Genomic DNA, 51,875 nt, shown 5'->3' on the forward strand with positions numbered 1-51,875 from the left:
CCTCACCACCCATCCCCCACCGCCTAAATTAACCCCTCGACCAGACGTTCTACTGGGTATCTGCCTGACGACCCAAGGAACTGTCTTCCATGACCCAGCCTAACCGAGGCGCCATCGGCGAATTGTTCGCCCTGTTGAAACCGTTTCGACTCATCGTCGCCGCGTCCATTTTCCTGGGCATGGTCGGCGGCTTGAGCGTCACGGTGCTGCTGGCGACCATCAACAACGCCCTGCATTCCGAAAGCGGCCTGACCCAGGGCGTGGTCGCGCTGTTCGCCGGGCTGTGCCTGTTGGCGTTGGCCAGTTCGATCTGCTCGGACATCGGCACCAACTACGTCGGCCAACACATCATCGCCAAGCTGCGTAAACAGTTGGGCGAGAAAGTGCTGTCGGCGCCGATCGAACAGATCGAGCGCTATCGCAGCCATCGCCTGATCCCGGTACTGACCCACGACGTCGACACCATCAGTGACTTTGCCTTCGCCTTCGCGCCACTGGCGATTTCCGTCACCGTGACCCTGGGCTGCATGGGCTACCTGGCGATTCTGTCGTGGCCGATGTTCCTGATCATGGTCGCCGCGATCCTGATCGGCACCGCGATCCAGGCCTACGCCCAGAGCAAGGGAGTGCAGGGTTTCATGGCCGCCCGCGACGCCGAAGACGAATTGCAGAAGCACTACAACGCGATTGCCGAGGGTGCCAAGGAACTGCGCATTCATCGTCCTCGCCGCCAGCGCATGTTCGTCTCGGGCATCAAGGCCACCGCCGAATTCATCTGCAACACCCAGGTGCGTTCGATCAACACCTTCGTTATCGCCAAGACCTTCGGCTCGATGCTGTTCTTCGTGGTCATCGGCCTGGCCCTGGCCCTGCAAACCTTCTGGCCGAGCGCCGACAAAACCGTCATGAGCGGCTTCGTGCTGGTGCTGCTGTACATGAAAGGTCCACTGGAGCATTTGATCAGCACCCTGCCGATTGTCAGCCGCGCGCAGATTGCCTTCCGCCGCATTGCCGAACTGTCCGAGCAATTCTCCACCCCTGAACCTCATCTGCTGCTCAGCGATCAGGGCAACGTCAAACCCGCCGTGCACGAGCTGCAACTGGCGGACGTGCGCTACGCCTTCCCGTCGGTCGACGGTGCCGCACCGTTTCAGCTGGGACCGGTCAACCTGACGATCAAACAGGGCGACATCACCTTCATCGTCGGCGAGAACGGTTGTGGCAAGACCACACTGATCAAGTTGCTGCTGGGCCTGTACACGCCGCAGCAGGGGCAGATCCGTGTCAACGGCGAAGCGATCGATGCGCGGAATCGCGATGACTATCGCCAGTTGTTCACCACCATCTTCGCCGACTACTACCTGTTCGACGACGTGGTCCAGGGCGACACGCAGATCCCGGAAGACGCCAACAAGTACCTGCAACGCCTGGAGATCGCGCACAAGGTCAGCGTCAAGGACGGCAACTTCACCACCACCGACCTCTCCACCGGCCAGCGCAAGCGCCTGGCCCTGGTCAATGCCTGGCTGGAGGAGCGCCCGGTGCTGGTGTTCGACGAATGGGCCGCCGACCAGGACCCGACCTTCCGCCGGATCTTCTACACCGAGCTGCTGCCGGACCTCAAACGCCTGGGCAAGACCATCATCGTGATCTCCCACGATGACCGCTATTTCGATGTCGCGGACCAGTTGGTGCGCATGGAAAGCGGTCGGGTGGTCACCGAGTTGGCCTCTGCGTAAGCAAAAACCTGTGGGAGCGGGCTTGCCCGCGATGAGGCCATCAAATTCAACATTGATGCTGACTGAACCACCGCTATCGCGGGCAAGCCCGCTCCCACAGGGTTCTGCGAACTATTTGATCCCACAGGAAGATTATTTTTCCGGTTTCCTGTCAGCGCCCCGTCTTAATAATCATTCCTATTAACAAAAACTCTGCACGACACTTTTCAGGAGCACAGGTAAGTAATGCGATCTCTTCCACGCCGCACACCTCTCGCGCTGGCTGTACAGCGCCCGTCTCTGCATAGAACCCTGTTGACCAGCGTTCTGCTGACCGCCACCTTGCTGGGGAGCTCGATGGCCAATGCAGCACCTGTAAAAGTGAGTATTGCCGTGCAGCCGCTGTCCAGCGCGCTGACCGAATTGGGCATGCAGACCAACCTGCAAATCCTTTACAGCCCGGATCAAGTGGCCGGCATCAAGTCCCGCGCCGTGTCCGGCTCGCTGGAGCCGTCGGCGGCCCTGGCCGAGATGCTCAAGGGCACCGGCATTTCGTTCCAGATCAACGGCAACAGCGTCACGCTGATTTCCGGCGGCTCGGGCCTGCAACTGGGTGCGACCACCATTTCCGGCCAGGCCCTGGGCCTGGTGACCGAAGACACCGGTTCCTACACCACCGGCGCCACCACCACCGCCACCAAGCTGCCGTTGACCATCCGCGAAACCCCGCAATCGGTCACCGTGGTGACCCGTCAGCAGATGGATGATCGCGGTGTCACCAGCGTCGCCGATGCGTTGCGCAACACCCCCGGCGTCACGGTTCAGAAGTACGACAGTGACCGTACCGAGTTTTCCGCCCGTGGTTTTGCCATCACCAACTTTCAGTACGATGGCGTCAACATTCCCTACGACGGTGTTTACGGTGAAAACCCGAACAACAGCGATGACGCAGCCAGCCTCGACCACATCGAAGTCATCAAAGGCGCGACCGGCCTGATGACCGGTGCCGGTGACCCCGCCGCCACTGTCAACCTGATCCGCAAGAAACCAACCAAGGATTTCAAGGCCTCGATCAGCGGCACCGTCGGTTCCTGGGACAACTACCGCACCGAAGGCGACATCTCCGGTTCGCTCAACGATACCGGCAGTGTGCGCGGCCGCTTCGTCGGTGCCTTGCAGGATAAAGACTCGTACATCGATCACTACAGCCAGAAGAAAGACCTGTACTACGGCATTCTCGAAGCCGACCTGACCGACGATACCCTGCTGACCCTGGGGGTCGACAAATCCAGCGCGACGCCGCGAGGCAGTTCCTGGACCGGTAACTCGCCGTATTTCTCCGACGGTGGCCGCACCGATTTCACACGCAGTTTCAACCCGGGTGCCGACTGGAGCCGTCGTGATTTCGACAGCATCACGTACTTCGCGTCCCTGGAGCAAGCGCTGGCCAACGACTGGAAACTCAAAGTCAGCCTCGACCAGAAGACCACCGACCACGATACCCAACTGGCCTCGGCCAGCGGCGGTTACCCGGACCGCAACACCGGCGAAGGCATGTTCTTTTACCAGGGGCGCTGGGAAGGTCATCGCGTGCAAAACACCGCTGACGTGAACGTATCCGGCCCGTTCACCCTGGGCGGTCGCGAACATGAACTGGTGGCGGGCTTCATGACCTCCCATTCCCGTCAAACTGGCGCAACGTTTGGTGCTGCCACCGACTCCGATGGACAGGTACCAGGCAACATCTTTGACTGGAAAGGCCATATCGCGAAACCGGACTTCCCGAAAAACGGCAAGTACGAGCGTACCCAGAGCCAGAACGGCGCTTACCTGGCCACGCGCCTGCGCCCGACTGACGACTTGTCCTTCATCCTCGGCGGCCGTGTAAGCACCTACAAGTACGACGAGGACTACACCTACTACCCGGGCTCCGGCTTCGCCGACACCCACGCCAGCTACAAGGAACACGGCGTCGTCACGCCTTACGCCGGTGTGGTGTATGACCTGGACGATACCTACTCGGTCTACGCCAGCTACACCAGTATCTACCAGCCACAAATCTACAAGGACGCCAGCGGCAAGACCCTCGAGCCGGTTGAAGGCGACAGCTACGAAACCGGCATCAAGGCGGCCTACTTCGAAGGCAAGTTGAACGCCAGCCTGGCCTTGTTCCAGATCGAGCAGGACAACGTCGCCCAGTACGTCACCACCGACACCAATACCGGTCAAGACGTCTACAAGGCAATCTCCGGGGCCAAAACCAAGGGTGTGGAACTGGAACTGGCCGGTGAACTGGCGCAAGGCTGGAACTTGTCCGCTGGCTACACCTACGCCCGTACCCGCGATCAGGACCATCAACGCATCTTCGGCTTCCCGCTGGCCACCAGCAAACCGGAACACGTGGTACGCACCTTCACCACCTACCGCCTGCCAGGAGCGCTGGACCAGTTCACCGTCGGTGGCGGCGTGAGCTGGCAGAGCGCGTTTTACGGCCAGAGCTTCAGCCCGAATGTGGGTAATGGCGAAGGTGGCAGCACCATGCTCAAACAAGGCGGCTACACCCTCGTCGACCTGATGACCCGTTATCAGTACGACGAACACCTGAGCTTCACCGCCAACGCCTACAACGTCTTCGACAAGAAGTACCTGACGGGCCTGGGCAACTTCGGCACTACCTTCTACGGCGAGCCGCGTAACTTCCAGCTCACTGCGAAATACGATTTCTGAGCGCTAAGCTGAAATGAAAAATGCCCGGATCGCGAGATGCGGGCATTTTTTTGTCTGTGGGATTTTTGGTGATTGTGATGCCGCCATCGCGGACAAGCCTGTTCCCACAATGTTTGATGTTGCCCGCAGTGTTTGAGTTCGACTCAAAACCTGTGGGAGCGGGCTTGCCCGCGATGGCGATAGATGCTTCACCACAAACCCTTACGCCAGACACAAAAAAAACCGCCATCCCCTTTCTCCGGGATGGCGGGTTTCTTCATTTCAGATCAAAGCCGCGAACGCACCCACCCCGCCACTTGCGCATGAATCCCTTCCACCTCACTCAACAACCCCGCCATACGCAAGAAGTCATGGGTCATGCCCGGCTGCTCCAGCAAGGTCACCTCATTCCCCGCCGCCCGCAGGCGCTCGGCATAGGCCAGGCCTTCGTCGTGCAGCGGGTCGTGCCCGGCCAGGTACACCAGCGCCGGTGCCATGCCTGACAGATCGTCGGCCAGCAGCGGCGAGCAGCGCCAGTCGGCCAAATCCGCAGGCGTGCGTCCGTAGTGGGCGTAGAACCAGTCCAGGGTCGGGGTTTCCAGCAAATAGCCTTCGGCAAAGTCGCGGTGCGAAGCACGGTGGGTGGTGGCGTCAGTGACTGGGTATACCAGCAGTTGGGCTTTGGGTCTGAGCGCCAGCTCCTCGGGTTCGCGCGCGGCGATCAGCGACAGCACCGTGGCCAGGGTCGCGCCGACGCTGTCACCGGCCACTGCCACCCGTTTGGCGTCCAGGCCATGGGCCGCGCCTTCGCGCACCAGCCAGTTACCGGCATCGCAGGCGTCTTGCACTGGCGTCGGGAATTTCCATTCCGGTGCCAGGCGGTAATCCACCGTCAGCAGGGCGAAGCCGCCCTGGGCAGCCAGTCGACGGCATAGCGCGTCATGGGAATCGAGGCTGCCGACCACGTAGCCGCCGCCATGGAAGTAGAGCATGACCGGTTGCAGCCCTTCGACTGCCTGGCCGTCGCGGTACAGACGCGCCGCCAGGCTGTGGCCGTCCCGCGCGGCGATGGTGAAGTCTTCGCAGGCAATGTGTTCCAGCGGCACATCGAGAAACCCCGAAGACGCTTCGAAGTCGATCCGCGCCTGTTGCGGAGTTTGTTCGTGCATCGCGCGACTTTTGCCGGTCAGGCGGCCGAACTCGGCGAGTTCGAGGAAAGCTTCAAGTTCTGGCAGTACGGCCATGGGGGAGTCCTTTTACACAAAGAGGTCGATAATCAATCTTCAAACCGGCATGAAACCTGTGGGAGCGAGCCTGCTCGCGATAGCGGACTGTCAGCCAACATTGATCTCGACTGACAGGTCCTCTTCGCGAGCAGGCTCGCTCCCACAGGGGTTGTGTGGTTATGCAGTCACCAAGCGGCGCTCCAGCAGATGTTCGAGCTCGTCGAGCAATTGATCACCACGCAGCAACTCGTAGTGTCCACCGGCCAACAAACGATCCACCCCGTGATGCCCGACCTGCGCTTCGAACACCCGGCGTTCATCCTCGCGCCCGGCCACCCACCAGCGATGTGCCGCGACCTGCACTTTCGGCAGTTGCCGTTGGGCCAATGCCAGTTGCTTGAGCGATGAGCCGGTGGCAAAGATCTGCGTCAGCTCACTGGCGCCCAACGCCGCGTGGCCATTGGAAACGTGCATGGCCGCTTCGATCACCGCGGCGGCGCCTTCGCGTTCGTTCAGTCCGATGGCGTTAAGCGCAATCAACGCCTGTGCTTCTTCAGACGGTTGACCCAGGACAAACTTCAGGAAATCCGCCAAATCTTCACGCCAATCCCCCGCCTCCGCCGTGCCCGCCACATAGCTATCGACCAGCCCGGCAAACGCCACCGTCTGCCCCTGGGTTTCCAGTTCATGGGCGACCAGTTGCGTCAACGCGCCACCCAAGGACCAGCCCAACAGGTAATACGGGCCTTCAGGTTGCTGTGAGCGAATCCGCTGCGCATAGGCCTGAGCCATCGACAGCAGCGATGCGTCCTGCCATTGCGGATCGAGCAGCATCCGGCATTGCAAGCCGTACACGGTGCGCCGACCTTCCAGGCGACGGGCCAGTGGTTCGTAGTCGAACACCGTGCCGAAACCGGCGTGAAGGCAGAACAGCGCCGGCACGTTTGCCACCCGGCCATTCAAGGCCAGCAACGGGTCCGGCGCAGTCGCAGTCTCGGCAGCCTGATAGCCACTCAGTTCAGCGATGCACGGTTTCTGCATCAGATCCCGCAGCTTCAATTCGAAGCCCAGTTTTGGCTGACTGCGCACCCGTGAGATGACTTTGAGTACTTGCAACGAGTCGCCACCGAGTTCGAAGAAGTTGTCGTCGATGCCCACTTGCGGCACGCCGAGTACGTCTTGCCAGATCGCGGTCAGCGCCTGTTCCAGTGCGTTACGCGGAGCGCGATAACCGCCGATGGCCCATTCCGGTTCCGGCAGTGCCCGACGATCAATCTTGCCGTTGGCCGACAGCGGGAAGCGCTCCAGCACCAGGATCCGCGCCGGCACCATGTAATCCGGCAACTGCGCTTGCAGTTCGGCCTTGAGTCGGCGATCCAGTCCCGCCGCACCCATTGCAACGACGTAGCCAACCAGCTGCTTGCCGGTCGGCGTGTCATGCACCACCACGGCAGCATCCTGCACCCCGGCGCAGTCGCGCAGACGCGCTTCGATCTCACCCAGTTCGATGCGGAAACCACGGATCTTCACTTGCTGGTCCAGTCGTCCGAGGTAGTCAATCAAGCCGCACTCACGCTGGCGCACCAGGTCGCCGGTGCGGTACATGCGGCCACCGGCCTCGAACGGATCGGGGATAAAGCGCTCGGCGCTCATGCCCGGACGCTGGTGATAACCACGGGCCAGGCAGTCTCCGCCCAGGTACAACTCACCGCTGACACCCACCGGCAGCGGATTAAGGTCGGCGTCGAGGATGTACAAGCCGCGGCCCGCCACTCCCCGGCCAATCGGCGCGTAAGCCGCATCGCAGGTTTCGCTGACCTCGGCACGCCATAGCAGCGGCGTGACCACGGTTTCGGTCGGACCGTAACCGTTGACCAGACGCTGTGGGCGCAGTGCACGCTTGACCTGTTCGAAACTGGCATCCGGCACCGCGTCGCCGCCGAAGCAGTACACCTGCACAGCCGGCGGATTGCCCAGGCGTTCGGCCACTTCGGCCATCTGTTGCAGGTACGCCGGCGGGAAACAGGCGACGGTGATGTTGTGGCGATGCAACACCTCCAGGGTTTGCTCCGGGGTCCACAGGCTGTCTTCGCGAATCACCAGACTGCCACCGGCCAACAGCACACTGAGCCAACGCTCCTGGGCACCGTCGAAGGCAAACGACATGAAGTGCAGTTCGCGACTTTGCGGGGCCAGTTCGTAGAGGTCGATGATGCCGCGGCAATGCCGGGCAATCGGCCCCCGCGCCACGGCCACGCCTTTCGGTTGACCGGTGGAACCGGAGGTGTAGATCAGGTACGCCAGGTGCCCGGGCAGCGGCGCGGAATCCGGGCACTCGGCATTATCGGCAACAGTCAACTGATCGAGCAGCAAACGCGGTGGACAGTCGGCCAGCGGCAGGCGCTCACCCAGATCGCTGTCGCAGAGCAACAGGTTGGCAGCCGAATCGCTGAGCATGTAGGCCAGTCGTTCAGCCGGATACGCCAGATCCAGCGGCAAGTACGCCGCACCGGCTTTAAGCACCGCGAGGAACGCGACGATGGTGCGCTCGGAGCGCGGCAACGCCACCGCCACCAGATTTTCCGCGCCGATACCGCGAGCGATCAGCTGTTGCGCCAGACCATTGGCCTGAGCCTCCAGCTCGGCATAACTGACTTTCCGATCCTCACAGAACAAGGCGATTTTCTGCGGCTGCGTGCGTACATGCTGATTGAAACTGTGCAGCAAATCAGCCTGATCGGTGGCGACTTGCGGCAGGCTCAAACGCGCCTCAGGCAAGCCAATGTTGCCCAGCAAGCAATCTGCATCTTCAGGCAGCGCCCGCAGCAGACCTTCAAGCTGCGCACGAATCCGCTCCACTTCCACGTCGCTGAAGCGCTCACGCAGATACAGGTACTCAACTTCCAGGCCTTCATCGTTGGCGCTGACCATCAAGTCCATCGGGAAGTTGGTCACGCCGCCGCTGCCGACGTCGGTAAAGCGCAGCTCGCCTTCTTCGCCGCCTTTCAAGGCGCGGTCCACCGGATGGTTCTCGAAGACGATGATGCTGTCGAACAGACCCTGGCCACCCTGCCCGGCCCAGCGCTGGATATCCGAGAGCGGTGTGTGTTCGTAGTCGCGCACGCTCAGGTTGTAGTCCTGCAGCTCGCGCAACCACTCGCCCAGCGGTTGTTGCGGGTCGAGGGTCTGGATCACCGGCAAGGTGTTGATGAACAGACCGAGCATTTCCTGGGCACCGGCCAGTCCCGTCGGACGCCCCGCCACCGTGGCGCCGAACGCCACGCTGCGTTGGCCGCTGTGGCGTTGCAGCAGCAACAGCCAGGCACCTTGAACCAGCGTGTTAAGGGTCACACGCTGACGCTTGGCGAAGCTGTGCAGCTTGCGCGTCGCTTCGGCGTCAAGGTCGCTGTACATCACGCCGTGACCTAAACCCGCGGCACCGGAGGCCTTGGCTAGAATGGTCGGTGCTTCCAGCAATGCCAGGCGCTCGCGCCAGAAGCCTTCGGCCTGGGCGTCGTCCTGGCGTTGCAGCCAGGCGATGTAGTCGGCGTAACGACCGGTCAATGCCGGCAGGCTGTCGTGGTGGTACAGGCGCAGCATCTCGCCCAACAGGCGTGAAGCACTCCAGCCGTCCAGCAGCAGGTGATGGTAGACCCAGATCATCTGGTACCGCGCTTCGCCCAGGCGTACCAGGATGAAGCGCATCAGCGGCGGACAGCTCAGGTCGAAGCCCTTGGCCTGTTCGGCGGCGGCCAGTTCGCTCAGTGCTTGTTCGGTGTCCGTGCGGTTACGCCAGTCGAACTCTTCAATCGGCAACTCGACCTCGGCAAACACCGCCTGCAACGGGTCAGCCAAGCCATCGCGCCAGCGGAACGCCGCGCGCAGCACCTCATGACGCTCGATCAACGCCTGCCAGGCCGCGCGGAAACGCGGCACCTGCAAACCTTCCACCTCGACGCTCAACTGGTTGACGTAGGGGTTGAGCTCCGGTGAATCGAGGCAGTGGAACAGCATGCCCTGCTGCATCGGCGACAGCGGATACAGGTCTTGCAGGCCCGCGCGCGCGGCCACGTCGACGTGCTGCACCAGCGCAAACGCTTCGACTTTTGGTGCTTCGACCAGCGCAGCTTCACGACTGCCGGCCACTGCCGCGAGGGCACGAATGGTCTGCTGCTCGAACAGTTGCTTGGGGCTGAACACCAGCCCGCGCTGCCCGGCACGGCTTACCGCTTGCAGCGAGATGATCGAGTCGCCACCCAGCTCAAAGAAGTTCTCGGTGACCCCCACCGACTCCAGGCCCAGCAGTTCCTGCCAGATCTCCACCAACAGAGCTTCGGCGGGCGACGCGGCCGCCACCTGATCCTGACGCTGGCGAGTCGCTTCAGGTGCCGGCAAACCTTGACGATCCAGCTTGCCATTGGGCGTCAGCGGCAACGCCGCCAGGCACATCAGATGCGCGGGCAGCATGTGCGCCGGCAGACGGCTGCGCAGGTGCGCCGTCAACGCGTCACGCAGATCCTGCTCGTCAGCCAACGGATCGCGTGCTACCACGTAGCCCACCAACTGACGGCCCGCCGGGCCTTCTCGGTCGATCACAAAGGCTTCACGCACGCCTTCGTGTTCGACCAGGCAGGCTTCGATTTCGCCGAGTTCGATACGGAAACCGCGAATCTTCACTTGCTGGTCGATACGCCCCAGGTACTCGACCACGCCATCGGCACGGAACCGTGCGAGGTCACCACTGCGATACAGGCGACCGCCCGGCACGAACGGATCGGGCACGAAGCGTTCGGCAGTCAGGTCAGGACGCTGATGGTAGCCACGGGCGACACCCTCGCCGCCCAGGTACAACTCGCCCGCCACGCCGACCGGCAACGGCTGCAAGCCACCGTCGAGAATGTAGGCGCTGCGGTTGCCGACCGGCCGGCCGATGGGCATGAAGGCCGAGTCGAATTCGGTGTCTGGATACGCCAGCCAGATCAACGGCGTGATCACCGTCTCGGTCGGGCCGTAGCCATTGATCAGGCGCTTGGGTTGCAGCACGCGTTGCACTTCGTCAAACGCATGCTTGGCCATGCCTTCACCGCACGGAGTGTAGGAACGGATCGGCAGGTCACGCCCGGCCTCGCCCATGAAATCGGCGATTTGTCCCAGGTAGGTCGGGGTAAAGCAGGCGATGGTGATGCCGTGCTTTTCAATCTCGGCGCAGGTGCGCTCCACGCTCCACAACTCGTCGTCACGGGGCATGACCGCCGAACCGAATACCAGCGGCGTGAGCCAGCGTTCGTGGGCGCCGTCGAAGCTGATCGAAGCGAATTGCAGCTCGCGGTCGTCCGGGGTCATGCCGTACAACTCGCCAATCTTCACGCAGTGCATGGCCAAAGGGCCGTGGGCCACGCTGACGCCTTTGGGCCGGCCGGTGGAGCCCGAGGTGTAGATCAGGTAGGCGAGGTTTTCGCCGCAGGTCAGGTTGACCGGGTTGGTCTCGGCCAGAGTCGCCAGCGGCTCACGGTCAATGTCCAGCACCGGCAGTCCTTCGGGCAGTGGTAGTTTTTCCCGCAGCCAGGATTGGCTGACCAGCAGGGAAATGCCGCTGTCCTCCATCAGGTAGCGCAGGCGTTCCGCTGGATAGGCCGGGTCCAGCGGCACGTAGGCACCACCTGCCTTGAGGATCGCCAGCAGGCCGACGATCATCTCGGGCGAACGCTGCATCGCCAGGCCGACCCGCACTTCCGGGCCGACGCCCAGTGCGCGCAGGCAATGGGCCAACTGGTTGGCGCGGCGGTTGAGTTGGTCGAAGCTCAGTTCCAGGTCGTTGAAGATCAGTGCGGTGGCGTGCGGACGAATGTCGGCCTGGGCTTCGATCAACTGATGCACGCACAGCGGATTCTGCTCTGCGGTAAACGCCGGGTTCCATTCGATCAACTGTTGCGCGCGCTCCGGTGCGGTCAGCAGGTCCAGCTCACTCAAGGCCGCCTGTGGCGCAGCGACCATTGCGGCCAGCAGCGCGGCCAGGTGTTCGCTCATCCGTGCAATCGCATCGCTGCTGAAGTGGCTGCACTGGTAGCTCCAGTTCAGGCTGAGCTGGCTTTCGGTGGTGGCCGCCAGGGTCAGCGGGAAGTTGGTGCGCTCGTGGTTCTGCGGGATCGAGAAGCTCAGGCCCTCTGGCGCGCCCTGTTGCAACGCTTCGGCCACCGGGAAGTTTTCGAACACCAGCAGGCTGTCGAACAGCGGCTCACCGGCGCGTCCGGCCCAGCGCTGAATGTCGCCCAGCGCGGTGAATTCGTGTTCGCGCAATTCCAGGTTCTGTGCCTGCAAACGACTCAACCATTGCTCGACGCTTTCCACGGCGTCCGGGCTGCTGATCACCGGCAAGGTGTTGATGAACAGGCCGAGTTGGCTTTCGGCTCCCGGCAAGTCCACCGGGCGCCCCGCCACCGTCGCGCCGAACGCCACGCTACGTTGACCGCTGTAGCGTTGCAGCAGCAGTGCCCAGGCACCTTGAACGAGGGTGTTGAGGGTGACTTTCTGCTGGCGGGCAAAGTCGCTGAAGCGCTTGCTGGTGGCCACGTCGAAGGTCTGGCGATGGTCGGCAAAGGCCGTGTCCGACGGGTTAGTGAGGCTCAGGCTCTCGGCCAGCAGCGTCGGGTTATCAAGGCTCGCCAGTTGCCCGCGCCAGAACAGCTCGTCGGCCTCGGCATCCTGGCGTTGCAACCAGCCGATGTAGTCGGCGAAGCGCCCGGTTGGCGCCTGCACGGTTTGCCCGGCATAACGCTGCAGCACTTCGCTCAACAGCAACGAATTACTCCAGCCATCGAGCAACAGGTGATGGTGGGTGTAGATCAGTTGCTGGCGTTCGTCGTCGAGGCGCACCAGGGTCAGGCGCATCAGCGGTGCGCGGGTCGAATCAAGCTGCAGACGTTCGCTGTCGATCAGTTGCACCAGGGCTTGGGCCTGATCCGCGCGGCCACGCCAGTCGAGGCAGGTCATCGGCAATTGCAGATGACGATGCACCAGTTGCACCGGCGCCTCGAAACCTTCAGGGAAGTGGAAACTGCTGCGCAGGATCGCGTGGCTGTCGAGCACCGCTTGCCAGGCGCGGCCCAGGCGTTCGGCGTCGAGGCCACGGGCTTGGACGCTGAGCTGGTTCACGTACGCGCCGGAATCCGATTCGTACAAACTGTGGAACAACAGACCGGCCTGCATCGGTGACAGCGGGTACAGATCCTCGATCTGCGCAGGCTTCACCGGCAGGCCATCGAGTTGCGCCTGGCTCAAACGCGCCAGCGGGAAATCCGCCGGGGTCACGCCGCCCGCGCCGTCGCTCAGGCAGTGTTCGATCAGCGCCAGCAACTCGCTGCGGAAATCCGCGGCCAGGATTTCGATCTCGCGACGGTCGAAGCATTCGCGGCTGAAGGTCCAGTCGAGTTTCAGTTTGCCGCCATAGACTTGACCGTCCACCGACAGCCAATTCGGCAACGGTGCGTCCGCCGATTGCGCGGCACCGCTGGACTCTTTTGCCGGCGAGAACAGCGCATCCTCGGCAAAGCTCTGGTCGAACTGACCGAGGTAGTTGAAGGTGACCCGTGCCTGTGGCAATGCGGCCAGCGCCGCTTGCGCCATGGCATCGCCCATGTAGCGCAACAGGCCGTAGCCCAAGCCCTTGCCGGGGATGTCGCGCAATTGCTGCTTGATCGCCTTGATCGAACCCGAAAGGTCGGCGGTGGGCGTCAGGCGCACCGGGAACAGGCTGGAGAACCAGCCGACGGTGCGGGTCAGGTCGATGTCGTCGAACAGCTCTTCGCGGCCGTGGCCTTCGAGCTGAATCAGTGCCGATTCGCTGCTGGTCCAGCGGCTGAGGGTGCGAGCCAGTGCGGTCAGCAGCAGGTCGTTGACCTGGGTGCGGTAGATCGCCGGGGCCTGTTGCAGCAGCTGACGGGTTTGTTCGCGGTCCAGACCGATGCTGACGCCCTGGCGTAAATGCCCGGCCTGACTGGCCTGGGCGTTGGCCGCTGGCAGCGAATCACTGGCGCCGTCCAAGTGGCTTTGCCACCAGCTCAACTCATTAATGGCAGTTTCGCAGCGTGCATAAGCGTCGAGCTTGTCGGCCCAGGCCTGGAAGGCGCTGGTTTTCGGTGGCAGTTCCTGGCCTTGGTAGGCGGCCTGCAAATCTTCCAGCAACACCCGCCACGACACACCGTCCACCGCCAAGTGGTGAATCACCAGCAGTAAACGTTGCGAACCATCGGCCTGGGCGATCAGCGCCACCCGCAGCAGCGGTCCGTCTTGCAGGCTGAGGCTGCGCTGGGCTTCATCGCACACCGATTCCAGCGAGGCATCACTGGCGACGCGGGCGGTCCAGAGCATGTCGATGACATCGGCACTGTCGGCGCCGACATAGCGGGCCGACCACTGGCCATCGACCTGACTGAAGCGCAAACGCAGCGCGTCGTGTTGCTTGAGCAGCCGTTGCAAGGCGCCTTGCAGACGCGGCAGGTCAAGGGTTTCCCGTGGCACCAGCAACACCGCCTGGTTCCAGTGCGCGCGTTGCGGAATCGGCTCTTCGAAGAACCAGCGCTGGATCGGCGTGAGTTTTTGCACACCGTCCACCGGCCCCTGTTGCGCCAGCGGGGCGGCTTGTTCTTTCACCACGCCAGCCAGTGCTTGCAAAGTCTGTTGCTGGAACAGGTCACGCGGTTGCAGGCTCAGGCCGGCACGGCGGGCGCGGCTGACCACCTGAATCGAGATGATCGAGTCGCCGCCCAGTTCGAAGAAGTTGTCCTGACGACCCACCTGTTCGACGCCCAACACGTCTTGCCAGATCTGCGCCAGCACCTGTTCATGGGCGCTGCGTGGTGCTTCGAAGGCGCGCTGGCTGACCTGCACGGTGGGTGCCGGCAGGCATTTGCGGTCCAGTTTGCCGTTGGGGCTCAGGGGCATCTGTTCGATCAGCACGGTCTGCGCCGGCACCATGTAGTCCGGCAGGCTGCCGAGCAGATGGCCCTTCAGGGCTTGGCGCCAGACGCCTTGCCGTTCGCCATCGGCGTCAACCAAAGCGCGATCCTGCGGCACGACGTAGGCCACCAGTTGCTTGCCGCTCGGACCGTCGAGGGCCAGCACCACGGCGTCCTGTACCTCGGCATGTTCTTGCAGACGGGCTTCGATTTCCCCCAGCTCGATGCGCAATCCGCGAATCTTCACCTGATGGTCGATGCGTCCGCAGTAGTCGATGGCGCCGTCGGCACGATAGCGCGCCAGGTCACCGGTGCGGTACAGGCGTTCGCCGCTGCCGAACGGATCGACCACGAAACGCTCGGCGGTCAGCGCGCCACGACGGTGGTAACCACGAGCGAGGCCGACCCCGCCCAGATACAGCTCGCCCACCGCGCCCAGCGGCAAGGGTTGCAGTTCGCTGTCGAGGATCAAGGTGCGCAGGTTGGCGATCGGGCGACCGATCGGCACGCTGTCGCGGCCCTCATCCACACAGGTCCAGTGGGTGACGTCGATGGCCGCTTCGGTCGGGCCATAGAGGTTGTACAGATTGGCTTGCGGCAGAGCGCGCAGGGTCTGGCGTTGCAGCTCCATCGGCAATGCTTCGCCGCTGCAAATGATGCGGGTCAGCGAGGTGCAGGCCAACGCTTCGTCGGCAGCGATAAAGGCCGAAAGCATCGACGGCACGAAGTGCAGCGTGGTGATCGCCTGTTCGACGATCAGTGCGGCGAGGCGTTGCGGATCGCGGTGCTCGCCCGGCGCGGCGATGACCAGGGTGGCGCCTTTCATCAACGGCCAGAAGAATTCCCAGACCGATACGTCGAAACTGAACGGCGTCTTTTGCAGCACACGGTCCGTGGGCTGCAAGTTGTAGGCTTGTTGCATCCACTCCAGGCGGTTGTGCAGGGCCACATGGCGGTTGCCCGTGCCTTTCGGTTTGCCGGTGGAACCGGAGGTGTAAATCATGTAGGCGAGGTTTTCGGCAATCGCCAGATTAGAGGGGTCAGTGCCCGGCAAGTCGCTCAACCAATCGGCATCGCTGTGCAAGCAAAGGGTGCGCACCGAGTCCGGCGTCGGCAATTGCGCCAGCAGATGTTCCTGGGTCAGCAACAGCGAAATACCGCTGTCTTCGATCATGTAGCTCAGGCGATCCAGCGGGTATTCCGGGTCCAGTGGCACGTAGGCGCCGCCGGCCTTGAGGATCGCCAACAGGCCGACCACCATCTCGAACGAACGGTCGCAGGCAATCCCGACGATCACTTCCGGGCCGACACCTTGGGCACGCAGGTGATGGGCCAGGCGATTGGCACGAAGGTTCAGTTCAGCGTAGCTCAGGCTCCGCCCCTGAAACACCAGCGCGGTCGCTTCAGGGTTTTCCACCACGCGCGCTTCGAAATGCCGCTGTACGCAGACTTCGCCCGGATAACGCGTTGCGGTGGCGTTGAGGTCGTCGAGGATGCGCAGGCGCTCATCGGTATCCAGCAGCGGCAGTTCCGCCAACGGAGTCTGCGGGTTGGCCAAGACACCGGCCAACAGGTTGCGCCAGTGTCGAGCCAGATCCTCGATGCGCTCGGCGTCGAACAGGTCGGTAGCGTAGGTCAGGCTGGCGAACAGCTTGTCGCCCTCTTCCTGGGTGTCCAGTTGCAAGTCGAACTGGGTGGTGTGTGCCATGGCGTTCAGCGCTTCGACTCGCAGCCCCGCAAGCAAGCCGCTGACCGCTGCCGGTCTCGCCTGCTGGTGGTTGAACATCACCTGGAACAGCGGGCTGTGGCTGAGGCTGCGCTCACCTTGCAGCGCTTGCACCAGGCGTTCGAACGGCAGGTCCTGATAATCCTGGGCATCCAGCGATGCGGTTCGGGTCTGCTCCAGCAGCTGGCTGAACGGCAGACGCCCGTCGAGTTCGGCGCGCATCACCTGGGTGTTGACGAAGAAGCCTATCAGGCCACGGGTTTCCGTGCGGTTGCGGTTGCCGATCGGCACGCCGATGCGCAGGTCGGACTGGCCGCTGTAGCGATAGAGCAAGGCCTGGAAGCTTGCCAGCAAGAGCATGAACGGGGTGACGCCGCGCTGTTTGGCCAGGCTCATCAGCCCGCTGGCCAATGTTGAATCGAGGGCGAAATCCAGACGCGCGCCCTGCTGGCTCGGTTGCGCCGGACGTGCACGATCGGTCGGCAATTCCAGCAACGGCTGTTCGCTGCCGAGTTTGTCCCGCCACCAATCCAGTTGACGCTCCAGCTCCCCCGCTTCCATCCAGCGCCGCTGCCAGGCGGCATAGTCGGAGTACTGGATTGGCAGCGCTTGCAGTCCAGCGCTCTGCCCTTGACAGTGAGCGGCGTAGAGCCGGGAAAACTCTTCGACCAGCACACCCATCGACCAACCGTCGGTGACGATGTGGTGCAGGGTCAGCACCAGCACATGGTCCTCGGCGTCGAGCTGCAACAAACTCACGCGCAACAACGGCCCATGTTGCAGATCGAACGGCCGGGCAATCTCCGCTTCGACTGTTTTCATCGCCAGTTCGAAGCGCTGTGCCTCGGGGACGGCGCGCAGATCGTGCTGTTCGATGGGCAGCGTGGTGAAGGTCGCCAGGGCTTGCCTCACCTGGCCGTCGTCCTCGACGAAACGGCTGCGCAGGCTCTGGTGCCGCTCCAGCAGCACGTCGAAACTTTGTTGCAGCGCCGCGAGGTTCAGCGACCCGTGCAGACGCAACGCGGCAGGAATGTTGTAGGCGCTGCTCTGCGGGTCGAGCTGCCAGAGGAACCATTGGCGTTGCTGCGCGTAGGACAGCTCAAAGCTCGCTTGCGGCTCGGCGGCGGACGGAATCGGCAGTTGGCCGAAACTGACGCCTTGCTCTTGCATGCGGTGCAAAAACTCGCGGCGTTTGTCCGCAGGCAGGCCGGCAAAGCGGGTGGCAATACGCTGGGCAGTGCTGTGTTCCATCAGTTGAACTCCATCTCGTCCAGAAGCGACTCAAGCGCATCCAGACGTGCATCGTTGTCAGTCGGGGCTTGTTGCCCGGCCATGGCGGCATAAGCCTGAAGGTCGTTGCTTTCGAACAGCGCGCGCAGCGGCAGCTCGATCCCCAGTTCCAGTTCCACGCGGGCACTGGCCTGGGCGGCGAGCAGTGAATGCCCGCCCAATTCAAAGAAGTTGTCGCGCCGGCCGATCTGCGCCACGCCCAGTACGTCGGCCCAGATGGCGGCCAGTTGCTGTTCGAGATGGCCTTCGGGGGCTTCGAACGGACGCTGCCAGTGCTCGACATCCGGCAGCGGCAAGGCCTTGCGGTCGAGCTTGCCGTTGCTGGTCAGTGGCAAGACGTCGAGCAGCAGCCAGTGGCTGGGCACCATGTAATCGGGCAGGTCGACCTTGAGCACGGCGCGCAGGGTGTCGCGCCAGCCAATCGGGTCATGCGGGGTGTGTTCGGCGACGACGTAAGCGCATAGCTGCGGACCGCCGTCGCCGGCATGCACGCTGATCACCGCCTGACGCACGCCCGGTTGCGCCAGCAATGCGGCTTCGATCTCGCCCAGTTCGATACGGAAGCCACGGATCTTCACTTGCTGGTCGATCCGCCCGAGGTAGTCGATGCTGCCGTCGACACGCTGGCGCGCCAGGTCGCCGCTGCGATACAGGCGCTGGGAAGCGTCGAACGGGCTCGGTACGAAACGCTCGGCGGTCAGGCCGAAACGTCCGTGATAACCCCGCGCCAGGCCGGCACCGGCGATGTGCAACTCGCCCGCCACGCCCACCGGCACCGGTTGCAACTGGCTGTCGAGCAAGTACCAGCGCAGGTCGCGGATCGGCAGGCCGATCGGACTCTGCGCCTTGCCGTCGAGGTCGGCCAGGCGGATCGCGCGATAGGTCACGTGCACCGTGGTTTCGGTGATGCCGTACATGTTCACCAGCGTTGGCTGCTGGTCGCCGAAGCGCTCGAACCATGGCCGCAGGCTCGCCACTTCCAGTGCTTCACCGCCGAAAATCACCTGGCGCAACGCCAGGCTGCGCGGGCTGGCGCAGGCAATCGGCAACAGCTGGCGGAACGCGGTCGGGGTCTGGTTCAGCACCGTCACGCCTTCATCGCAGAGCAAGCGGTGGAACGCCTGCGGTTCGCGGCTGATGTAGTACGGCACGATCACCAGGCGTCCGCCGGTGCACAGCGAACCGAACAGCTCCCACACCGAGAAATCGAAGGCGTAGGAATGGAACAGGGTCCAGACATCGTCCGCGCCGAAATTGAACTCAGCGGCGGTGGCGGTCAGCAAACGCCCGACGTTGCCATGGCTGAGCAGTGCGCCTTTTGGCCGACCGGTGGAACCGGAGGTGTAGATCACGTAGGCGAGGTTGTCCGGGGTTGCCAGGGTTGGCAGGTTGTCGCTGTTGTAGGCGTCCAGTTGCAACGACGAAAGGTCCAGCACTTGCACACCGTCGCGGGCCGGCAAGCCATCGATCAAGTGTGACTGGGTCAACAACAGCGCGATGCCGCTGTCGTCGATCATGTAGCTCAGGCGTTCGGCCGGGTATTGCGGGTCCAGCGGCACGTAGGCGCCACCGGCCTTGAGAGTTGCCAGCAACCCCACCACCAGCGGCATCGCCCGCTCGGTGGCGATGCCCACGCGCACTTCCGGGCCGACGCCTTGTTCGCGTAGTTTGTGCGCAAGGCGGTTGGCCTGGGCGTTGAGCGCGGCGTAGGTCAGCTGTTCGCCTTCATAGGTCAGTGCGATGGCGTCCGGGCGTTGTTCAGCTTGAACTTCAAACAACTGATGCAGGGTTGGAGACGGCGGTTGTGCCTGGAACGCCGGGTTCCAGTGCTGGATCAGCTCATCGTATTGCGGCGTTTGCAGCAGCGGCAGTTCCGCCACGCGCTGCTGCGGATCGGCGACCACCGCGCGCAGCAGGTTCAGCCACTGTCTGGCGAAACGCTGCATCGAAGCTTCGTCGTACAAATCGGTGGCGTAGCTCAGGCTGGCGTCCAGTTCATCACCCTGCTCCTGGGTATCAAGCACCAGATCGAATTGCGCAGTGTGCTGCTGCCAGTGCAGGCGCTCGACCTGCAAATCGGCCACGGCGCGTTCGACGCTTGCGCCCAGCTGTTGCTGATGGTTGTAGAGCACCTGGAACAACGGGCTGTGATTGAGGCTGCGATCCGGTTGCAAGGCATCGACCAGTTGCTCGAACGGCAAGTCCTGATGGGCCTGCGCCGCCAAGGCGGTGTGCTTGACCTGTTGCAGCAAGGTGCTGAACGGTTGCTGCCCGTCGATCTCGGCGCGCAGCACCTGGGTGTTGATGAAGAAACCGATCAGGCCTTCGGTTTCGAGGCGCGAACGCCCGGCACTCGGCACGCCGACGCTGATGCCCGACTGCCCGCTCTGGCGATGCAGCAAGGTCTGGAAACTCGCCAGCAACAGCATGAACAACGTCACTTGCTGTTCTTGCGCGCGCTGGCGTAGACCGGCTAGCAAGTCGCGATCGACCTGCAACAGCAGGCTGGCACCACGCTCGCTGCGGCGAGCCGGACGACTCAGTTCACTCGGCAATTGCAGCGGTGCCTGGCTGCCATCCAGTTGCTCGCGCCACCAGGCCAATTGCCGTGCGCCCTCCCCGGCCTCCAGCCAGTCGCGCTGCCAACGGGCGTATTCACTGTAGGCCACCGGCAGCGCTTTCAGGCGTTCGACACGACCTTCAACGGCAGCCTGATACAAAGCGCTGAACTCATCGACCATGACCTGCATCGACCAGCCATCGGCAGCGATGTGGTGCACGGTGAGCACCAGCACATGGTGCTCGGCGCTGACTTGCAACAGCAGCATGCGCCACAGCGGGCCGTTGCGCAGGTCGAACGGCCGGGCGATTTCTTCGGCCACGGCATTGTTGATCGAAGACGCATCGATTGGCCGCTCGTTGAATTGCAACGGCAGTTCGACATGCACCACTGGCCGCGCTTGCTGGCCGTCCTGTTCGAAGGTGGTACGCAGGGTTTCGTGACGCGCCTGCAATTGCTCGAAAGCTTGGCGCAGCGCGTCGCGATTCAACGAACCTTTGAGGCGTAGCGCCGCCGGAATGTTGTAGGCCGCGCTGTGCGGGTCCAGTTGCCAGAGAAACCATTGGCGTTGCTGGGCGTAGGACAGAATCCGCGACTGATCGTCCAACGCGCGTTGCAACAGCGGTTGCCCCGCGACGGTCGCCTGCGCTGCCCGCTCGGCAAATTCCGCCAGGTTCGCTGCAGAGAACAGACTGCTCACCGACAGTTCAAGCTGCAGTTGCTGGCGCACACGGGAAATCACTTGCAGCACCAGCAGCGAATGGCCGCCCAACTCGAAGAAGTTGTCATCGCGGCCGACGCTCTCGACCTGCAACACCTCCTGCCAGATCTGCGCCAGTTGCGTTTCCAGTCCTGCGGTCGGCGCCACGAAGTCACGTTGCGCATCAACCGCCTCAGCCCGTGGCAGGGCCTTGCGGTCGAGTTTGCCGTTGTTATTGAGCGGCAACTTGTCCAGCAGGACCATGTGGCTGGGCACCATGTAGTCTGGCAGCGACTGGCGCAGGACGGCTTTGAGCCCTTCCAGATAGTCCGCCTCGGACACCACCGCGTCGCTGGCCACGACGTACGCCACCAGTTGCGTGCCGTCCTGGGCGATGACGGCGGCTTCGCGGACTTCGTCCCGGGCTTGCAGGCAGGCTTCGATCTCGCCCATTTCGATGCGGAAACCGCGAATCTTCACCTGGTGGTCGATACGCCCGACGTATTCCAGATTGCCCTCAACGTTGTAACGCGCAAGGTCACCGCTGCGGTACAGCCGCGCGCCCGGCTCGCGAGCGAACGGGTCCGGCAGGAAACGTTCGGCGGTCAGTGCCGGACGGTCGAAGTAGCTTTGCGCCAGGCAGGCCGGTGCGCCGATGCACAACTCGCCGACGCCGTCGGCCGGCAGTAGCTGACCGGCAGCGTCCAGCACGTGCAACGCACGGCCAGGGATGGCGCGACCGATCGGAATGCCGAAGGCATCACTGGCATCGGCCAATTGGCATTCATGCACGCTGGACACCACCGTCGCTTCGGTCGGCCCGTAGGTGTTGAGCAGGCGCACATGACTCAGGCCGGCCTGATGCCACAGGCGCAGGCCTTCCACCGACATCGCCTCGCCGCCGACGTGCACCTGACGCAAATCGCCAAGGCTCGGCACTACACCGCCGGCACATTCACGGGCCAGCAGGAACCAGTAGGCAGCCGGCAAATCGGCCACGGTCACGCCCTGATCGACGATTTCCGCAGCCAGTCGGCCGGCGTCCCACAGGTCATCGCCGCGCATGATCAACGCAGCGCCGACGCACAATGCCGGGAAGCACTGCTCGACGAAGCCGTCGAAGCTGAAGGTGGCGAATTGCAAGACGCGGTCCGTGGGTGACAGCTTTGAGTAGTCGGCGGCGGTCTGGCAGAACTCGCGCAGGGCGGCGTGGGTGATGGCGACGCCTTTGGGTTGGCCGGTGGAGCCGGAGGTGTAGATGATGTAGGCGAGGTCTTCGGCGGCGGGTCGGGCGATTTCGCGAGCAAGCTGCGCTGCCACAGGGGTTGTGGTGTCTTCGAAGTTCAGCCGTGGCAGGTCTGATGGCAGGTCTTGCAGCAAGCCGGATTCGTCCAGCAGTAGGTCGAGACGGCTGTCGTCGATCATGTACGCCAGACGTTCAGCCGGGTATGCCGGGTCCAGCGGCACGTAGGCCGCGCCGCTTTTCAGTACCGCCAGCAGGCTGACGAGCAGTTGCGGACCACGACGCATGGCCAGGCCGACACGCTTGCCGGGGCCGGCGCCGTGGTCGATCAGGCGCTGGGCCAGGCGGTTGGATTGTGCATTCAGTTGCCCGTAGCTCAGGGAGTGGCCGTCGATCTGCAACGCCAAAGCGTCGGGCGTGGCTACGGCTTGCGCGGCGATTTGCTCGTGGGCCAAAAGCGTTGTGGATAACTCAACCGCAGGGGGTTGGCTGATCGCGAGTACCGCGTTCTTTCCATCGATGTCGAGCAGTTCCAGCGAGCCCAACGCCGCCTCCGGCGACGCCACCCATTGCGTCAACAGGTGCTGCAAGTTCGCCGATAGCTGAGCGATCTGCCCGGCACTGAACCGTACCGCGTCATAACTGAACTCCAGACCCAGTCCTTCGCCCAATTCGATGCCCAGGGTCAGCGGATAGTGAGTGCGCTCGTGATTGTGCAGGTTACCGAACGACAACCCGGCCGGCGCGCCCTGCTTCAGCGCTTCGGCCACCGGAAAGTTTTCGAACACCAGCAGGCTGTCGAACAGCGCCGAGCCTTGCTGGCCCGCCCAACCCTGAATGTCGTACAGCGGCACATGCTCGAACTCACGCATCGCCAGGTTCAGCCCTTGAAGCTCGCCCAGCCACTGGCTGACGGTCTGGTCCGGCTTGATCGCGCACACCAGCGGCAGGGTGTTGATGAACAGGCCGAGCTGTTCTTCGATCCCCGGCAACGGTGCCGAACGTCCGGCCACGGTGGCGCCGAACACCACGCAATCCTGGCCGGTGTAGCGTTGCAGCAACAGGCTCCAAGCCGCTTGCAGCAGGGTGTTGAGGGTGACTTTCTGTTGACGGGCGAACTCGGCCAGACGCTGGGTTGCGCGGTTGTCGAGGGTGACGCGGTGTTCGCCATTGCCCTCGACGCCCACCGGTGGACGCAAGGCTTCGGCCAGCAGCGTCGGGGTTTGCAGCGGTGCCAGTGCGGCTTTCCAGAACTGCTCGCCAGCCTCCACCGATTGCTGCTGCAACCAGCCCAGGTAATCGCGATATTGCCCGGTGGGTGCCGGCAACGATTGCCCAGCGGCGTAGTGCTGGATCACTTCGGCCAGCAACTGCGCGTTGCTCCAGCCATCCATCAAAATGTGGTGACTGGTGTAGATCAGGTGCCAGTCATTGGCGCCCGTGCGAACGAGCTTCAGGCGGAACAGCGGCGCCGTCCCCAACTCGAAACCTTGCGCGCGTTCAGCGTCAGCCAGTGCATCGGTGTCAATCGCTTCCAGCACTTCAAGGGGCAGTTCGACCTGACGGGCAATCGCCTGATGCGCGATGTCGAGACCTTGCCAATGGAAGCTGCTGCGCAGGATGTCATGACGCTCGACTGCGGCCTGCCACGAGCGTGCGAAACGCTCGATGTCCAACCCGCCGATGTCCAGGCGCAACTGGCTGATGTACGCGCCGACCTGCGGCTCGTACAGGGTGTGGAAGAGCATGCCCTGTTGCATCGGCGACAGCGGATACAGGTCTTCGAGATGAGCAACGGCCAGTGGCAGTCCGTCGAGTTGGGCCTGATCGATACGCGCCAACGGGAAGTCCGATGGCGTGGCTTGTGGCGCTTCCAGAGCGCAGCAGTGATCGATCAGCGCAATCAATTCCCGGGCGTAATCGTCAGCCAGACGCTGGACGGTCGCGGTGTCGAACATCTCGCGACTGAAGCCCCAGCTCAGGGACAACTCACCGCCATAGACCTGGCCTTCAACCACCAGCCAGTTGCCCAGCGGTGCCGACGGATCCTGTGCGATGCCATTGCCTTCGGTGGATGGGGTGAACAACGCGCCGTCGTCGAACTGACGGTCGAACTGCCCCAGGTAGTTGAAGGTGATGCGCGGTTGCGGCAACGCCGCCAGTTCGGCGCGGGTCTGCGCCGTGCCGAGATAGCGCAGCGCGCCGTAGCCCAGGCCTTTGTCCGGGACGTTGCGCAGCTGTTCCTTGATGGATTTGATCGAGGCGCCGAGATCGGCAGCAGGTTTTAGGTTGACCGGGAACAGGCTTGTGAACCAACCCACGGTGCGCGTCAGGTCGACGTCGTCGAACAAGTCTTCGCGGCCATGGCCTTCGATCTGGATCAGCGTGCTGCCCTGCCCGCTCCAGCGGCAAACGGCGCGCGCCAGTGCGGTCAGTAGCAGGTCATTGACCTGGGTGCGGTAGGCCGCCGGAGCCTGTTGCAGCAGTTGGCGGGTCTGTTCGGCGCCGAGCTTGAGTTCGAGTTTGTGTTCGAAACGGTTTTCCAGCGCGCCGTTCGGGCGCTCGCACGGCAGGTCGCCTGGTGCGTCTTGCAGTTGGGTCTGCCAGTGGCCGAGGCTGTTTTCAAAAGCTGGTAGATGATCCTGCAAACGCGCGACCCAGCGCTGATAGCTGCTGGTTTTCCCAGGCGCCACGCCACCGTTGTAGAACTGCTGAAGATCTTCCAGCAGCACGCGCCAGGACACACCGTCCACCGCCAAGTGGTGAACCACCAACAGCAGACGTTCGCTGCCGTCGGCCATGGCGACAAGCAGTGCACGCAGCAATGGGCCATTGTGCAAATCGAGACTGCGCTGGGCTTCGTCGCACAGAGCGTTAAGTTCTTCGACCGATTGTGCCTGACGCTGCCACAACACCGAATCGGTAGTCGGCGCGGCATACGCCTGTTGCCAGCCGTTCTCGGCTTGCTGATAGCGCAGACGCAGGCTGTCGTGATGAGTCAGCAATTGCTCCAGGGCACGCTCCAGCGCCTCGACCTTCAACGACTCGCGCGGCACCAGCAGCAGCGACTGGTTCCAATGTTGACGCTCGGGGATGGCTTGCTCGAAGAACCACTGTTGCACCGGCGCCAGCGCCACCGCGCCACTGGCCGGGCCTTGCTCGATCAACGATTGCCCGCCGCTGCGGGCCGCCTGGGCCAGGCTGCGGATGGTCTGGTGCTGGAACAGGTCCTTGGGGCTCAACACGATCCCGGCCTGGCGAGCGCGGCTAACCACTTGCATCGAAACGATGGAGTCGCCGCCCAGCTCGAAGAAATTGTCCTCCAGACCGACGTTGTCGATGGCCAGCACGTCTTGCCAGATCGCCGCGAGGGACTTTTCCAGTTCGCTGCGTGGCGCGACGTGTTCGCGCTGTTGTGTGGTGCCATCAACCGCCGGCAGAGCCTTGCGGTCGAGCTTGCCGTTGGGGGTCAACGGCAGATGTTCGAGGAACAGCAGGAACGCCGGGACCATGTAGTCTGGCAAGTGCTGACGCAGGGCCGCTTTCAGGGATTCGCGCAGGGTCGCTTGCGCATCGATGTCATCCAGCAACGCCGGATCGTTCGGCACGAGGTAGGCCACCAGTTGCTGGCCATTGGCACCGTCCTGCGCCAGCACCACCAGTTCACGGACCGCGTCCTGTTGCAACAATCGCGCTTCGATTTCGCCCAACTCGATACGGAAACCGCGCACCTTGACCTGATGGTCGATACGGCCGACGTATTGCAGAGCACCGTCGGCCTGATAACGGGTCAGGTCGCCGGTGCGGTACAGGCGCTCGCCGGTACTGGAAAACGGGTTCGGCACGTATTTCTCGGCGGTCAGGCCCGGCCGTGCCAGATAACCACGGGTGATGCCGGCGCCGCTCAGGTACAGCTCGGCAGACACGCCCTGCGGCACCGGTTGCAGGTCGGCGTCCAGCAGATAGCCGGCGGTGTGCTTGAGCGGGCGGCCGATACTGGCGCGGCCACCGGCCTCGCGACGGGTCCAGGTGGAATAGGTGGTGTCTTCCGACGGGCCGTACAGGTCGTAGACGTGTTCGACGGTCGGCTGCTGGTATAGCGCGTCCACCAGGCTCTGTTTCAGCGGCTCACCGGCCAGGTTGATGATGCGCACGCCCGGCGGAACCTGTCCGTCGCGTTGCAGGGCATTGATCGCCGAGGGCACGGTGTTGATCAGCCGTACCTGATCCCGTGCCGGCAGCAACGGCAGCTCCAAAGCGTTGCGGGCGATGATCACCGAACCACCGTTGGCCAGGGTCACGAACAGCTCCCACACCGACAGGTCGAAGCACACCGAGGTCGAGGCCAGCACGCCCTGAATGTCGTCGCGGCTGTACACCGATTGCGACCAGTCGATCAGCGCCAGCACGTTGCGATGGGCGATGGCCACGCCTTTGGGTTTGCCGGTGGAACCGGAGGTGTAGATCACGTAGGCCAGGTTATCCGGCGTGACGCGGGTGACCGGGGCGCTGGCTGGGTAATCGGTCAGCGAGAGGTTGTCCATCAGCAACACGGTGGTGTCGCCTGACACGGTCAAGGTCGCGGCAACGGATTGCTCGGTCAGCAGCACCAGAGCACGGCTGTCTTCGAGCATGTAGGCGACGCGTTCAGCCGGATAATCCGGGTCCAGCGGCACATAGGCACCACCGGCCTTGAGTACCGCCAGCAAGGCAATCAGCAGTTGCTCGGAACGCGGCATGGCCACGCCGACCCGGAATTCCGGACCGACACCCAGTTCGATCAGCTTGTGCGCCAGACGATTGGCCTGCTGATCGAGTTCGCTGTAGGTCAGCTGTTTGGAGGCGAAGGTTACCGCCAGTGCATTCGGGTTGGCGGCGGCTTGCTGGCTGATCATCTGGTGAATGCACAGATGCTGGGCGAAGTTGTCGTCCGCGCGGTTCCAGTCATGGACGATGAGCTGGTATTCAGCCTGTTCCAGCAGCGGCAGATCGCTGATGCGCTGCCGGGCATCGCTGACCATGCCTTGCAACAGGTGCGTCCAGTGTTGCGCCATGCGCGCGATGGTCGCGGCGTCGAACAGGTCGTTGGCGTAGGTCAGCGCGGCGTGCAGCTTGCCGCCCTTTTCGTACGTGTCCAGAGTCAGGTCGAATTGCGTGGTGCGCCCTTGCCATTCGATCACACCCAGTGCCAAACCGGATTGGGTGGTGACAGTGGAAATGTCCGCGACCTGTGGCTGGTGGTTGTACATCACCTGGAACAGCGGCGTGTGGCTGAGGCTGCGTTCCAGTTTCAAGGCTTCCACCAGACGCTCGAACGGCAGGTCCTGATGGGCCTGGGCACCGAGGGCGGTTTCCTTGATGCGGCGCAGCAATTCGTCGACCCGGATCTGGCCGTCCAGTTGCGTACGCAGCACCTGGGTGTTGACGAAGAAACCGATCAGGCCTTCGATCTCGGCGCGGTTGCGGTTGGCGATGGGGACGCCGACGCGGATGTCGTTCTGTCCGGTGTAGCGGTGCAGCAGCACGTTGAAGGCACCGAGCAACAACATGAACAGGGTGATGTTGTGTTTCTGCGCGGTGGTCCGCAGTTGCTCGGCCAGTTGCCCGTCGACGGCGAATTCGTAGCGGGTTCCGCGATAGCTCGGCATCGCCGGGCGCGGATGGTCGGTGGGCAGTTCCAGCACCGGATGCTCATCGCCCAGTTGCGCCTGCCAATAGTCGAGCTGACGTGCCTGCTCGCCGGCCTCCAGCCAGCGGCGCTGCCAGAGCGCGTAGTCGCTGTACTGGATCGGCAACGCCGCCAGTTGCGGTTGTGTGCCGGCATCGAAGGCGTCGTAGCAGCGGATGAATTCGTCGATCAGCACGTTCATCGACCAACCGTCGGACACGATGTGGTGCAGGGTCAGCAGCAGGACGTGTTCCTGCTCGGCGAGTTTGAGCAAGGTCACGCGCAGCAGCGGACCGCTGCCCAGATCGAAGGGCTGCACCGATTGCTGTTCGGCTGCTCGGGCGACTGCCAATTCACGTTCCGAGGCCGGTAGTGCGCTGAAATCCACATGATCGATCACCAGCGGTGCGGTGGCCGGCACTTGCAGCAGACTGTCGTCGGCCTGACGGGCGAACACCGTGCGCAGGGTTTCGTGACGCGCCACCAGACTGGCGAACGCCTGTTCCAGCGCCGGCAGGTTCAGGCGTCCGCTCAGGCGCACCGCGCCCGGCAGGTTGTAGGCGCCGCTTTGCGGGTCCAGTTGCCAGAGAAACCACATGCGTTGCTGGGCGTACGACAGCGCCTGGCGATCCTCGGCCTCGACCCCGGCAGGAATGGGGAACCGGGCGAACTCCACGCCCTCCTTGTGCAAGGCCGCAAGGAACATCTGGCGCTTTTCCAGGGGCAACCCGATAAACCGGCGAGCAAGTTTCAAGGAGTCTTCAGCATTCATTTCTGGGTATCCGGATCAGTGGCGGGAAGCACAAAGGCACGTCGTCCCTATAAAACGAATGCAGGCCGGAAAAATTAGCCTGAAGGCAGTTGCAAGCTGCAAGCTTCAAGCGGCAAGAGGACAGGTGGTATTCAAAAAGGAAAATTGCCAAGGAGGGGTAGCTACAAACTCGTAGCTTGCAGCTTAAAGCTTGCAGCTTAGGCGACAGCCGCGTCGATGATGAACCTCGAGCTGATCCTTGATCACCTTCAGCACCTTGGCCTCATGCTCATGGATGAAGAAGTGCCCGCCGGCGAGCATGTCCACGGAGAAACTGCCACGGGTTTCCTTGCTCCAGCCGATCAGTTGTTCAGTGGTGGCCCGGTCGGTCTTGCCGCCAAGCACGTGTACCGGGCACTTGAGCAGTGGCCGCTGCATCGGCTCGAAACGCCCGCACAACTGAAAGTCGGCGCGCAGGATCGGCAGTGTCAGGCTCATCAGCTCTTCATTGGCCAGCACTTCTTCGCTGGTGCCGTTAAGCGTGCGCAGTTGCTCGATCAATTCGGCATCGGTCTTGGGCTCGGCAAAACCACGGTCGTAGTCCGCGCGCAGGGTCGGCGCCGCGGTGCCGGAGGCGAACAGGGCTACCGGCTCAGGGCAACCGAGCGAGCGAAACGCATGGGCCATTTCACAAGCCAGCAACGCGCCGAGGCTGTGGCCGAACAGCGCATAAGGCGCCTTGAGTGTGTGTTTTTGTTCCTGGGCCAGTTGCAGCGCCAGCCGCCGCATGTCGGTGTGCAACGGCTCGCCATACCGCGCGCCCCGCCCCGGCAGCTCCACCGGCTGCACTTTCAGCCACTGCGGCAGTTTGCTCCGCCAGCGGCTGTAGACCATGGCGCTCGCGCCCGAATAGGGCAGGCACAGCAATGTCAGCTGGGTCACCGGGCTTACCTCGAAAAGTTGTCTGCTAAGAGAACGGATGAGTGCCGAAGAGAATTAGTCGTACAGATAACCCTGTGGGAGCGAGCAGGCTCGCACACAGTTAAATCATCATTTCAAATGGCGGTAGCTTTGCACCGCTGAACCCAGTACGACTGCCCCGGCTGCAATCGCCACCCAAAACCCGCTGCGCGCCCCGAACGCGTCCACCAGCCAGCCGGAACTGGCGGCGCCGATCGCCACGCCGATGCTCAACCCGGTGACCAGCCAGGTCAGGCCTTCGGTGAGTTTGGCCGGCGGTACGATCTGCTCCACCAGGGCCATCGCAACAATCAGGGTCGGAGCAAAAAACAGTCCGGCGACGAACACCGCCAGCGACAACCCGAGAATGTTCACCGCCAGCAGCAGCGGCAAGGTCGTCACCGCCGTAGCCACCCCGCCGTAGAGAAACAGCCGCGGCAGCGGCACCTTCGAGCGCAGCGCGCCGAAGGCCAACCCGGCCAGGCAGGAACCGATGGCATACACCGACAGCACAATACTTGCCGCCGCTGGCTGGCCCTGATGCTGGGCGAACGCCACGCTGACTACATCGATCACGCCGACGATGGTGCCCATGGCGACCATCAACAGCATCAGCCACTGGATCTCCACGGAACGGATGATCGAGCCGAAATGATGGGCTTCATGGGGATGTACCGCAGGTTCGGTGCTGCGTTGCAAGACAAACGCCGTGACGCCGATGGCCAGCATCAGCAACGCCGCCAACGGCCCGGCCTCGGGGAACGCCACCACACACAGGCCCACCGACAACGGCGGCCCGACAATAAAGCAGACTTCGTCCAGCACCGACTCCAGGGCATAGGCCGTTTGCAGTTGCGGCTGGCCGCGATACAACTCGGTCCAGCGCGCCCGCACCATCGCCGACATGCTCGGCATGCAACCGGCTAAGGCGGCGAACACAAACAGCGTCCATTGCGGCGCCTGCAAACGGGTGCAGAGCAACACCAGCAACAAGGCCCCGCCCCCGACCAGCGCCGACACCGGCAGAATCCGCCGCTGACCGAAACGGTCCACCAGCCGCGACACCTGCGGCGCACAAAACGCCGTGGCCAAGGCAAAAGTCGCCGCCACAGCCCCCGCCAGGCCGTAGCCGCCCTGCAACTGCGAAAGCATGGTGATCAGGCCGATACCGGTCATGGAAATCGGCATGCGCGCGATCATCCCGGCCAGCACGAAAGCGCTGCTGCCTGGGGCGTTGAACAGCTCGCGGTAGGGGTTTGCCATGGGGGCCGGCCTCGATAAGGGCGTGCAAGTTGCCATAAGGCTGGTAACGGGGAAAGGGCCGAATTGTTGGTTGAATGTGAAGACCCTCGATGCAACCCGGAGCCCCGCAACACGCAGACACCACCTATCCCCCGCGACAGGTGCCGTGCAAGGCCAAATTCCTACATTTTTTAAACAAAACACCCTGAAATACCCGGTTGCCAGCCGTTACATCCCCCCCTAACATCGCGCCTCAACGGGCACAGCGGAGCTGTCCAACAAAACCCGAATTCAAGGAAAAAGAATGACCCAGCGCATCCACCGCAGCATCGACCTTCCCCTGCGAACCGGCCTGAACCGCGACGAACTGTGGGACGCCCACGACAAGGGCCTGATCAAATGCTGGGAAATCGGCCGCCAACGCGCCGCCCGTTTTCCCGATCTCGCCCAACAATGCCTCGCCGGTGAACTGCCGGTGCTGGGCTGGAAAGGCGGCGTCAGCCGCAGTCTGAAAAAACTCGAAAAGTACGGCTCGCTCAAATACCTCGCCCAATGGCAGGGCTTGCGTGGGGAGGATCTGGATGTGGATTTGGGTGAAGAGCGGGCGCTGACTTGCTCCCGCACGGGCATGGTGGTGACGTTTACCCCGGATCGGACGAAGTACTTCAATCAGGTGGCGGAAGTTGAAACTGTTGCTTCGGATTTATCCTGAAACCACCTGATACGGCTACGCTCAAGGCGTTACTGGATCTGCTGCAACGCTGACCGAAAACCGCTCTCGATAAGCTTGCGGCGTCACGCCCATGGCCCGCAGGAAACTGCGGCGCAGGGTTTCTTCGCTGCCGAATCCGCATTGCATGGCGACGCGCTTGACCGGCACGCCGGTATCGCTGAGCAGGCGCCGCGCCGTTTCGACGCGGATCAGTTCGATGGCCCGAGCCGGGGTCTGGCCGGTGTCGGCGCGGTAGTGGCGCACGAAGCTGCGCTCGCTCATGCCGGCCTGCAGGGCCAGGGTGGGGATGCCGAGATCCTTGGTGAGGTTTTCGCTGATCCAGGCGTGAAGTTCGTCGAACCGGTTGCCTTCTTTCTGCAGGGACAGGGTCACGCTGAATTGCGACTGGCCACCGGGCCGTTTGAGAAACACCACCAATTGCCGGGCGACTTCCAGGGCCATGTTGCGGCCAAGGTCGGCTTCGACCATTGCCAGCGCCAGGTCGATCCCGGCGGTCACCCCGGCCGAGGTCCAGACCGGGCCGTCGTTGATGAAGATCGGATTGGGCTCGACCTGCAACTTCGGGTGTTGCTGCGCCAGCTGTTCGCAACGGGTCCAGTGGGTGACCACGCGCCGACCATCGAGCCAACCGCTGGCCGCCAGCAAAAACGCCCCGGTGCACACCGATGCAACCCGTCGGCACTGCGCCGCATGCTCGCGCACCCAGTTCACCAGTGACGGGTCGCCCGCCGCCGCGTAAACACCCCACCCCCCGGCGATGATCAAGGTGTCGCTGCCCAGCTCAGGCAAGGGCTCGGCCAATAGCGCCAAGCCCGCCGATGACATCACCGCCCCGCCACCGCTGGCAATCACCGATGGCGCATAAGGCGTGGGCGCGCCTTGCTGGCGGGCGATGTCGTTGGCCGAGGCGAATACCTGCAACGGCCCGGTGACATCGAGCAGTTGCACATTGGCGAACGCGAGTACGTGAATGGTTTTCGGCATTTGGCGTAATTCGTGGGGTGATTGGCGTGTGCGCCAAATCCTAGGCGCCTACAGTGAAGTCGTCCACCCACTTCAGGAGAAAAACACCATGACCTTGCAGATCGGTTTTCTGTTGTTTCCACAGGTGCAACAACTCGACCTCACCGGCCCTTACGACGTGCTGGCCTCGTTGCCGGATGTGGAGGTGCATCTGATCTGGAAGGACCTGATGCCCATCACCGCCAGCACCGGCCTGCTGCTCAAACCGACCACCACCTTCGAGGACTGCCCGGCGCTGGACGTGATTTGCGTACCCGGCGGCAGCGGTGTCGGGCCGTTGATGGAAGATGATCAAACCCTGGCGTTCATCAAGGCCCAGGCCGCCCACGCACGCTATGTCACCTCGGTGTGCACCGGTGCACTGGTGCTCGGCGCGGCGGGACTGCTCAAGGGCAAGCGCGCCACGACTCACTGGGCCTATCACGAATTGCTGGCGCCTTTGGGGGCGACTCCCGTGAAGGACCGGGTAGTGCGCGACGGCAATCTGCTCACGGGTGGAGGGATCACTGCGGGCATCGACTTTGCCCTGACGCTGGCCGCCGAGCTATACGACCAGGACACCGCCGAACGGGTGCAATTGCAGCTGGAATACGCCCCGGCACCACCGTTCCGGGCCGGCAGCCCGGAAACCGCACCGGCCAGCGTGCTGGAGGAAGCTCGCCAACGCGCTGCGGGGTCGCTGAAACTGCGCGCGCAAATCACCGAACGTGCTGCGGCGAAACTCGACCGCCTGTAAAAAAATGGCTGCGAGAGCAATGGCCCTCGCAGCCATAACATTTCATACGCCCATAAAAAAACCCGCCGAAGCGGGTTTTTCCAAGACCATTACGACTCCCTGTCGTCAGCATTCCGTGCAAATGGCCGATCATCCATGATCCTGAGCACTCCCTGTGCGTCAGTGGATGGGGCCAGAATACGCATCGGATCCAACCTGCAATAGACGACATAGCTACCATCGCGTGTAAGACATTCGCTATAGCAGCCCTTCCGAAAACCCTTAGATGCGTCAAACATTAAGCCTGGAGGCCGCGAGTTTCGCGACCTGCAGCTGACCTTGCGCCGCCGTGCTTTCGCCATCTTCGAAAAACCAGGCTGCCGACAAACCGGCAAAAGCCAACACCCATTGCAGCAATCGGCGCCGCTCCAACCCGCCCGCCTCGGCCACGACCTCGATCTGTCGCTGGAATCGTTGCGGGTCCGTTGCGGTTGGCAACTCGGGATTGCAGATCAGGTTGGCGTAATCGAAGCCGCGCTCGCCGATCACCCGTTTGGGATCGATGGCCAGCCAGCCACGCGGACCGAAATCCAGGACATTGTCGTGATGCATGTCGCCATGCAACACCACCACGTCCTGCGGCTCGGCCAACAAGGCTTCGGCTGTCGTCAGGCTCAGGGAATAAAGACCGCCCTGCTGCTCAGCCGCCAATCGCAGCGAGGCAAACCAGGGCGCCAGGGGAACCAGCGGCGGTGGCGGCGTCGGTCGCGGTGCATGCAAGTGCGCCAGCGCCGTACATAGAATACGACTGGCCTCGTCGTCCTGCCCGTTGAGAGCCATGCGCATCAGCGACCGCTGTCCCATGGCACGTTCGAGCAACAAGGCGTCGCCATGGTGCTCGTAAACCCGGGCAGCGCCGTCGCCGTTCCACCAATTCATCAACAGATTGCCGAATTTCTCCTCAGTATCGACGGCAATCTTCAACATGGCCGGCACATCACCCCGACGTACCGGTAGCAGGCGGCTGCCGGGCGTGAGGATGGGTGCGCCGTCGGGCATCAGTTCCCACCGTTGCAGCCACGGGTCGAACGTACTGTCGTCAGTCACTCTCACGCTCGCGGGCCTTGGCGCTTTCGACGAGAAAGTGTTCAAGCCTGCCCAGTTGCTCTTCCCAGCCACGGCTGTCCATGTAATACGCCTCCTTCTGGCGTATGTCTGGAATGTGCGCGAAACCCGACTCGGACACCTTGAGCAGCGTGCCATCCTCGTAGTCCGCCAGCTCGAATTTAACCAGCGTGGTCGGTTCCTGGGAGTAGTCGATCTTCGGGTTCACCGCGTAGGGGTGCCAGCGAAACGAAAACAACTGCTGGGGTTCGACCCGCTCGACCAGCACATTCCACAACACATGTTCATAACCGGGATACGTGACCTGCCCCTGCGTCCACTCGCCGGCAATGAAACGCCGGCCTTCGAGCGCAACGCCAAACCATTGACCGAATGCCTCTGCATCGACCAATGCACGCCATACATGGGAGCGCGGCGACTTGAGCATTATTTTGCGTTCAAAACTATTGGGTACTGGTTTCATACGTCACCTCCTGTACTGAACAACAGTAGGCCTGTAAGACCACATGTCCAGTGCGAAAGTTGTATGAATCGGGTGTCAGTTGTCTCAAGGGCGCTCTTTGCAGGGCCATTCGCTTCGCTACACTGCACCTCAATTTCTCCTTTCACTGCGAGTTTCCTCCATGCACTCACGCTTTCTCCTGGCGCTGACACCTTTTTTGTTCGCCCCCATGGCCTATGCCGTGGACTGCGACAACGCCACCGACCAGGCCACGATGAACCAATGTGCGTCGCAGCAACACGCGGCGGCGGACAAGGAGTTGAATGTGCTTTACCAGCAGATCACTTCGCGGTTCAAGGGCAATCCTGACAGCAAGAAACTGCTGGTGGGCGCGCAGCGTTCGTGGATTGCGTTTCGTGATGCCGAGTGCAAGTTTTCGGCGTCGGGCGTGGAAGGCGGGAGTGTTTATCCGCTGATCTACAGCAATTGCGTGACAGAGTTGACCAAGGCGCGGGTGCAGACGTTCAAGACTTACTTGAAGTGCCAGGAGGGGGATTTAGGGTGTCCGGTGCCGGGGGTTTGAGTCTTTGGTGTATTTGAGGGCCTCATCGCGGGCAAGCCCGCTCCCACAGGGTTCGTGTCGTACGCAAAACCTGTGGGAGCTGGCTTGCCAGCGATGGCGTCTGTAATTACCGCACGAAAATCTGCGCCGTGGTGATCGCCATATCCCCGCCCGGCAACTTGATGCTGCCGATCTGTTTCAGGCTGTCGGCATCGAAGATCGCCACATCGTTGAACGTCCCGGCCAGGTAGATCTTGCTGCCGTCCTTGTTGAAGGAAATGCAGTAGTAGGAATGATCAAGCGTCGCCGCTTGCAGCATCTTTTTCTCCTTGATGTCGTACTTGGCCAGGCGATTGAGCACACCGAACATCAGGTTCGGGTCTTTCGGCGAGCGCATGCCACTGAAGTAGATTTCAGTCAGGGGTCCGAAGTCGGTGGTTTCGGTCTTGCCGGTCTTCAAGTCAACGCTGAACAGGCCGTACAGGTATTCCGCCGTGGCCGGGTCCTGTTTCTTGTCCTTGAACTTCGCGGTGGTGTAAAGCAGCGAGAAGTCGTGGCGCCAGGTCTGCTGGTTCCACACGTAGAGCACATCCGGCGCGCTGTAGTTCGCACGTTTCCAGTGACGGCTGGGGATCAGCACGTCGAACTTGCCGGTCTGCACGTTGACCTTGTAGACGTCCGCCCCCGCCACGTACAGCGTGCCGTCGTCACCGCCCTGCATGATGGTCAGCTGCCGGGGCGCCGGGAAACTGCGCACGGGTTTGGCGTCCAGACCGGCGTCGGTGGCGTACACATCGAGCCGCGGCTGCTGCACTTCGTAGCGATCATTGAGCATCAAGGTCGGGTTGGCGACGGTGTACAACTCCTTGCCGTCGTGGCTGACGGTGAAGGCAAACATCGACTTGGCTTTCTCCCCCGGCTTCTGGGTGATGCTGGCGTGGAACACCTGTTTGCAGCTGTCCAGTTCGACGCCGTAGACATCCGCGTAGTGATTGTTCAACACGTAGGCAGTCTTGCGATCCGGCGACAGCTGCACGGTGCCGGGACCAAAGGCGTCCGGCATCTTGCAGGTCTTGAACAACGTGTCGGTGGCCAGGTCGATCACGTGCAGGTTGTTCGGGTCATTGGTGGTCACCATGTACTCGTGACCGCCTTGCAACGCAGTGTTTTCATCGGCCAGAACCGTGAGCGAACAGGTGCTCAGGACGGCGAAAGCGGCCAGGCCGCAGGCTTTGATGCTGTGCATGCTGGAATCCTTCTTCTTGTCGAATCACTTGTCTTTCGGGAAGACAGTGCCGAGGTTTCGCCAGTTGTCGTTGGACGCCTGGGCATCCTTGTTCCAGTCCGGGTAGGTGCTCATCATGTCCGGCACCTGGGCCGGCCACCAGCAAGGGTCGGAGCAGCCGTACAAGTCGGCTTCCATCGGCTGGCACAGCGACGACACACCGCCGAACGCGTCGATTTCCCAACCCGGGTCGGTGGTCGACGCGCAGCCCGCCACGGAACTCATCGCCACCACTTCTTCGATGCGGTTCTCGTCCGCGGCCTGATCCAGCTTCAACGCTTTGTTATTGATTGCCTTGAGATGTTTCATATCAGTGAGCCTTGCGCGGAGTGATGTAGCTGCTGATGAACGCAGGGTTATGGGCCATGATCCGGGTGTAGACCTCGATGCCGAAGTCGACCCAGTCACGCATCAGTTCGCAGTAGTGGTAGGTCGGGTGTGTCGGGTCGCCGTAGCGGGCGTAGCTTTCGTGGTAGCAGCCGCCGGAGCACAGGTTGCGGATCTGGCAGTCTTCGCAACCGGTGTTGGTGCGGTCCAGGCGTTGAGACAGGAAGTCGTTCAACTCCACCTGTTTCACCCCGCTGTGAACGTTGCCGAAGGTCGGCAGGCTCGAACCGGTAAAACGGTGGCACAGGTTCAACTCACCCTTGTGATCCACCGCCAGCATCTTCAGGCCCGCGCCGCACGGCAGGGCTTTTTTGTGGCCTTCGTGGATGTCGGTGATCAGCTGGTGCAGGTTGGAGAAACCGATATTGCGGTGCTCCAGCGCGGCTTCCAGGTAGCGTCGGCCGAGGGCCTTCATGTTGGCGAACACCTGCACCAGTTCATCGCTGGTGAGGTTGAAGCTGCTGATGTCGCCGGAGGTCACCGGGGCAAAACCGACCTCGGCAAAACCCAGTTCGTTGAACAGGTGATCCCAGATGGTTTCAACGTCGGTGACACCGGTGGTCAAGGTCACCCGCGCACCCACCGGACGACTGTTGTAGCGCGACAGCAGCATCTCGGCCTTGCGCCGCACCACATCGTATGTGCCCTGCCCGCCCACGGTGATGCGGTTGCGGTCGTGCACGGTTTTCGGCCCGTCGATGCTCACCGACAAACCGAAGCGGTGGGCATTGAGATAGTCCACGGTTTCTTCGGTGAGCAGCGTGGCGTTGGTGGTCATGACGAACTCGACGAACTTGCCGGCCTCGGCAAAGCGCTTTTCACAGTAATCGACCATGTACTCGATCAGCTTGCGATTGCTCAGCGGTTCGCCGCCGAAAAACACCACGGTGAAACGCTCTTCGTCCGGTGATTCCTTGAGCAGCATTTCCACCGAAGCGATGGCGGTTTCGACGTCCATTTTCTTGCCGGCCGATGGCTTGTCGAGGTCCTCCTTGTAGCAGTAGGTGCAGCTCAGGTTGCAGCCGGTGTTGACGTTCAAGACCACGGTATTGATTGCCGTGCGCTCGACGCGCCTGGTGGCGATGTCCGGGGTCAGCGGTGAGCCGTCGCTGACCAGCTCCAGGGCCATCAACTCGCGCAGGGTCTCGGTGATTTCTTCGCCGTTGAAGCGCGCGGCCAGGCGCTGGATCAGGTCGTCCGACGAACAGCCGGGGCCGCGCAAGGTATCGATGATGGTGCCCGTCAGTTCATCGCTGGCGAACAGCGAACTGCTGGGGATGTGAAACAGCATGCGGTCGGCGTCGACCTGCACTTCGTGCAGGTTGCGTTCGACCAGATTCAAGATAGCGCCCATGGCAAACCTCCTGTGCAGGCCCCGTTGTGCGGGGCTTGCGGTCATTCCGAAAAGTGTCTGGATCCATTAAACGATCAGCTCAACTCATGGAATGGGTGGATTGTTCCAGCGTTGCACGGTCACGATCATGTGCCCTTCGCCGGTCAGGGACTTTCCTGCGTCGTCGACGGCGGCGATCACCTTGAGGTTACCGGCATTGTTGGTGGACATTTTGCGTGCCGGGTTCGGCCCGGCATCGCCCGGTGTGAACACGCCGGTGTCGGCCTGCATGGTGCCGGCAAACTTGACGTCTTCGTCTTCCTTGGCCCGGTCGTCGAAGGCTTCGACCTTCCACTGCGCTGGGAACACGCCGATACGATACGGCTTGCCATCGACACCCTTGCCCCAGGCTTCGGCGTCGAAACGGCCCTGGACTTTCGGCGTCGATCCACCGCCCTCGCCGATCCGCGCCACCGAGAATTCCGGTACCACCTTGATCGAGGCGATCTTGTTGTAGACCGACAGGCTCGGGCCTTTCAGCGTGCCGACGGTGACCGCGCGCAGGCCCGGCTGAGCGTTGGCCGCGGCCTTGAGTTTGACCTTGATCCGCGCCGGGCTCTGCTCGACGATTTCAACCACTTCAACGCCTTTGCCGAAGTTCGGCTTGCCGGTCAGGCCGCTGCCGATCAGGGTGACTTCGGTTTCGGAGCCCGCCTTCAGATAACCTGGTTGAACGGCCAACAAACGGCTGGAACCTTGTTTGGCTGCGACAAAATCCAGACCTCGCTCATCATGCTCGGCCTCGAACATGCGCCCCTGCATGGCGTTGCCCTGGGCGGCGAACACCTGGCGCATGGTCACGCCGTCGATGCTGACGTTGCCGCGCCATTCGTAACCTGTGTAGAGAATCGCGCTGCCATCACCGTTGAACGGCGTGCCGTCGGCATATTGGCCCTTGACGCTGACCTTGAAGGTGTCGCTGCCGTCAGCGCTCACGCTCATCACACCAGCCAGCTCACCTTTGCCCGGCAGGTGACCGCTGAAGCTCCAGTCCCCCACCAGCGCCTCGCTTTTCGGCGCAGTACTCAGCCATTTTTTCCAGGCCGGATTGTCCAGTGGATAACGCTTGGCCAACAGCGGCACCATTTCTTTGCGGGCCAGGTCGAACCAGTCGCGGTCGCGGGACAGCGCCTGGTACTCCAGCGACGGCCATTGGCCGAGGTGGAAGTTCACCAGACGCTCCCATTCCTGGGCCGGACGGCGTTGCAAGGCGACCCGCGCACCGGAGTGACAGCGGCCGCACATCTGGCTGGTCTGATCGTCGAACTGCTCGACGGTGTTCAGACGACGCTCCATGGCGTAGCGCACGCCGTCGGTCTCGCTCGGCGCCAGGCCCTGGGTGTCGGCCAGGTACTTGACCAGCGTCCGCCGGTCTTCGTCGCTGATCTGCAAACCGTGCATGGTCTGCATGCGGGCGATGCTCATCAGCCAGCCTTCCGGCGTCTTGCGCTGATGGCTGATACGGCTCAGGGCGTTATCGGCTTCAGGGGTGTGACAGCCCTGGCAGGTTTGCTGGAGGATGGTCTGGGCATCGCGGGCTGCCAGGCTGGGAGGCGAATGCAACGCTACGCAAGCCGCTACGGCCAGCAGGCTGGCGCTCATGCCTGATCGGAGTTTTCTCTTCATCAACGTCGAACCTCGCACGGTGCTTTCTTATTTTTGTGGCTTATCGTTTTTTTGGTTTCTGCCGTCGGCGTTGATCCGCTGACGGAGGCAAGAGAAACGTCTGCGATGAGCAATACACGGAGCGTGCCAGCTTGACGATAAGCTTTTTAATCAATCACTTGCGTTGATTTGACTGCACAAAGCCATGCCCGGACGCACTCACTGGCGTCTAATATCGCGACAGCTGTTGCAGTCTGAGACAGCATAGATGCCCTGCCGCAACAGCTCATCGGCCGGCCATTGACGACCGGCAGCGGCAAGCGCGAAATGGTTGTTCACCGATTGCCAGGAAGGGGAAAAAAATGGCAAGCATCACTGTCCTGGCGGGGGACTTTCTGCAGGGTGACGGAGATTATCGGGATGGCGTTTTTACCCTGAGAACGTCGCTGCACCCGTGGCCCGGCATTACGCTCCCGCTGTCGAAATTCAAAAACCTCGAAGTGGCCAACGAGGAATCGATCAACAACATCAAGGAAGCCATCGGCTTCGGCGTGGCGGGTGCCATGCTGCTCGGGCCGATCGGCGCATTCGCCGGCTTCATGTTGGCGGGCAAGGAAACCGAAGTGACTTTTCTGGCAACGCTCAAGGATGATCGCAAGTTGCTGGCTGCCGCAGATAGCAGCACGTTCGAGGAAATTTCGCGAAAAATGGCCTCATGAGGCTACAGGCGCAGGCCGCACCACCCTCGTGGTGCGGCTGACGCTGGCTCAGTGGTAGATCGTTGGCTGAACGCCTTTGTGCGCCTCGATCTGTTGCCGCATTTCCGCCACCAGCGTCGCGATCCCGTGGACGGTGTCCAGTTTCCACAGCGGAACATGGGTGGCGATCAGGTCCACCTGACCGGTCATGCAATCGCAGACCCGAATCGTCAGCGACTGATCCGGCGCCATGCTGCAGGTGCATACCGAGGGTAGAAAACTGCGCTCTATGATGCTTTGAATTTCCAGGGGTGAAAGGTTCATCGCTGCCTCCCTTACGCCAGAAGTAATGCCGGGAAAATGATCCCTCACTTCACCCACCGAACGAGGAAATTCTATTCCTCGCCAATGGGGGTCTCAAGATGACGGGCGGGCTGTTCGTCGTCTCAACAGCTGTCGCGATTTGCGACAAATGCATCGTACCACCGAGTATCTCCGGCTTAGGTAAAACCCCCGCCAGACAAGGGCTGACCAGCCCTGCCGGGCACTTGGCACAGCCATTGCGAAGCTCCGTTCACACGAACAACAAGAGGCCTCGCCATGTCGCTCCCTAACCTGCTTCCCGCCACTTCGGCATTTATCCAGCGCGCTCCGCGCATGCTCATCGGCGGCGATTGGGTCGAGGCCGCCGACGGCCAGACCATGAACCTGCACAACCCGGCCACAGGGGAAGAACTGTGCGTGGTGCCACGGGCCACGCCGGAAGATGTCGACCGTGCGGTGCTTGCCGCTCGTCAGGCATTCGATGATTCCGCCTGGACCCGCACCCGCCCCCGCGAGCGGCAGAACCTGTTGTGGAAACTCGCCGACCTGATGCAACGCGATGCCGAGCTGCTGGCACAGCTGGAATGCCTGAACAACGGTAAGAGTGCCGCCGTTGCCCAGGTGATGGACGTACAGTTGTCCATCGACTTCCTGCGCTACATGGCCGGCTGGGCGACCAAGATCGAAGGCTCCACGGTCGATGTGTCGGCACCGCTGATGCCCAACGACCAGTTCCACAGTTTCATTCGTCGCGAAGCGGTGGGTGTGGTCGGCGCCATCGTCGCCTGGAACTTCCCGCTGCTGCTGGCCTGCTGGAAACTCGGCCCGGCCCTGGCCACGGGCTGCACCGTGGTACTCAAACCCGCCGACGAAACGCCGCTGACCGCCCTCAAACTCGCTGAGCTTGTGCTGGAAGCGGGCTACCCCGAAGGGGTGTTCAACGTGGTCACCGGCACCGGCATCACCGCAGGTTCAGCCCTGACCCATAACCCGCTGGTGGACAAGCTGACCTTCACCGGCTCCACCGCCGTGGGCAAACAGATCGGCAAGATCGCCATGGATTCGATGACCCGGGTCACCCTGGAACTGGGCGGCAAATCACCGACCATCGTCATGGCCGACGCCGACCTGCCCAGCGCCGTCGCCGGTGCCGCCAGCGCGATTTTCTTCAACCAGGGCCAGGTCTGCTGCGCCGGCTCGCGCCTGTATGTGCAACGCAAGCATTTCGACAATGTGGTGGCGGACATCAGCGACATCGCCAACGCCATGAAACTCGGCAACGGCCTGGACCCGAGTGTCGAGATGGGGCCATTGATCTCTGCCCGGCAACAGGAGCGGGTTTACGGCTACATCGAAAAAGGTCGGGAAAGCGGCGCGACCATCGCCTGCGGTGGCGAGCAGTTCGGGCCGGGCTATTTCGTCAAGCCGACGGTCATCGTCGACGTCGATCAAAAGCATTCGCTGGTGCAGGAAGAAATCTTCGGCCCGGTGCTGGTGGCGATTCCGTTCGATGACGAAGCCGAAGCGCTGCGCTTGGCCAACGACAGCCCTTATGGCTTGGGCGCGAGCATCTGGTCCAATGACCTGGCGGCGGTGCACCGGATGATTCCACGGATCAAGTCCGGTTCGGTGTGGGTCAACTGCCACAGCGCCCTGGACCCGGCGCTGCCGTTTGGCGGGTACAAGATGTCCGGGGTCGGGAGAGAGATGGGGTATGCGGCGATCGAGCATTACACCGAGTTGAAGTCGGTGTTGATCAAGCTCTGATTTGCGGCGCCCTTACTGGCGCCATCGCGGGCTTGCCCGCGATGGCGCCAGATCAGTCAATGCAAAACTCAGGGCTTGAACCCCTGGCCCAACAACCACCCCCTGATCATCCTCCCCTGCTCCACCGTCAACCCCGCCAACACCTGCTCCGCCGGCTCACGGCGCATCAACCGCCGCACCAACGGCGCCAACTCAACCCCCTGCACATGCCAGATCCCCAACGGCTGATCCGCCGTGATCACCACCTCGGCCTCATCGACAAACCCGTCGCGCAGCACCGGCGCCCGCTCGATCCGTAAAGCATTGAAATCCGCCTCGGCATGGGCAATTTCTGCATCCGGCCATCGCCGTCGCGCCTGCCAGAATGGCTGATCGGACCAGCGCAATTCATCGGCGTAAAAATCCCGGCCAATCCTTGCGAACCGCAGGAACAACTGCTCTACCCGCTGCTGATGAAAACGCCGGGCCAGTGCCGCTCGTTCGGGTTTGCACAACAGGGTGTTGATCACCGCCGGCGCCTGCAGCGCCGAGGACAGGGATTGAAAGATGCCATTACCCGACAGCGGGTCCACCGCCATCGCTGCATCGCCAACCCGAATCCAGTCATCACCACACACCTGCGGGCTCAAGATCGCCGTACTGCTGCGGGCGTGCAGCTGTAAATCGGCCTCGGGTTCGTCGCCGAAAAATGCCTGGGCCACCGCCGAGTCCTGACGCCGTTGCCGACAGTAGTCGAGCAGCTGCGCCTTGCCCGGCAACCCGGCGCTGGCCACGTCCACCGTCCATTGCCAATAGCACTGACCATCAGCCCGTCGCGCCATCCATGCCCAGCCGTCTACGAGGCTTTCCACGGCGCTGGCGGTGTTGCCCGGTGCGCCTTGCCAGCGATTGAGCAGGCTGACCGTCTCCGGTCCGCGCAGGCCTTTGCCGAGAGCGGGTGCCTGACGTCCACGGGCTTCCACCAGAAAGTCCGCGGCCAGCGCCTGGCGCCCGTCGATCTCGATTCGATGGCCACTCGCGGCTGACTGGACCGACAACACCCGGCCTTCGACCAGTTCAACGCCGGCAAGGCGCAAATCCTCGCGCAGGCCGCGATCGAAGGTCGGACGATCCAGTAGAAATTCGACGTTCTGCGCGTGTTGCTGGCCGTTCCAGTTGACCTGGCGTTGCGACGGTAACGCGGCTTCCGATAATGCTTGATGCAGACCGGCGCCGCGCAACGCCTCCAGCACCCGCAGGGAAACGCCCTCCAACGCGGCAAAGCGGCGCCACTCGCAGACCAGCGTTACTGCATATCCCAGTCGCCGCAGCCCCAGGGCCACCGCTGCGCCCGCCGGCCCGGCGCCCAGAATCACAATCGCCGTCATGGCACGAAGCGCCGTTCAGGGCCGCGATAACGGGCGTTATGTCGCAAATACTCGATGACCTGCTCGTTGCTCGCCTCAGGTTCCTCCACCAAAAACGCCGCAATTTGCCCACTCAACGCCGCGCAACCGAGACTGGCGCCGGACTGCCCGGGATAGGTGCCGTGCACGCATGCAGCGAAATCCGCCTGGGCACTGTTGAGCCATGACCATTCGAGTTCGGCACAGCGCGCGTCGCCGGTGACCCGCAGCACCTGTGGATAATTCGCCGGGAACACCCCTTCGCCCTGCGCCGGGCTGGACGCGCACAGCAATACGCCGCGCGCCACCGCCGCCGCGCAGGCAGCCCGCAACAAGCTGCGATCCTGCCGCAAACCGAGACTCAAATTGATCAAGCGCACGTCCTGCGCCACCAGCCAGTCAACCGCCGTGGCGATCTGCAAGGCGCTGGTGACGCCACGCTGGTCAAATACCTGGGCCACGCAAAACAGCGCCGACGGCGCGCGCCGGCCGATGGCTTCGATCACCGCGCTGCCGTGCCCCAGTGGATCATCGCGCAAGTCGCTTTCGGCAAGTCCGTCCTCCACCAGCGAAAAACGCCGTCCGGCGATCACCTGCACCCGCTGCGCCGCCGAGTGGCCGCTGTCCACCACACCGATGCGCAGCCCAGGTTTTTCATAGAGCTCAGGCTTCATGCAGCACCGTTTTCGAAATCAATACACCGTCGAGCAACTCAAATCGCAGGTCGGCATCGGCCAGGGTCGAGGGGCGATGGCTGATCAGGATGCGCGTGCGCCCGGCAAACAGGTGGTCGATGGCCTCGATCACTTCGCGCTCGGTGGCTTCATCCACCGCCGAGGTGGCTTCGTCGAGTACCAGAATCAACGGGTCCTGCAACAGCGCGCGGGCAATGGCGATGCGTTGTTTTTGCCCGCCGGACAACTGCTGGCCGCGCTCGCCCAGTGGGCTGTCGAGGCCTTCGGGCAACGAAGCGATCAAGCTGTCGAGCTGCGCCAGCCGCGCCACTTCGGCAATCGCTTCGCGGCTCGCGTCTGGCACCGCATAGGCCAGGTTGTCGGCGAGGCTGCCGCGAAACAGCACGATGTCCTGACTGACCACGGCGATGCACCGACGCAACTGGAACAGGTCCAGCTCCCGCACATCCACTTCGCCCAGCAGCACCCGCCCTGACTGCGGGTCGTGATGGCGTTGCAGCAGGTCGATCAAAGTCGATTTGCCGACGCCGGAGCCGCCGCTCAGGGCGACTTTCAATCCGTACGGAATGCGTGCCTCGATACCGCGCAGGGTGGTCGAGCGACCGGGATGACTGAAGTGCACATCGTCGAAACGCAGCTCACCCGAGCTCGGCATCGGCTTCGGCGCGGCCGGTGTGAGTACGGTGGGTTCTTCACCGCGCAACTCCATCACCCGACCGAGGCTGACGGTCATGCGCTGAACAGCCACATAGAGCCCAAGCAGACTCTGCACCGGCCCCACGGCCATGCCCAGGTAAGTGGAAAACGCAATCAGCGCACCCAGTTGCCAGGTGCCCTGCACCACCCAATAGCCGCCGATCAGAAACGCACAGGCCCGGGACAGCGAGGTCAAGGTGCCCGGCACGGCCTGGGTGAAAAACTCGGTGACTTGCAGGCGCAGCAACTGGCTCATATAGCCTTGCCCCAGGGTTTCCAGGCGCCGCGCTTCGCGCTGTTGCTGACCGGCGGACTGGATGAATTTCATCACCGGCAGCGTCTCGACCATGAACGACGACATGTCCGCCGAGCGTTCGCGCAACTGCCGCACATCGCGCTCGACCTTGCGTCGCATCCAGCGCAACCAGAGCACGTCGAGGGGAATCAGCACCAGCGCCAGCAGCGACAGTTTCCAAGACAGCGTCAGCAGCATCGCCACGGCCACCACCAGACCAATCACGCTGGACACCGCCGAGAACAATGAGTCCACAGCAAAACGCTGGATCTCCGCCACGTCGCCATCGAGACGCGACATCAGGTCGCCGATGCGCCGCTGGCCGTAGAAACTCGGCGACAGGGTCTGCAAATGCCGATAGAGGTCATCGCGCAGGGCAAACAGCATGCGCCCGGACAACCGTGTGTGCAGGTAACGATTGATCCCTGAGAGCGCCGTGCCCAACAGCCCGGCGACGATCATCAGTCCGGCGATCAGCACCAGCATCGAAAAGTCGCGTGCCAGCAGGCCATCGTCGATCAGCAGCTTGGTCAGCCACGGCTGCACCAGCACCAGGGCTGACGCACAAACCGACAGCCCCAGCAGCCCGGCAATCGCCAGCCGATGGGGCCGTACAAAGCTGTAGAGCCAGCGCAACGCCGCTTGCAGGGCTTCGGGGTTCTGGCTATCGATCAGCCGAACGATCAGGCGCTGCATCACGAACGCAACTGTTTGAGCTTGCGATACAGGGTCGCACGGCTGATGCCCAGGGCGTCGGCGGCGGCCGAGACATTACCCTGATGTGTGTCCAGGGACTGGCGGATCATCTCCAGTTCGTTTTCACGGATGCTGCCGGCCTGGGGACGTTCAGTCGCGGTCAACTCGTCAAGCATGCTGTCGGGCAAGTGATCGAGAGTCAGGACGGTTTCCCCCGGTTCGCGCATGGCCAGGGCGGTACGCAAGACCATCTCCAACTGGCGGATGTTGCCCGGCCAATGGTAGTTGCCGAGCAGACGGCTCAAGTCGTCATGAAGCACCACCGTCGGTGCGTCGAGCCGGGCCAGCAAACGACTGACCAGCGCAATGAAATCTTCGCGCTCGCGCAGGGCCGGGAGCATCACGCTGATGCCGTTGACCCGGTAGAACAGGTCCTCGCGAAAGTGTTTGTCTTCCACCAGGCGCTTGAGGTCGCGGTGGGTGGCGCAGATCAGGGCGACGTCGATGTCCTGCTCTTCGCCGGCGCCCAGCGGCGCGACCTTACGGTCCTGCAACACCCGCAGCAGCCGTGCTTGCAGGGCCAGCGGCATATCGCCGATTTCATCGAGAAACAGCGTGCCGCCATGGGCCTGTTGCAAGCGACCGACCATGCCGCCACGGCGCGAGCCGGTGAACGCGCCTTCGCGGTAGCCGAACAGTTCGGACTCGATCAGGCCTTCGGGGATGGCCGCGCAGTTCACTGCGACGAAGGGTTTATCGCAGCGACTGCCGGCCATGTGCAGGGCACGGGCGATGACTTCCTTGCCGGTACCGGTTTCGCCCAGCAGCAATACCGGTAACTGGTTGGCCAGGCCTTGGCGGGCCATGCGCAGGGCACGGGCATAACGGGTGTTGCTACCCGCCAGGAAGTCGAGGTCCGGTTGTGCCTTGGTGGTTTTTGCTGGGGTCCGCGGTGGGCTGCTGACGTTGATCGAACGTTGCGGCGCGCGCAGGGTTTTGTAGAAAAATTCGCCCTTGGCGGTCTGCAAACTGCCGGCGCCGCCCTGATGCAGCCGTGCCAACAATTGCAGGCCATCGACACCGAGAAACTCTTCGCAGCGCCGACCGACCAGCGCCGAACGCTCGGCATGCAGCAACTGGCAGGCCTGGGCACTGACCGCGAGGATTTGTCCGCCGAGGCTTACGGCCAGCAGGCCCTGCCATGGCGATTCGAGGTACTGGCGACGGCTATGAAAGGCGAGGACGATTTCGTCCGGGTAACTGGCGTTGAACACCCGGCTTTCGATCTGGCTGACCGCCATGGCCAACAGCGCCGTGCTGTCGTGGGCGCGACCCAGGGGGCCTTCACGGGTCAGGTCGAGGACGCCGAGGATGTCGCCTTGCGGGCAATGGATCGGTACCGAGGTGCAGGAAAAATCACTGAGGCGATCCAGGTAATGTTCGCCGCAATCGATCAGGGTCGGCCGGGCTTCCACCAACGCGGTGCCGAGGGCGTTGGTGCCGCGGGCGGCTTCGCTCCAGCAGGCGCCCAGGGTAATGTCTTGCAGGCCGCTGCCCTTGAGACGGTCGGCACGACCTTCGACGGCGAGGATGGTGGCGTCGGAGTTGGCGAGGATGATCAAGCCTTCCTTGCCCTGGCGTTCGGCCAGGTAGTCGATGGCCGGCAGTGCGGCGTCGATCAGCAGGCGATTGCTCGACAGCAGCACGTCCAGGTTGGCACTCGACTCCAGTGCCAGCTCGTGCTTGGCATTGAAATGCACGCCATGGCTGAGGCTGCGTCGCCACGAGGCATCGATTTCCGCCCGCAGGACGCCGTCCGGCACTTCGCCTTCCAGATGCAGCTTCTCCCGGGCCAGCCGGGCTTCGCGGTGCAGTTTGGGGGAGTTTGTTTTTATTAGCGTCATCAAGCGCTCCGGGTCGTCCGCCCTGCGCCTTCAAACATCGGCGCCCTGCCGCAATCTTTACGTTAACGTCAGGGCTATGGCAAGTGCCTTACGGCGCTTGTGTTCCAGCAGATGGACCGCGTTTTCGTTATTTGCGAGCAGGCTCGCGAAGCCTCGATGGTTTAGACGTGAGGATCGCCCGGCTTGATTGGGGCTGCGTATTGCGGCTTCAAGTGCCCGTCCTGATCGAGTAACCAGGCGTCCATGATCTGCCGCACCACGGGACCTGCGACGCGTCCGCCGGCTTCGCCATTCTCGATCATCACCGAGATCACGATCTTCGGGTGTTCGGCCGGGGCGAAACCGACAAACAAGGCATTATCGCGGTTTCGCTCGCGGGTCTTCTCGCGGTTGTAACGCTCGCCCTGCTTGATCGCCACCACTTGCGCGGTACCGCTCTTGCCGGCAATACGGTATTGCGCCCCCGCCGCTGCCGCCCGGGCAATCCCGCGGGCATCGTGCATCACCATCTGCATGCCGTGGTTGACCTGCTCCCAGTCGCGCGGATCCTTGAGCAGAATGTTCGGCATCGGATGCTCGTCCACCGGCGCGACACCATCCACGGTCCGGGCCAGATGCGGACGGTTCCACACACCTTTGTTGGCGATCAGTGCGGTGGCCTGGGCCAGTTGCAGCGGCGTGACCTGCATGTAGCCCTGGCCGATGCCAAGGATCACCGTCTCACCCGGGAACCACGCCTGACGGCGTGTGGCGCGCTTCCAGGCCTGGGATGGCATCAGACCTGGCGACTCTTCGTACATGTCCAGGGAGACTTTCTCACCCAAGCCAAACATCGCCATGTAATCGTGCAGGCGATCGATCCCCAGTTTGTGGGCCAGATCATAGAAGTAAGTGTCGTTGGAGCGCATGATCGCCGCGTCCATGTCCACCCAACCGTCACCGCTATGGTTCCAGTTGCGGTACTTGTGATCGAAGTCCGGGAGTTGGTAATAGCCCGGATCGAACACCCGGGTCTGTGGTGTGACAACGCCGGCGTCGAGACCGGCAATCGCCACTTCCGGCTTGATGGTCGAACCGGGCGCATAAAGGCCGCGCAGCACACGGTTGAACAGCGGCCGGTCAATCGAATCGTGCAGTGCCGCGTATTCCTTGAAGCTGATGCCGGTGACGAACAGATTCGGGTCGAAGCTGGGTTTGCTGACCATCGCCAACACTTCGCCGGTCGACGGATCGAGCGCGACCACCGAGCCACGACGATCGCCCAGGGCCTGCTCGGCGGCTTGCTGAAGCTTGACGTCGAGGCTCAGTACGATGTTTTTTCCAGGAATCGGATCAGTATGCTTGAGCACTCGCAGCACGCGCCCCTGGGCGTTGGTTTCGACTTCCTCGTAACCGACATGGCCGTGCAGCTGCGACTCGTAGAATTTCTCGATCCCGGTCTTGCCGATGGATTGAGTGCCGCGGTACTCGACCGAATCCAGGGCCTTGGATTCTTTTTCGTTGATGCGTCCGACGTAGCCGATCGAATGAGCAAAGTGCTCGCCCAATGGATAGTGGCGCACGAACTGCGGCTCGACATCGATACCCGGCAACCTGAACTCGTTGACCGCCAGCACCGCAATCTGTTCTTCAGTCAGCTCGTAGAACAGCGTCACCGGCACAAACGGATGCCGTGCCTGCTTCATGGCCTTGTCGAACAGCGCTCGATCCTCGGGCGGCAGGCGCAATAAGTCGACCACCTCGTCCAGCTCTTTATTCACATCCAAAGCACGTTCACGGGTGATGGTCAGGTTGTAGCTTGGTTGATTGTCCGCGAGAACCACACCATTGCGGTCATAGATCAAGCCGCGGGTGGGAGTGATCGGCAAGACGTGAACGCGGTTGTTTTCGGAAATCGTGGAGTGATAGTCGAACTCGACCACCTGCAGGACGTACATGCGCACTACCAGCGCACAGGTAATGGCGACGACGAACAAGGCACAGGCCATCAGCCTTTTGTTGACCAGGCGCGTCTCTTTTTCGTGGTCCTTGATCGGTATCGGTTCGGGCATTTCCAGAGCAACTCTTTGAAAAGGAGGTGCCGATCCGTGGGCGTCAAATCAGTCCTTAAAAAACGAGCTGCACCATATCAAAAACCGCTTGTTCACTTTGGTTCGATTCCACCAATGGCGGTCGTGAAAGGGTGAAGAGTTTTTCATCTTGGCGGCGGACTCGTGCGCTTCACTCAAAATTGATATTCCCATTCATGCATTTTTCTTGCTGATGCTGCTGTTGATACTGGGTACATGTCATTGGTTTTTTTTTGGAGTCTTTACATGCATCCACGCTTTCAACGGTTACTCGGGTCTAACGGGTTTTCCATCGGACTGGAACTGCCCTTGGATAATGATTGGTCCAGCGATGGTCAGCGGCGACGGATTGCCGAGAACCGCCCTTTTGGTGTGCCAGACCTGAAACAGCACGCCGCCATGGCCCGGCTGGCCGATCAGTCCGGGTTTCGCGCGCTGTGGGTTCGCGACGTGCCGGTTTACGACCCCAACTTCGGCGATGCCGCACAGGTGTTCGAAACCTTTTCTTACTTGGGCTACCTGGCCGGCATTACCGATAACATCATGCTCGGTACCGCGGCGGTTGTACTCCCGCTGCGCCAACCCTGGTTGACACTCAAGTCAGCCAACAGTGTCGATGAATTGAGTGATGGACGGCTGCTGCTGGGCGTGGCCAGCGGCGACCGCCCGATGGAATATCCGTTGTTTGGCGTGGATTACGATCAGCGTGGCGAAATCTTCCGCGATACCGTGGGGTTACTGCGCAGCCAGGGCGATGACCGTTTGCCCGAAGGTGCGCGTCTGCTACCAGAACGCGAACAGTCAGCTCCGTTACTGGTGGCGGGTCTTGGTCAGCAATCACCAGCGTGGATTGGCCAGCACATGGACGGTTGGCTCGCTTACCCCAGTACACCAGATGAGCATCGCCGGCGAGTGGGATTGTGGCGTGAAGTTGGCGGCAACAAACCCTACATCAGCTTTGTTCATCTGGATCTGGCAGCCAACCCCCATGCACCGATGCGTCGTGTTCGCTTCGGTGGCAGCTGTGGACGTCTGGCATTGATCGATGAACTGCAGGCCTTGCGTGAGGCCGGCGTACAACATGTCGGCCTGCATGTGCGGCGCAGCGAGCGACCGGTCCCGGAGATTATTGAGGAGATCGCAGAACACGTGCTGCCGAAGTTTCACTGATGGATGCTGCGGGACCAGGGATAGCCTTTAAGCTGTCCCTTTTTTCGCGCCACTTTCCTGCAGGCAAAACAAAACCCCTACCTGCATACGCAGATAGGGGTTTCGGAATTTAATCTTGACGATGACCTACTCTCACATGGGGAAACCCCACACTACCATCGG

Annotated in this window: 27 protein-coding genes; 8 read left to right on the top strand and 19 right to left on the bottom strand. The window is 62.4% G+C overall.

Annotated elements, in window-relative coordinates:
• Positions 1 to 89 precede the first annotated feature (89 nt).
• Both FFS64_RS27460 and FFS64_RS27470 read left to right on the top strand, forming a co-directional pair.
• The gene (locus FFS64_RS27460) at positions 90 to 1,739 is read left to right on the top strand and encodes a cyclic peptide export ABC transporter (protein ID WP_137807923.1); all 1,650 of its coding nucleotides are present in this window, start codon (positions 90 to 92) and stop codon (positions 1,737 to 1,739) included.
• A gap of 225 nt (positions 1,740 to 1,964) precedes the next feature.
• The gene (locus FFS64_RS27470) at positions 1,965 to 4,445 is read left to right on the top strand and encodes a TonB-dependent siderophore receptor (RefSeq protein ID WP_137807924.1); all 2,481 of its coding nucleotides are present in this window, start codon (positions 1,965 to 1,967) and stop codon (positions 4,443 to 4,445) included.
• Here FFS64_RS27470 and FFS64_RS27475 read toward each other — a convergent pair.
• The 6 genes from FFS64_RS27475 to FFS64_RS27505 all read right to left on the bottom strand — a co-directional run bounded on the left by FFS64_RS27475 (position 4,423) and on the right by FFS64_RS27505 (position 30,765).
• A complete protein-coding gene (locus tag FFS64_RS27475) occupies positions 4,423 to 4,674 on the bottom strand; it encodes a hypothetical protein (protein WP_137807925.1) in 252 nt (83 codons plus the stop codon). The genes FFS64_RS27470 and FFS64_RS27475 overlap by 23 nt on opposite strands.
• A 37-nt stretch (positions 4,675 to 4,711) precedes the next feature.
• Positions 4,712 to 5,668 carry an alpha/beta hydrolase gene (locus tag FFS64_RS27480; protein ID WP_137807926.1) on the bottom strand — a complete coding sequence of 319 codons (957 nt, stop codon included), beginning with the start codon at positions 5,666 to 5,668 and terminating at the stop codon, positions 4,712 to 4,714.
• A gap of 159 nt (positions 5,669 to 5,827) precedes the next feature.
• Entirely contained in the window at positions 5,828 to 17,581 is an 11,754-nt protein-coding gene (locus tag FFS64_RS27490) for a non-ribosomal peptide synthase/polyketide synthase (RefSeq protein WP_137807928.1), read from the bottom strand.
• Positions 17,581 to 28,563 carry a non-ribosomal peptide synthetase gene (locus FFS64_RS27495; protein WP_137807929.1) on the bottom strand — a complete coding sequence of 3,661 codons (10,983 nt, stop codon included), beginning with the start codon at positions 28,561 to 28,563 and terminating at the stop codon, positions 17,581 to 17,583. Before FFS64_RS27495 ends, FFS64_RS27490 begins: the two co-directional genes overlap by 1 nt.
• A gap of 183 nt (positions 28,564 to 28,746) precedes the next feature.
• Entirely contained in the window at positions 28,747 to 29,484 is a 738-nt protein-coding gene (locus FFS64_RS27500) for a thioesterase II family protein (RefSeq protein ID WP_137807930.1), read from the bottom strand.
• 108 nt (positions 29,485 to 29,592) lie between these two features.
• Positions 29,593 to 30,765: an MFS transporter gene (locus FFS64_RS27505; RefSeq protein ID WP_137807931.1), complete on the bottom strand. Its 1,173-nt coding sequence runs from the start codon at positions 30,763 to 30,765 to the stop codon at positions 29,593 to 29,595.
• Positions 30,766 to 31,048: 283 nt separating this feature from the next.
• Between FFS64_RS27505 and FFS64_RS27510 the strand changes: the two genes are divergently transcribed.
• Positions 31,049 to 31,456 (top strand): hypothetical protein, encoded by a 408-nt coding sequence (locus tag FFS64_RS27510; protein WP_137807932.1) that lies wholly within the window; start codon positions 31,049 to 31,051, stop codon positions 31,454 to 31,456.
• Positions 31,457 to 31,477: 21 nt separating this feature from the next.
• Here FFS64_RS27510 and FFS64_RS27515 read toward each other — a convergent pair whose 3' ends face one another.
• Complete coding sequence (locus FFS64_RS27515; RefSeq protein WP_137807933.1) at positions 31,478 to 32,461, bottom strand: GlxA family transcriptional regulator; 984 nt, start codon at positions 32,459 to 32,461, stop codon at positions 31,478 to 31,480.
• 88 nt (positions 32,462 to 32,549) lie between these two features.
• Between FFS64_RS27515 and inhA the strand changes: the two genes are divergently transcribed.
• Entirely contained in the window at positions 32,550 to 33,236 is a 687-nt protein-coding gene (gene inhA, locus FFS64_RS27520; protein ID WP_137807934.1) for an isonitrile hydratase, read from the top strand.
• 270 nt (positions 33,237 to 33,506) lie between these two features.
• Here the strand turns inward: inhA and FFS64_RS27525 are convergent, their stop codons facing one another.
• Together FFS64_RS27525 and FFS64_RS27530 are read right to left on the bottom strand one after the other, a co-directional pair.
• Complete coding sequence (locus FFS64_RS27525) at positions 33,507 to 34,274, bottom strand: aminoglycoside phosphotransferase family protein (RefSeq protein WP_137807947.1); 768 nt, start codon at positions 34,272 to 34,274, stop codon at positions 33,507 to 33,509.
• A gap of 40 nt (positions 34,275 to 34,314) precedes the next feature.
• On the bottom strand, positions 34,315 to 34,803 hold the full coding sequence (locus tag FFS64_RS27530) for an SRPBCC family protein (protein WP_095197356.1): 489 nt from the start codon (positions 34,801 to 34,803) through the stop codon (positions 34,315 to 34,317).
• A gap of 160 nt (positions 34,804 to 34,963) precedes the next feature.
• Between FFS64_RS27530 and FFS64_RS27535 the strand changes: the two genes are divergently transcribed.
• Entirely contained in the window at positions 34,964 to 35,365 is a 402-nt protein-coding gene (locus FFS64_RS27535) for a lysozyme inhibitor LprI family protein (protein ID WP_137807935.1), read from the top strand.
• A 106-nt stretch (positions 35,366 to 35,471) separates the two neighbouring features.
• On the opposite strand, the gene peaD is transcribed toward FFS64_RS27535, so the two are convergent.
• The 4 genes from peaD to peaA all read right to left on the bottom strand — a co-directional run bounded on the left by peaD (position 35,472) and on the right by peaA (position 40,035).
• Positions 35,472 to 36,590, bottom strand: coding sequence for a quinohemoprotein amine dehydrogenase subunit beta (peaD, locus tag FFS64_RS27540; protein WP_137807936.1), 1,119 nt, complete (start codon positions 36,588 to 36,590; stop codon positions 35,472 to 35,474).
• Between the two features lie 24 nt (positions 36,591 to 36,614).
• The gene (gene qhpC / locus FFS64_RS27545) at positions 36,615 to 36,938 is read right to left on the bottom strand and encodes a quinohemoprotein amine dehydrogenase subunit gamma (RefSeq protein WP_008016081.1); all 324 of its coding nucleotides are present in this window, start codon (positions 36,936 to 36,938) and stop codon (positions 36,615 to 36,617) included.
• A gap of 1 nt (position 36,939) precedes the next feature.
• On the bottom strand, positions 36,940 to 38,370 hold the full coding sequence (peaB, locus tag FFS64_RS27550) for a quinohemoprotein amine dehydrogenase maturation protein (RefSeq protein WP_137807937.1): 1,431 nt from the start codon (positions 38,368 to 38,370) through the stop codon (positions 36,940 to 36,942).
• Between the two features lie 84 nt (positions 38,371 to 38,454).
• Complete coding sequence (peaA, locus tag FFS64_RS27555) at positions 38,455 to 40,035, bottom strand: quinohemoprotein amine dehydrogenase subunit alpha (RefSeq protein WP_137807938.1); 1,581 nt, start codon at positions 40,033 to 40,035, stop codon at positions 38,455 to 38,457.
• A gap of 341 nt (positions 40,036 to 40,376) precedes the next feature.
• Between peaA and FFS64_RS27560 the strand changes: the two genes are divergently transcribed.
• A complete protein-coding gene (locus FFS64_RS27560) occupies positions 40,377 to 40,733 on the top strand; it encodes a hypothetical protein (protein ID WP_095197351.1) in 357 nt (118 codons plus the stop codon).
• Between the two features lie 48 nt (positions 40,734 to 40,781).
• Here the strand turns inward: FFS64_RS27560 and FFS64_RS27565 are convergent, their stop codons facing one another.
• The gene (locus FFS64_RS27565) at positions 40,782 to 41,036 is read right to left on the bottom strand and encodes a DUF1652 domain-containing protein (protein WP_137807939.1); all 255 of its coding nucleotides are present in this window, start codon (positions 41,034 to 41,036) and stop codon (positions 40,782 to 40,784) included.
• A gap of 276 nt (positions 41,037 to 41,312) precedes the next feature.
• Between FFS64_RS27565 and FFS64_RS27570 the strand changes: the two genes are divergently transcribed.
• Positions 41,313 to 42,803: an aldehyde dehydrogenase gene (locus FFS64_RS27570; protein ID WP_137807940.1), complete on the top strand. Its 1,491-nt coding sequence runs from the start codon at positions 41,313 to 41,315 to the stop codon at positions 42,801 to 42,803.
• 68 nt (positions 42,804 to 42,871) lie between these two features.
• Here the strand turns inward: FFS64_RS27570 and FFS64_RS27575 are convergent, their stop codons facing one another.
• From FFS64_RS27575 to mrdA, 5 genes are all read right to left on the bottom strand, one after another.
• Positions 42,872 to 44,170 (bottom strand): NAD(P)/FAD-dependent oxidoreductase, encoded by a 1,299-nt coding sequence (locus FFS64_RS27575; RefSeq protein ID WP_137807941.1) that lies wholly within the window; start codon positions 44,168 to 44,170, stop codon positions 42,872 to 42,874.
• Complete coding sequence (locus FFS64_RS27580; protein ID WP_137807942.1) at positions 44,167 to 44,862, bottom strand: S8 family serine peptidase; 696 nt, start codon at positions 44,860 to 44,862, stop codon at positions 44,167 to 44,169. Before FFS64_RS27580 ends, FFS64_RS27575 begins: the two co-directional genes overlap by 4 nt.
• Positions 44,852 to 46,570, bottom strand: coding sequence for an ABC transporter ATP-binding protein (locus tag FFS64_RS27585; RefSeq protein WP_137807943.1), 1,719 nt, complete (start codon positions 46,568 to 46,570; stop codon positions 44,852 to 44,854). Before FFS64_RS27585 ends, FFS64_RS27580 begins: the two co-directional genes overlap by 11 nt.
• Positions 46,570 to 48,474 (bottom strand): sigma-54-dependent Fis family transcriptional regulator, encoded by a 1,905-nt coding sequence (locus tag FFS64_RS27590; protein WP_137807944.1) that lies wholly within the window; start codon positions 48,472 to 48,474, stop codon positions 46,570 to 46,572. Before FFS64_RS27590 ends, FFS64_RS27585 begins: the two co-directional genes overlap by 1 nt.
• 161 nt (positions 48,475 to 48,635) lie before the next feature.
• On the bottom strand, positions 48,636 to 50,525 hold the full coding sequence (gene mrdA / locus FFS64_RS27595) for a penicillin-binding protein 2 (RefSeq protein ID WP_137807945.1): 1,890 nt from the start codon (positions 50,523 to 50,525) through the stop codon (positions 48,636 to 48,638).
• Between the two features lie 264 nt (positions 50,526 to 50,789).
• On the opposite strand from mrdA, the gene FFS64_RS27600 reads away from it, so the two are divergent.
• A complete protein-coding gene (locus FFS64_RS27600) occupies positions 50,790 to 51,713 on the top strand; it encodes a TIGR03571 family LLM class oxidoreductase (RefSeq protein ID WP_137807946.1) in 924 nt (307 codons plus the stop codon).
• Positions 51,714 to 51,875 lie beyond the last annotated feature (162 nt).

The organism is Pseudomonas sp. G(2018) (assembly GCF_005502415.1).
GTDB lineage: Bacteria > Pseudomonadota > Gammaproteobacteria > Pseudomonadales > Pseudomonadaceae > Aquipseudomonas.

Bases quoted from the DNA above. Each gene is read 5' to 3' on its own strand.
- FFS64_RS27515 (WP_137807933.1), bottom strand. From the start codon at position 32,461: ATGCCGAAAACCATTCACGTACTCGCGTTCGCCAATGTGCAACTGCTC.
- FFS64_RS27585 (WP_137807943.1), bottom strand. From the start codon at position 46,570: ATGCAGCGCCTGATCGTTCGGCTGATCGATAGCCAGAACCCCGAAGCC.
- FFS64_RS27505 (WP_137807931.1), bottom strand. From the start codon at position 30,765: ATGGCAAACCCCTACCGCGAGCTGTTCAACGCCCCAGGCAGCAGCGCT.
- FFS64_RS27570 (WP_137807940.1), top strand. From the start codon at position 41,313: ATGTCGCTCCCTAACCTGCTTCCCGCCACTTCGGCATTTATCCAGCGC.
- peaA (WP_137807938.1), bottom strand. From the start codon at position 40,035: ATGAAGAGAAAACTCCGATCAGGCATGAGCGCCAGCCTGCTGGCCGTA.
- FFS64_RS27565 (WP_137807939.1), bottom strand. From the start codon at position 41,036: ATGAACCTTTCACCCCTGGAAATTCAAAGCATCATAGAGCGCAGTTTT.
- peaD (WP_137807936.1), bottom strand. From the start codon at position 36,590: ATGCACAGCATCAAAGCCTGCGGCCTGGCCGCTTTCGCCGTCCTGAGC.
- FFS64_RS27460 (WP_137807923.1), top strand. From the start codon at position 90: ATGACCCAGCCTAACCGAGGCGCCATCGGCGAATTGTTCGCCCTGTTG.
- FFS64_RS27600 (WP_137807946.1), top strand. From the start codon at position 50,790: ATGCATCCACGCTTTCAACGGTTACTCGGGTCTAACGGGTTTTCCATC.
- FFS64_RS27575 (WP_137807941.1), bottom strand. From the start codon at position 44,170: ATGACGGCGATTGTGATTCTGGGCGCCGGGCCGGCGGGCGCAGCGGTG.
- FFS64_RS27525 (WP_137807947.1), bottom strand. From the start codon at position 34,274: ATGCCCGACGGCGCACCCATCCTCACGCCCGGCAGCCGCCTGCTACCG.
- FFS64_RS27480 (WP_137807926.1), bottom strand. From the start codon at position 5,668: ATGGCCGTACTGCCAGAACTTGAAGCTTTCCTCGAACTCGCCGAGTTC.
- FFS64_RS27495 (WP_137807929.1), bottom strand. From the start codon at position 28,563: ATGAATGCTGAAGACTCCTTGAAACTTGCTCGCCGGTTTATCGGGTTG.
- FFS64_RS27530 (WP_095197356.1), bottom strand. From the start codon at position 34,803: ATGAAACCAGTACCCAATAGTTTTGAACGCAAAATAATGCTCAAGTCG.
- FFS64_RS27475 (WP_137807925.1), bottom strand. From the start codon at position 4,674: ATGGCGGTTTTTTTTGTGTCTGGCGTAAGGGTTTGTGGTGAAGCATCT.
- FFS64_RS27560 (WP_095197351.1), top strand. From the start codon at position 40,377: ATGGCAAGCATCACTGTCCTGGCGGGGGACTTTCTGCAGGGTGACGGA.
- mrdA (WP_137807945.1), bottom strand. From the start codon at position 50,525: ATGCCCGAACCGATACCGATCAAGGACCACGAAAAAGAGACGCGCCTG.
- peaB (WP_137807937.1), bottom strand. From the start codon at position 38,370: ATGGGCGCTATCTTGAATCTGGTCGAACGCAACCTGCACGAAGTGCAG.
- FFS64_RS27490 (WP_137807928.1), bottom strand. From the start codon at position 17,581: ATGGAACACAGCACTGCCCAGCGTATTGCCACCCGCTTTGCCGGCCTG.
- qhpC (WP_008016081.1), bottom strand. From the start codon at position 36,938: ATGAAACATCTCAAGGCAATCAATAACAAAGCGTTGAAGCTGGATCAG.
- FFS64_RS27535 (WP_137807935.1), top strand. From the start codon at position 34,964: ATGCACTCACGCTTTCTCCTGGCGCTGACACCTTTTTTGTTCGCCCCC.
- FFS64_RS27510 (WP_137807932.1), top strand. From the start codon at position 31,049: ATGACCCAGCGCATCCACCGCAGCATCGACCTTCCCCTGCGAACCGGC.
- FFS64_RS27590 (WP_137807944.1), bottom strand. From the start codon at position 48,474: ATGACGCTAATAAAAACAAACTCCCCCAAACTGCACCGCGAAGCCCGG.
- inhA (WP_137807934.1), top strand. From the start codon at position 32,550: ATGACCTTGCAGATCGGTTTTCTGTTGTTTCCACAGGTGCAACAACTC.
- FFS64_RS27580 (WP_137807942.1), bottom strand. From the start codon at position 44,862: ATGAAGCCTGAGCTCTATGAAAAACCTGGGCTGCGCATCGGTGTGGTG.
- FFS64_RS27470 (WP_137807924.1), top strand. From the start codon at position 1,965: ATGCGATCTCTTCCACGCCGCACACCTCTCGCGCTGGCTGTACAGCGC.